41 protein-coding genes and 3 pseudogenes are annotated in these 43,030 nt (G+C 40.5%); 21 read left to right on the plus strand and 23 right to left on the minus strand.

The window, feature by feature from the left end:
- Nucleotides 1-246 (plus strand): response regulator transcription factor (locus CV014_RS18060; protein ID WP_236143292.1); only part of this gene is annotated, 246 nt, incomplete at its 5' end.
- Between the two features lie 93 nt (nucleotides 247-339).
- Here the strand turns inward: CV014_RS18060 and CV014_RS18065 are convergent.
- The 4 genes from CV014_RS18065 to murC form a co-directional block, all read right to left on the minus strand.
- Nucleotides 340-816, minus strand: a complete 477-nt coding sequence (locus tag CV014_RS18065) for a low molecular weight protein-tyrosine-phosphatase (protein ID WP_236143293.1) — start codon at nucleotides 814-816, stop codon at nucleotides 340-342.
- 135 nt (nucleotides 817-951) lie between these two features.
- Nucleotides 952-1,299 (minus strand): YbaB/EbfC family nucleoid-associated protein, encoded by a 348-nt coding sequence (locus tag CV014_RS18070; protein WP_236143294.1) that lies wholly within the window; start codon nucleotides 1,297-1,299, stop codon nucleotides 952-954.
- 302 nt (nucleotides 1,300-1,601) lie between these two features.
- Nucleotides 1,602-2,600, minus strand: a complete 999-nt coding sequence (gene murB, locus CV014_RS18075; RefSeq protein ID WP_236143295.1) for a UDP-N-acetylmuramate dehydrogenase — start codon at nucleotides 2,598-2,600, stop codon at nucleotides 1,602-1,604.
- A gap of 95 nt (nucleotides 2,601-2,695) precedes the next feature.
- Nucleotides 2,696-4,168 carry a UDP-N-acetylmuramate--L-alanine ligase gene (gene murC, locus CV014_RS18080; protein ID WP_236143296.1) on the minus strand — a complete coding sequence of 491 codons (1,473 nt, stop codon included), beginning with the start codon at nucleotides 4,166-4,168 and terminating at the stop codon, nucleotides 2,696-2,698.
- 410 nt (nucleotides 4,169-4,578) lie between these two features.
- On the opposite strand from murC, the gene nadD reads away from it, so the two are divergent.
- Together nadD and CV014_RS18090 are read left to right on the plus strand one after the other, a co-directional pair.
- Nucleotides 4,579-5,202 (plus strand): nicotinate (nicotinamide) nucleotide adenylyltransferase, encoded by a 624-nt coding sequence (gene nadD, locus CV014_RS18085; protein WP_236143297.1) that lies wholly within the window; start codon nucleotides 4,579-4,581, stop codon nucleotides 5,200-5,202.
- 120 nt (nucleotides 5,203-5,322) lie between these two features.
- Complete coding sequence (locus tag CV014_RS18090; RefSeq protein WP_236143298.1) at nucleotides 5,323-6,336, plus strand: type I glyceraldehyde-3-phosphate dehydrogenase; 1,014 nt, start codon at nucleotides 5,323-5,325, stop codon at nucleotides 6,334-6,336.
- A gap of 144 nt (nucleotides 6,337-6,480) precedes the next feature.
- On the opposite strand, the pseudogene thiL reads toward CV014_RS18090, so the two are convergent.
- Nucleotides 6,481-7,484, minus strand: a pseudogene (gene thiL, locus CV014_RS18095) (thiamine-phosphate kinase).
- Nucleotides 7,485-7,550: 66 nt separating this feature from the next.
- Here thiL and CV014_RS18100 point away from each other — a divergent pair.
- Nucleotides 7,551-7,748, plus strand: a complete 198-nt coding sequence (locus CV014_RS18100; RefSeq protein WP_236143299.1) for a hypothetical protein — start codon at nucleotides 7,551-7,553, stop codon at nucleotides 7,746-7,748.
- Nucleotides 7,714-8,283 (plus strand): annotated as a pseudogene (locus CV014_RS18105) (Uma2 family endonuclease). Before CV014_RS18100 ends, CV014_RS18105 begins: the two are co-directional and overlap by 35 nt.
- Nucleotides 8,284-8,297: 14 nt before the next feature.
- Here CV014_RS18105 and CV014_RS18110 read toward each other — a convergent pair.
- Entirely contained in the window at nucleotides 8,298-9,209 is a 912-nt protein-coding gene (locus CV014_RS18110; protein WP_236143300.1) for a LysR family transcriptional regulator, read from the minus strand.
- A 175-nt stretch (nucleotides 9,210-9,384) separates the two neighbouring features.
- Between CV014_RS18110 and CV014_RS18115 the strand changes: the two genes are divergently transcribed.
- Together CV014_RS18115 and CV014_RS18120 are read left to right on the plus strand one after the other, a co-directional pair.
- Nucleotides 9,385-10,278, plus strand: a complete 894-nt coding sequence (locus tag CV014_RS18115) for an aspartoacylase (RefSeq protein WP_236143301.1) — start codon at nucleotides 9,385-9,387, stop codon at nucleotides 10,276-10,278.
- 34 nt (nucleotides 10,279-10,312) lie between these two features.
- Nucleotides 10,313-10,822, plus strand: a complete 510-nt coding sequence (locus CV014_RS18120; protein WP_236143302.1) for a hypothetical protein — start codon at nucleotides 10,313-10,315, stop codon at nucleotides 10,820-10,822.
- On the opposite strand, the gene CV014_RS18125 is transcribed toward CV014_RS18120, so the two are convergent.
- The 4 genes from CV014_RS18125 to CV014_RS18135 are packed head-to-tail and all read right to left on the minus strand — an operon-like array spanning nucleotide 10,819 to nucleotide 12,585.
- Nucleotides 10,819-11,073 carry a type II toxin-antitoxin system Phd/YefM family antitoxin gene (locus CV014_RS18125; protein WP_236143303.1) on the minus strand — a complete coding sequence of 85 codons (255 nt, stop codon included), beginning with the start codon at nucleotides 11,071-11,073 and terminating at the stop codon, nucleotides 10,819-10,821. The genes CV014_RS18120 and CV014_RS18125 overlap by 4 nt on opposite strands.
- The gene (locus CV014_RS30675) at nucleotides 11,070-11,186 is read right to left on the minus strand and encodes a type II toxin-antitoxin system RelE family toxin (protein ID WP_442946922.1); all 117 of its coding nucleotides are present in this window, start codon (nucleotides 11,184-11,186) and stop codon (nucleotides 11,070-11,072) included. Before CV014_RS30675 ends, CV014_RS18125 begins: the two co-directional genes overlap by 4 nt.
- Complete coding sequence (locus CV014_RS18130; RefSeq protein ID WP_236143304.1) at nucleotides 11,155-11,424, minus strand: hypothetical protein; 270 nt, start codon at nucleotides 11,422-11,424, stop codon at nucleotides 11,155-11,157. The genes CV014_RS30675 and CV014_RS18130 overlap by 32 nt, the downstream gene beginning before the upstream one ends.
- 54 nt (nucleotides 11,425-11,478) lie before the next feature.
- Complete coding sequence (locus CV014_RS18135) at nucleotides 11,479-12,585, minus strand: peptidylprolyl isomerase (RefSeq protein WP_236143305.1); 1,107 nt, start codon at nucleotides 12,583-12,585, stop codon at nucleotides 11,479-11,481.
- 53 nt (nucleotides 12,586-12,638) lie between these two features.
- Between CV014_RS18135 and CV014_RS18140 the strand changes: the two genes are divergently transcribed.
- From CV014_RS18140 to CV014_RS18155, 4 genes are all read left to right on the plus strand, one after another.
- Nucleotides 12,639-12,776, plus strand: coding sequence for a hypothetical protein (locus CV014_RS18140; RefSeq protein WP_236143306.1), 138 nt, complete (start codon nucleotides 12,639-12,641; stop codon nucleotides 12,774-12,776).
- Nucleotides 12,777-12,862: 86 nt separating this feature from the next.
- Nucleotides 12,863-13,420, plus strand: a complete 558-nt coding sequence (efp, locus tag CV014_RS18145) for an elongation factor P (RefSeq protein WP_236143307.1) — start codon at nucleotides 12,863-12,865, stop codon at nucleotides 13,418-13,420.
- A 104-nt stretch (nucleotides 13,421-13,524) separates the two neighbouring features.
- Entirely contained in the window at nucleotides 13,525-14,043 is a 519-nt protein-coding gene (accB, locus tag CV014_RS18150) for an acetyl-CoA carboxylase biotin carboxyl carrier protein (RefSeq protein WP_236143308.1), read from the plus strand.
- A 77-nt stretch (nucleotides 14,044-14,120) separates the two neighbouring features.
- Entirely contained in the window at nucleotides 14,121-14,468 is a 348-nt protein-coding gene (locus CV014_RS18155) for an ArsR/SmtB family transcription factor (RefSeq protein ID WP_103136149.1), read from the plus strand.
- Nucleotides 14,469-14,567: 99 nt separating this feature from the next.
- On the opposite strand, the gene CV014_RS18160 is transcribed toward CV014_RS18155, so the two are convergent.
- Both CV014_RS18160 and CV014_RS18165 read right to left on the minus strand, forming a co-directional pair.
- Complete coding sequence (locus CV014_RS18160) at nucleotides 14,568-15,182, minus strand: GerMN domain-containing protein (protein ID WP_236143309.1); 615 nt, start codon at nucleotides 15,180-15,182, stop codon at nucleotides 14,568-14,570.
- Between the two features lie 519 nt (nucleotides 15,183-15,701).
- Nucleotides 15,702-17,510, minus strand: coding sequence for a proline--tRNA ligase (locus CV014_RS18165; RefSeq protein WP_236143310.1), 1,809 nt, complete (start codon nucleotides 17,508-17,510; stop codon nucleotides 15,702-15,704).
- A gap of 185 nt (nucleotides 17,511-17,695) precedes the next feature.
- Here CV014_RS18165 and CV014_RS18170 point away from each other — a divergent pair, with 185 nt between their 5' ends.
- Both CV014_RS18170 and CV014_RS18175 read left to right on the plus strand, forming a co-directional pair.
- Nucleotides 17,696-19,072 carry a 1-acyl-sn-glycerol-3-phosphate acyltransferase gene (locus CV014_RS18170; RefSeq protein ID WP_236143328.1) on the plus strand — a complete coding sequence of 459 codons (1,377 nt, stop codon included), beginning with the start codon at nucleotides 17,696-17,698 and terminating at the stop codon, nucleotides 19,070-19,072.
- A gap of 136 nt (nucleotides 19,073-19,208) precedes the next feature.
- Complete coding sequence (locus CV014_RS18175) at nucleotides 19,209-19,958, plus strand: ScaI family restriction endonuclease (protein ID WP_236143311.1); 750 nt, start codon at nucleotides 19,209-19,211, stop codon at nucleotides 19,956-19,958.
- A gap of 201 nt (nucleotides 19,959-20,159) precedes the next feature.
- Here CV014_RS18175 and CV014_RS18180 read toward each other — a convergent pair whose 3' ends face one another.
- Together CV014_RS18180 and CV014_RS18185 are read right to left on the minus strand one after the other, a co-directional pair.
- Complete coding sequence (locus CV014_RS18180; protein WP_236143312.1) at nucleotides 20,160-21,179, minus strand: DNA-methyltransferase; 1,020 nt, start codon at nucleotides 21,177-21,179, stop codon at nucleotides 20,160-20,162.
- A gap of 195 nt (nucleotides 21,180-21,374) precedes the next feature.
- Nucleotides 21,375-24,305 carry a PAS domain S-box protein gene (locus CV014_RS18185; RefSeq protein ID WP_236143313.1) on the minus strand — a complete coding sequence of 977 codons (2,931 nt, stop codon included), beginning with the start codon at nucleotides 24,303-24,305 and terminating at the stop codon, nucleotides 21,375-21,377.
- Between the two features lie 336 nt (nucleotides 24,306-24,641).
- Between CV014_RS18185 and CV014_RS18190 the strand changes: the two genes are divergently transcribed.
- Nucleotides 24,642-26,822 carry a GUN4 domain-containing protein gene (locus tag CV014_RS18190; RefSeq protein WP_236143329.1) on the plus strand — a complete coding sequence of 727 codons (2,181 nt, stop codon included), beginning with the start codon at nucleotides 24,642-24,644 and terminating at the stop codon, nucleotides 26,820-26,822.
- A gap of 134 nt (nucleotides 26,823-26,956) precedes the next feature.
- On the opposite strand, the gene CV014_RS18195 is transcribed toward CV014_RS18190, so the two are convergent.
- The 4 genes from CV014_RS18195 to CV014_RS18210 all read right to left on the minus strand — a co-directional run bounded on the left by CV014_RS18195 (nucleotide 26,957) and on the right by CV014_RS18210 (nucleotide 31,453).
- Nucleotides 26,957-28,435, minus strand: coding sequence for an alpha-amylase (locus tag CV014_RS18195; protein ID WP_236143314.1), 1,479 nt, complete (start codon nucleotides 28,433-28,435; stop codon nucleotides 26,957-26,959).
- 336 nt (nucleotides 28,436-28,771) lie between these two features.
- Complete coding sequence (locus CV014_RS18200) at nucleotides 28,772-29,644, minus strand: DUF5331 domain-containing protein (protein ID WP_236143315.1); 873 nt, start codon at nucleotides 29,642-29,644, stop codon at nucleotides 28,772-28,774.
- A gap of 300 nt (nucleotides 29,645-29,944) precedes the next feature.
- Nucleotides 29,945-30,277, minus strand: coding sequence for a (2Fe-2S) ferredoxin domain-containing protein (locus CV014_RS18205; protein WP_236143316.1), 333 nt, complete (start codon nucleotides 30,275-30,277; stop codon nucleotides 29,945-29,947).
- 201 nt (nucleotides 30,278-30,478) lie between these two features.
- Nucleotides 30,479-31,453 (minus strand): cysteine synthase A, encoded by a 975-nt coding sequence (locus tag CV014_RS18210; RefSeq protein ID WP_236143317.1) that lies wholly within the window; start codon nucleotides 31,451-31,453, stop codon nucleotides 30,479-30,481.
- Nucleotides 31,454-31,667: 214 nt separating this feature from the next.
- Here CV014_RS18210 and CV014_RS18215 point away from each other — a divergent pair, with 214 nt between their 5' ends.
- The 3 genes from CV014_RS18215 (at nucleotide 31,668) to CV014_RS18225 (ending at nucleotide 36,488) form a co-directional block, all read left to right on the plus strand.
- Nucleotides 31,668-32,000, plus strand: a complete 333-nt coding sequence (locus CV014_RS18215) for a DUF3040 domain-containing protein (RefSeq protein WP_236143318.1) — start codon at nucleotides 31,668-31,670, stop codon at nucleotides 31,998-32,000.
- A gap of 12 nt (nucleotides 32,001-32,012) precedes the next feature.
- The gene (locus tag CV014_RS18220) at nucleotides 32,013-34,097 is read left to right on the plus strand and encodes a dynamin family protein (protein ID WP_236143319.1); all 2,085 of its coding nucleotides are present in this window, start codon (nucleotides 32,013-32,015) and stop codon (nucleotides 34,095-34,097) included.
- A 174-nt stretch (nucleotides 34,098-34,271) separates the two neighbouring features.
- Nucleotides 34,272-36,488 carry a dynamin family protein gene (locus tag CV014_RS18225; RefSeq protein ID WP_236143320.1) on the plus strand — a complete coding sequence of 739 codons (2,217 nt, stop codon included), beginning with the start codon at nucleotides 34,272-34,274 and terminating at the stop codon, nucleotides 36,486-36,488.
- 47 nt (nucleotides 36,489-36,535) lie between these two features.
- On the opposite strand, the gene CV014_RS18230 is transcribed toward CV014_RS18225, so the two are convergent.
- Nucleotides 36,536-38,992 carry a VIT domain-containing protein gene (locus CV014_RS18230; protein ID WP_236143321.1) on the minus strand — a complete coding sequence of 819 codons (2,457 nt, stop codon included), beginning with the start codon at nucleotides 38,990-38,992 and terminating at the stop codon, nucleotides 36,536-36,538.
- A 172-nt stretch (nucleotides 38,993-39,164) separates the two neighbouring features.
- On the opposite strand from CV014_RS18230, the gene CV014_RS18235 reads away from it, so the two are divergent.
- The gene (locus tag CV014_RS18235; RefSeq protein WP_236143322.1) at nucleotides 39,165-39,758 is read left to right on the plus strand and encodes a restriction endonuclease; all 594 of its coding nucleotides are present in this window, start codon (nucleotides 39,165-39,167) and stop codon (nucleotides 39,756-39,758) included.
- Nucleotides 39,759-39,776: 18 nt separating this feature from the next.
- On the opposite strand, the gene CV014_RS18240 is transcribed toward CV014_RS18235, so the two are convergent.
- Together CV014_RS18240 and CV014_RS18245 are read right to left on the minus strand one after the other, a co-directional pair.
- The gene (locus tag CV014_RS18240) at nucleotides 39,777-40,763 is read right to left on the minus strand and encodes a DNA-methyltransferase (RefSeq protein WP_236143323.1); all 987 of its coding nucleotides are present in this window, start codon (nucleotides 40,761-40,763) and stop codon (nucleotides 39,777-39,779) included.
- A 66-nt stretch (nucleotides 40,764-40,829) separates the two neighbouring features.
- Nucleotides 40,830-41,054 (minus strand): helix-turn-helix domain-containing protein, encoded by a 225-nt coding sequence (locus CV014_RS18245; RefSeq protein WP_236143324.1) that lies wholly within the window; start codon nucleotides 41,052-41,054, stop codon nucleotides 40,830-40,832.
- A gap of 315 nt (nucleotides 41,055-41,369) precedes the next feature.
- On the opposite strand from CV014_RS18245, the gene CV014_RS18250 reads away from it, so the two are divergent.
- From CV014_RS18250 to CV014_RS18260, 3 genes are read left to right on the plus strand one after another with little or no spacing between them, the layout of a single operon-like run.
- Nucleotides 41,370-41,669 (plus strand): RAMP superfamily CRISPR-associated protein, encoded by a 300-nt coding sequence (locus tag CV014_RS18250; RefSeq protein WP_236143325.1) that lies wholly within the window; start codon nucleotides 41,370-41,372, stop codon nucleotides 41,667-41,669.
- Nucleotides 41,669-42,109 carry a PIN domain-containing protein gene (locus tag CV014_RS18255; protein ID WP_236143326.1) on the plus strand — a complete coding sequence of 147 codons (441 nt, stop codon included), beginning with the start codon at nucleotides 41,669-41,671 and terminating at the stop codon, nucleotides 42,107-42,109. The genes CV014_RS18250 and CV014_RS18255 overlap by 1 nt, the downstream gene beginning before the upstream one ends.
- A gap of 7 nt (nucleotides 42,110-42,116) precedes the next feature.
- On the plus strand, nucleotides 42,117-42,281 hold the full coding sequence (locus CV014_RS18260; RefSeq protein WP_236143327.1) for a hypothetical protein: 165 nt from the start codon (nucleotides 42,117-42,119) through the stop codon (nucleotides 42,279-42,281).
- Here CV014_RS18260 and CV014_RS18265 read toward each other — a convergent pair.
- Both CV014_RS18265 and CV014_RS18270 read right to left on the minus strand, forming a co-directional pair.
- Nucleotides 42,278-42,769 (minus strand): annotated as a pseudogene (locus tag CV014_RS18265) (DUF3368 domain-containing protein). The gene CV014_RS18260 and the pseudogene CV014_RS18265 sit on opposite strands and share 4 nt — an antisense overlap.
- A complete protein-coding gene (locus CV014_RS18270) occupies nucleotides 42,766-43,011 on the minus strand; it encodes a UPF0175 family protein (RefSeq protein ID WP_236143330.1) in 246 nt (81 codons plus the stop codon). Before CV014_RS18270 ends, CV014_RS18265 begins: the two are co-directional and overlap by 4 nt.
- Between the last annotated feature and the right edge of the window lie 19 nt (nucleotides 43,012-43,030).

Raw genomic sequence — 43,030 nt, forward strand, 5'->3', positions numbered from 1 at the left:
ATAGAAGCGAATACTCCTATTCTCAGTCAGCTAGACAGTTCTCAGTTACTTTCATCTTTGACTCTCAGAGAACAGGAAGTATTGGAACTTTTAACCCACGGTCTTTCTAACGCTGAAATGGGACTGCAACTACATTTGAGTCCCAGAACTGTGGAAAAATACGTCAGTAGTCTATTAAGAAAAACTGACACCAGCAACCGAGCTGAACTGGTGCGCTTTGCCATCAAGCACGGACTGGTGGAATAGGGAATGGGGAATGGGGAATGGGGACAAGGTGGACAAGGTGGACAAGGTAAACGTTACTTCAATGCCCAATGCCCAATGCCCTATTTCCATTAATTAGGACTTACTGACAATATGTTGCAATAGACCATCACAGGCATCAAGTAGTAAATCAATCACTTGATTAAACCCCTCTGTGCCGCCATAGTAGGGGTCAGGAACTTCTTTGAGGGTGTGTTGAGAACAAAATTCACACATCAAATGCACTTTATGGTGATATTGTCCAGTAGGATCAAGGGAAAGAATATCTTGATAGTTATCTTGATCCATCGCTAAAATTAAGTCAAATTCCTGAAAATCAGATTTTTGAAATTGTCTAGCTCTGCCTTGCAGTTTAATTCCTAATTTTGTTGCCGCCGCCGCACTCATACGGCGGTCAGGTGGACTGCCGATGTGATAACTAGATGTACCGGCTGAATCACAAAGGATGCGATCGCTTAAATTATCCTTGTCGATCAGATAATTCATGATGTTTTCTGCCGACGGTGAACGACAGATATTCCCCAGACAGACAAACAACAATTTGTAGGGCATAAGAGTAATTTGTAGTTTTTACCAGAGAATATGAAGATTTTTTCTGAAAAATTGATAATAGTTTTGAATATAAATGTGTCAAAAGTCAATAGTCGAGAGTTTTTTGACTAATGACTAATGACTAATGACTAATGACTAAAATCCAGGTAATTCTAGTCCACTTGTCAATTCTTCCATCCGTTCGCGCATGGTAGCGGTGGATTTTTCATAGGCACTTTTCATAGCTGCTGTTACCAAGTCAGAGAGGATGTCTGAGCCTTGTTCTAAAGCGGCGGGAGAAATTTCTACGCGCTTGGGTTCCTGATTTCCACTGACAATCACTTTAACCAGTCCACCACCAGCTTCTCCAATGATTTCCATTTGCTCCAATTCTTCCTGGAGTCGCTTTGCACCTTCTTGAACTTGCTGTGCTTTTTTAAATGCTTCGGCTAGTTCTTTCATTTTGCCTAAGCCGAAGCCAAATCCTTGTCCTTTTCCTGTCATAACTATTTATCCGCGTGTGCTTTGAATAACAAATCAAATTCAATTATAGAGGCGGTGGGGAATTTGCCCATGAATTCATGAAAATAGGCATTGATACCAATTCAAAATTCAAAATACCCTACGGGAAGCAAGCTACAAAATTCAAAATTAAGAAAGTGATACTCAGCATACCTTTTAGCGTTTGCATCTGTATCGAATTTTTTGTGAATTGATATGACGAGAAATGGGGAATGGGAAAAATCGTTCGATTCCCCATTCCCCATTCCCCATTCCCCATTCCCTATTCCCTATTTGCCATTCCCTCAAGCTACAGCCTGAAATTCACCAATCATTTTTACTTCTGGTTCTAACCAGATTGACCAGTTCTCTTGTACTGTATGTTGGATATGACGAATGAGGCTAAAAATATCGTTGGCTTTCGCTCCACCACGATTGACAATAAAGTTGGCGTGGAGATGGGCTACTTGCGCGCCACCAATTTGATAACCTTTTAAACCTGTTTGTTCGATTAACCAACCAGCCGCATAGGGCTTGGGGTTGCGGAAGACACTACCACAACTGGGATAGTTGTAGGGTTGTGTACTCAGGCGGTGTTGTTTATGTTGTTTTGTAATAGCTAAGACTTGGGCGGGATCAGCTCCTGGGTGCAGTTGGAATGTAGCTTGAGTGACGATGCGATCGCCTCCTTGTAGTAGTGAGGTGCGATAGGTATAACCTAATTCCGCAGGGCTGAGGGTGCTGATTGTACCATCAGGAGACAGAACTTCAGCACTCACTAACATATCTGCGATACAGCTACTGTGTGCGCCAGCGTTCATGACTACCGCACCCCCCACCGTACCAGGAATACCAACAGCCCACTCGAAACCTTGCCAACCTAATTGGGCGGCTGCTAAAGCTAAACTAGGGATAGATTCGCCAGCCGCGACGGTTAATTGCCCCGTGACGGGGTCAAAGTGACTGTAGCGCAGATGACGGGTAGCAATTACTAGACCGGAGATGCCGCGATCGCTGACTAATAAATTCGATCCTGCACCTAAAGTAGTAACTCTTAAATTATTTTCTTGGGCAAATTGAAGACTTGCTTGCAATGCTTCTATGTTCTGTGGAGCAACATACCATTCAGCTGCTCCCCCGACTCGATAAGAAGTATGTGCAGATAATGAAGCTTGGGATTTGATTTCGCAATTAGTGCCAGGTAAATAGATGATTTTACCCTCACTTAAATCATTTCTTTTCGGTCTTTCTATTGTAGAATCGGGAACTGTGCAGGCGTTTCCAGCGGCCTGGGAAATTTTCATCTTTAGATCAATAAATTGTGAAATTTTTACGTTTATCTGCTGTACAAGTACAGCAATAGGGTGAATTGATTAAGACTCTAGCCAAAGGATCACTTTTACGAAGTAGCTGTTGCAGGTTCGCAAAGTGTAGTGATGATTTCAGGAATTGCTTGATTTAAGTTACCCGCCCCTAAAAATAGGGCTAAATCTCCAGGACGAAGGTTTTGTAAGAGATATTCAGTGACCGCAGGTAAAGTTGGTTGATAAATTACCTGGGAATGTTCTTTAGCTACAGCCTCTGCTAGCTGTTCTCCACTAATTTGACCCAAGTTTGGTTCGCCTGCACTGTAAATATCAGTCAGTACGACCAAATCAGCGTGGCTGAAAGACTCAGCAAATTCTTCTAAAAATGTTAATGTCCGACTGTAGCGATGGGGTTGGAATATAGCTACGACTCTTTGCCCTGGTCTAGCTTGTAATCGTGCTGCGGCTAGGGTAGCGCGGATTTCGCTGGGATGATGGGCGTAGTCATCAATAAACGTAATTCCATCGACTTCGCCACGAAACTCAAAGCGTCGTCTAGCACCTTCAAAGGCGGCGATACCTTTGGCGATCGCACCAAATTCTAAACCTAAAACCCGTCCTACAGCTACTGCTGCTAGAGCATTACTGAGGTTATGACGACCTAGTAAACGCAGAGTCAACAATCCCAATGCCTTACCTTTTTCCCAGACTAAAGCTGTAGTTCCATTGGCATGATAGTCAATGTTCGTCACAGTGTAGTCTGCATTGGTTTCGGGATTGAGACTGTAACTGATTGTGGGTTTTGAGCGATCGCGTAGTAACTCTCTTACTGTCACACAATCAATACTACCCACTAAAGTTTTACAACCCTGGGCAAATTGCTCGAAGGTATCAACAACTTCTTCTAAAGTTTCGTAGTGGTCAGGATGATCTAATTCAATATTAGTAATAATGCCGATTTCTGGAGCGTGTTTCACTAGTGAGCCATCAGATTCATCTGCTTCTGCCACCAGATAACGACTCTGACCCAAGCGAGCATTGCCTTCCCAAGCTTTGACTTCACCACCGACAATAATAGTAGGATCTAAACCAGCTTCCAATAACATATAGCCAATCATGCTGCTGGTTGTCGTCTTGCCGTGAGTCCCTGCAACAGCAATGCTGTGGTGTTCAGCAATCAATGCAGCTAGTACATCTGAACGATGCCATATGGGACAACCCAATTCTAGAGCAGCCTTATACTCTAAATTGTTAGCATTAATTGCTGTCGAACATATAACTTGAGGTAGATTTGAGCTAATAGTAGGAACTTGTGTTGGTGAGTTGCAATCTACTTCATTATCACCTTGTTTGGCGTGGAAGAATTCCAGATTACTTGCTTCTTGTCTACTGAAAATATGTGTCCCGATAGCTTCTAGCTTACGTGTAATATGATTTGGACGTACATCCGAACCTGATACTGGCAATTGGCGTTTTGCGAGAACGTATGCCAAGGCAGACATACCTATGCCACCGATGCCAATAAAATGAAATGGTCTACCACCAAAATCTACAGAATTATTCATTGATTGCTCCTCTTAAACACCACACCACACCATAATCAGAAAATAACACGCGTATCATAACAGGATTTTGATTTTTACCGTAACTAGTTCTTATATCAATGCCATCCTTGATGTTGTCTAAAATTTCTACTAAGGTTTAGTTGGTTGAGAATGATTTTACCTTGGTTGGAGATTTTCGTTATTTCTAAACTATTTTTATGATTATTCAGTAAATTTTTCGGACATCGGGAAAGAAATTCTTGTAAATTGAAACACATACTTTTAGATTCCTGACTGATTTTTGCTACATTAGTATATTTAGTCCTAGCGAACCCACTTTATATTTTTCATCAAGCTCAGGCATGAATTGATTAAAATATGGTTAGGGGTGAAAACGATTCTCACAGGCATCAGGTCAAGGCAGAATCTAGATGCAACAACTAGCAATTTTTGGTGGCACATTTGATCCGATTCATTGGGGACACCTGCTAATAGCCGAAACAGCTTTGCATCAAACAGCGATAGAAAAAGTCATTTGGACTCCTAGCTTCCAGCCTCCTCACAAAACAGCAGCTTTGTTTGAGCATCGGTTAGCAATGCTGCAAATAGCTACAAAAGATAACTCAGCGTTTACGGTTTCACAGATAGAGGCAAAAAGCCGAGGCAATTCCTATGCCATAAACACTTTGATTGATTTATCTGCTTGTTATCCCAACACGCGTTGGTACTGGATTGTGGGCTTGGATACCTTCCAAACATTACCGCGTTGGTATCGTGGACAAGAACTAGCACAAATGTGTAATTGGTTAATCGCACCTAGATTCCTAAGTGGTGAGACTATACCTCAAAGCGAGTTAATCTGCAAGCAGGTCAAGCAACAACTTCAAAAACAGTCGGTTACTATTCACTGGCAACTCTTGCATACACCCTTAGTAGGCATTTCGTCAAGTTTAATTCGCCAATTTTGTCAGGAAGGGAAATCGGTTCGTTATTTAGTGCCAGAAGAGGTTAGATCCTACATGACTTTTCACGGACTCTACAGGAGATCAATCTGAAAAAAATATGTTTTTTTTTATGGATCTAACACTTTATGGTTATAAATACTCTCCCCCTTTGCGATATGATTGGGGTCAAAGATATCAACTTATAGGCATATATACAGAGGGCAAGACACTGTGATTAGAGTCGCTATCAACGGTTTCGGGCGTATAGGACGTAACTTTGCACGTTGCTGGCTAGGTCGGGAAAATAGCAATATCGATTTAGTAGCTGTTAATGACACATCAGATCCTAGAACTAATGCTCACCTCCTGAAGTATGATTCCATGCTTGGGAAGTTAAAGAATGTTGACATTACTGCCGATGACAACTCTATCATCGTTAACGGTAAGACCATTAAATGCGTATCTGATCGCAATCCAGAAAACTTGCCCTGGAAAGAGTGGGAAATTGACCTCATCATCGAGGCAACAGGCGTATTTACCAGCAAAGAAGGTGCTTTAAAGCACGTTAATGCTGGAGCAAAGAAAGTTCTGATTACTGCCCCCGGTAAAAACGAAGACGGCACATTCGTAATTGGTGTTAACCATCACGATTATGACCATAACCAGCACCACGTTATCAGTAATGCCAGCTGCACAACCAACTGTTTAGCTCCCATTGCCAAGGTGTTGCATGATAAATTCGGGATTATCAAAGGTACGATGACCACCACCCACAGCTACACAGGTGATCAGCGTTTATTAGATGCTTCTCACCGCGATGTACGCCGTGCTAGAGCAGCCGCCATCAACATTGTCCCCACCTCTACCGGTGCGGCAAAGGCTGTGGCTTTAGTAATTCCAGAGCTTAAAGGTAAGCTAAATGGTGTTGCTTTACGCGTACCGACCCCAAACGTCTCAATGGTAGATTTCGTAGTTCAGGTTGAGAAGCGTACTATTACTGAAGAAGTTAACCAAGCCCTTAAAGATGCGGCTGAAGGGCCACTCAAAGGCATTTTAGACTACAGTGAACTACCTTTGGTTTCTTCTGATTATCAAGGTGCGGACGCTTCTTCTATTGTGGATGCTAACCTAACTCTAGTTATGGGTAGTGACTTAGTAAAAGTCATGGCTTGGTATGACAACGAGTGGGGTTACAGCCAACGCGTTTTAGACTTGGCTGAATTAGTCGCTGAAAAATGGGTCTAATCAATTCAAAATACCCTTACGGGAAGTAAGCTACAAAATTCAAAATTCAGAAGTCCTGATTTGACAAGATTGATAAATTTGGATTTGTTGGTGAATTTTGCTGAATTGATATAAATCTAGTCATAAGTTACTATTGACTGTTGACTATTGACTAAAATGTTGAAATCCTTGACTGAGAGTAAGAACTCGGTCAGGGATTTTTTCATCTTGATGCTTGAGTATGACTTGGGGATGAGATTTAATAGTGCCGATGATGGCTGTGTTGTTGTCTAACATCTGTATCAGATTTTTTGCTAATGCTGGTGGTAAACACAGCACTAATTCAAAGTCTTCTCCACCGTATAAAGCGTATTCTAGGGCTTGTTCTGGAGTTAACCAATTAGTGAAAGCTGGGGGTAGAGGAATTTGCTCGCCGTCTAAAACAGCACCCACTCCACTGGCGCGACAGATTTGTAATACTGCATCTGCTAAACCATCGCTGCTATCCATACCAGCGATCGGAATCTGGCGTGGAAATGTAAAAATTGCAGATAACAGGGGTAAAACATCTAATCGTGGCTGGGGACGCTGATGGGCTGCGATTAAAGCCGTCTTTTGGGCTGGGGTGAGGTTTTGTCCTACTTCGGGGTTTAAGAGCAGTTGTAAGCCTGCGTGGGATGCACCATGAACACCTGTCACCACGATCGCATCTCCCACTTTAGCAGCAGAACGACGGATAATCTTCTGGGGGTGGACTTGACCAAAGGCGGTAATAGAAATTGTAGTGGCAGGCGATCGCACCATATCCCCCCGACAATGGGAGTATTATATTGTTGCAAGCACTCTGTCATCCCCTGATATAAGCTTTCTACCCAACTGACGTTAATATCTCCCGGAAGTCCTAATCCGACAGTGATACCCAGAGGATAAGCACCCATCGCCGCTAAATCAGATAAGTTAGCAGCCGCAGCGCGCCAACCCGCGTCCTCAGCAGAAGTAGTAACATGACTAAAATGCACACCATCAACTAACATATCTGTGGTGACAACTAAAGATTGTTCTGAGTCTGTCACCAATACCGCCGCATCATCACCAATAATTTCTGAGGGACAAAATCGCTGTAATTTTTCTAGAAGTCCTTGTTCGCCAATATCTTTAACTTTAGTCATTAGTCATTAGTCATTAGTCATTAGTCTTTGGGCATAAAGTATCATATTTTCCTCGGTTTTCTTTTCTTGGGGACTGGGGACTGGGGACTGGGAAAGCAGGGGAAGAACAACTTCAATCATTACTCATCACCGGCTAAACGCCGCGCTACCGCTAACAGCACTCATTACTCAGCACTCATTACTCAAAACTTTCAAGTTAGGATAAAGATGTATCTTAGGGGATTTATCAATGGTTACTACGCCAGTAAAAAACCTTACATTTGAAGAATACTTAGCCTATGATGACGGTAGTGGCTTTCACTATGAGTTAGTAGATGGCAGGCTGGAATTAATGAATCCCCCAACGATTGAGCATTTCTTAATTACTAAATTTATTGAACAGTTGTTAGATGCGGAAATCCAGAGATTGAGTTTACCTTGGTTAACTTTTCGAGAAACTGGGGTAAGGACGGGAAGAAATAAATCTCGATTAACTGATTTGTCTGTGGTGACATAGGAGCAAGCACGGGAATTAATTAATTTATCAGCAGTCTTTGAATCATCACCGTTGTTAATTGTAGAGGTGGTTAGCCCAGATTCTATTAAGCGTGACTATCGTTATAAACGGTCTGAATATGCGGCGGTAGAAGTGCCAGAATACTGGATTGTAGACCCATTAGAGAAAAAGATTTCCGTGCTGTTATTGGAAGAAGGATTTTACGAAGAAACAGTGTTTACTGGCGACCAGAAAATTATATCGCGGACTTTTGAAAATATTGCGATCGCTGTTGAACAGGTTTTACAAGCTGGTAATATTTGACCATCAGCAATTACTCACATATTTTCAATTTCTTGCAAGAAATTTTGTAAAAGTATAGATTCATTATCCTTTCGCCAAACAGCAACTATTTCTAAGATTGGTGATTGTTCTTGAATTTCACGATAGACTACTCCATTACGTTGTAAATTTTCCACATTAGCAGGTAGTAGTGAAATCCCCATTCCCCCTGCGACTAAACTCAAAATAGTTGATATCCAAGCTGCTTCTTGCTTAACTTTAGGCTGAAAACCTGCCTCTTTACAAAGATTATTAATCTGCTCACGTAAGCTATGTAATAGGTGTTCTGGTGGCAAAATAAATTGTTCATTTGCCAATGTCTTCAATGAAATGCTAGTTTTTTTACCAAAACGATGGTTTTCTGGTAAAACTATCACTAGTTTTTCTTTGAGAATACTTTTACTCTCGAAGAGATCATTATTTCTCTGGGTATTTTCTAAATTATGTCGATGAAAGAAGCCAACATCTATTTCTTGATGTCGTAACTTTTCAATTTGTTCGTAGGACGGCATTTCATATAATATTATTTCTACTACTGGAAACTTCTTGTGAAATTTTCTGATGATTTTGGATAGTATGCTATTGGCTATAGATATATTAATTCCGACATTTATCTGTTCTTTTTCAGCCCTATTCAATTGTTGACATGATTCGATTGTTTGCTCAAATTGATTGAGTATTTGACGAGCTACATTTAAAAAATCATTACCTGCATCTGTTAATTTCAAGGGAGTCTTTTTAGTCTTAAATATTTTGAATTGCAAACGGTTTTCTAGGGATGTAATCTGTCTACTCAAAAAAGCTTTGTCAATATTCAAATATTCAGCAGTTTTAGTAAGTCCCTGTTGCTCATATAAAGCGATCGCATACTTTAATTGTAGCAAGTCTATTTCATGCCATCTGCTCATTTGTCAGTGACTCCAGATTTTTGTTTGTTGAGCATTATATAGTCACCCTAAATCATTGTTGAGGAATCATATCAACAAAATAGTCATCAACTGTTGTCTAAAGCAGGTCATCTGATGACAGTTTTTTCAGATATGTTGATGACAACAAAACAAATCGTGCAAGAAAAAACTCGCAATGAAACTTAATAATTATCCTATCAATCGTGTTTTGATTGTGGGTGGAACCCATGGGAACGAGTTGACTGGAGTATATTTAGTCAAACTGTTTCAACAATGTCCTGAGTTAATTTGCAGATATACTTTTGAAAGCCTGACTTTGTTAGCTAACCCTCAAGCTATTACAGCCGGAAGACGATACATTGATAAAGATTTCAACCGATGCTTTTTACAGCAAAATTTAGAGGATATCACTCTATCTAGTTATGAAGATTTGTTAGCTAAAAATATTAATTATCTATACGGACAAAATGGTAAATATCCTGTGGATTTCCTAGTTGACTTGCATAGTACGACATCCAACATGGGTATAACTATTATTTTAGATAATGATCAACCATTTAGTTTGCAACTAGCTGCTTATTTAAGTTCTTTACATCCTGAAATAAAAATTTATAATTCGGGAAAATCTGGACGGGCTGAGAATGGGTTGCGATCGCGTGCTAAATTCGGCATGGGTATTGAAGTTGGTGCAGTAGCTCAAGGTGTTTTAAACGCAGATTTATTTCTCAAAACTCAAACCATAGTTTACGCAACTTTAGACTATTTGGAACTCTATAACCAAAATAAATTACCTGCATTTCTCCATGATTTCACTTTGTATAAATACATGGAAAAAATTGATTATCCGCGCAATGACAACGGTGAGATTACAGCCATGATTCATCCGCAGATTCAATTTAAAGATTATCAAGCTTTAAATCCTGGTGATCCCATGTTTTTAACCTTTGATGGTCAAACAATAAACTATGTAGGCGAATCTTCAATATACCCTATATTTATCAATGAAGCCGCTTATTATGAGCAAAGTATAGCAATGTGTTTAACTCAAAAATATCAAATAAAAATTTGAAAATATTGCATGATGAATTTAGGGTTTAACACAGATGTCTAAGTCTTCATATACATTTTCAGGATGTGCAGGATTGATAGGAATATTAGTTATTCTATACTGGGGCTACATATTCATATCTTATGTATGCTTAATTAGCCGTTCTGCAAATATCAACTGTCAAAAAATTAGACAAGAATATGTTAGCTGTCAACTAACAAGAAGATATTTACTGGGATTGTGGAATGATACAATACCTGAATTTCAATTATTAGGAAATGATGTCGAAATCATTGAAAATGAGGGTGGTGAATTTAGAACACTGTACCTAAAAACTGACAAAGGACGTATTAAGTTCCATCAATACGGTTTAAACGAAGCTACTGATGCTCCAGAAATAGATGTTTTATTGCATGATTCTAGCAAATCATCTTTGGAAATTAGTCGAGCATGGAATATATTTTATGATCCTTTGTGTATTATTCTAAGTCCGTTATTTTTTTTTGTTTTTTTGAACATATTTCAGTCAGTTGAGACTAACAAAAATATGAGCAAAAAGAGTTAATCATCGCCTAAATTTTCTAGTTCAGCTTCTACCAGAGAGAAGGGAATTGTGGGGCGTTGTCGTCGCTTGCTAATCATTTGCCAGAAATCCGGTGAAAATTGTAAATTCCATTGTTCTGGATCAAAATTTTCTAGTCCCATCAAAAGCGCGATCGGTTTACCATTTTGGGTAATCAGAATTTGTTCTTGCTGTGCTGATTGTACGTAGTCTTGTAAATTTTCTGAGAGTTGTTCCAGTGTTAATTGTCTCATCCTATAATTTCCTCTGTTGTTTGTCCTGGTGCTTTGTAACGAACCGCTCGAATGTAAACGATCTTGTCCTCCTCATCTACATCATAAAAGATGCGATAGTCTCCAACCCGCAATTCCCAAATAGGGGGTACAACTAAAATTAGGTACTAAAGGTTCAAGACGCTTACGGTTGCGTGTAATAACAGTTGGTTCGTAGGCTAGTTGTTGGTGAATCGCTTCTAGAATAGGGCGACGCTCGAAAGCACGTAATGCCCTCAACTCTTCAACTGCTAAGTCTGTGACTTCAAGCGCATAGGTAGTCATACCAAAAATGAACTTGTGGTCTATCCGTTCGTTTTGACTTGTTAACAATGGTCAGACCCCCGAATTTTGCCATCGGGGATCTATCAACTCATAATTTATGAATTACGCTGCTTGGGGTTGAACTAGGTTTTCTGTGCCTTGAACTACAGTAGCAGACTCAATTTTGTCGCCAGCTTTGAGTTTATCTAAGATATCTTTGCCTTCAGTTAGATAACCAAAAACTGAGTAACGGCCATCTAACAAGTTACGTCCGGCTGGAGTGAGTTCTGGTTCAAACAAGAAAAAGAAGACTTGGGAAGAACCGCCATTAACTTGGCTTTCAGGACGCGCCATAGCTAATGCACCAAAGGAAGAGAAAGGTAATACTGGCATATCCAGATAACGACCAGCATCTTCTAAGGTAATGCCGTAGGTGGGTTTTTTATCGCCTTCTACAAGAATTTCCAAAGGAATCGCACGATATTGACCTGTTTTGGGGTCAATAAATCCCTGTTCTTTTCCTGGTGGATCTCCTGTTTGTAGAACGTAGGATTCTTCAGAACGGGTAAATTCTAAGCCGTTGTAAAAACCACGTTGGACTAAATCAACGAAGTTACCAGCAGTGACAGGTGCGCTATAACCATCTACAACCAAGGTTAAGTCACCTTTATTGGTTTTAATGGCAATTGTGGCACGACCTTTGAGTTGAGGGAGGTTACTGTATTCTTCTGGAACTTCAAAGGGGAATTCTTTAACCATTGACTCTTCCAATAAAGACACCAAATTCAGTAATTTGACTCTTTCTTGGAGAATTTCTTCTTTGTTTTTGTTTTGGGCTAATTCTTGAGTTTTCTGTACACCAGCCTTTAATTCATTCAGCCAAGTTTCGGCTTGAGGTTGGCGTTCTTCCGGAACACTTGTTAGGATTTGTGAAGGTTTATCAAGAATGCGGGATGCTTTACTCAAGTCTTTAGAGACAGCACCCCATCGGCGGTTGGCACGCAGTTGGTTAGAGATATCTTCTAGACTAGCTTGCAATTCGCGTACTGGCTTATTATCTATTGGGAGTGCATACCGTAATAGGGCTTTGCCGTCAGTAATGGCGTTTCCAGATGGCAAGGCGGCGTTACTGGAGGGAGTCCAGCCAGCTGTATTTATGCCTAAAAATATTGTTACCAACAGTATTGCCATGAGGCTGTTCTTCAGCCAGGATTTTAATAAATTCAACATGGTATGGCTCAAATGCGTAACTCATGAATCATCTTCCCATACATGAGTAGGGCATGGGGAATGGGGAATGGGGAATGGGAGACAAGGGAGATGAGGAGCAGGGGGAGCAGGGGGAGCAGGGGGAGAAAAATACAATGCCCAATGCCCAATGCCCAATACCCAATGCCCAACGACTATGGACTATGGACTAATGACTAATGACTAATGACTAATTACCTAATTACTACGCTAGAAGGGTACAATAAATGCCGATTGTCTTCCACGATTTAAAAGCTTCATGATTTCCAGTAACGATTTTCGACCCGGCGTATCAATTGTATTAGATGGGTCTGTCTGGCGGGTGATAGATTTCCTACACGTTAAGCCAGGTAAAGGTTCTGCCTTTGTACGGACAACCATTAAAAACGTCCAAAGCGGTAAGGTTTTAGAACGGACTTTCCGGGCTGGTGAAACTGTACCACAGGCTACTCTCGAAAAACTGACTATGCAGCATACCTATAAAGAGGGCGATGAGTTCGTCTTTATGGATATGGAAACCTACGAAGAGGGTAGATTGAGTGCTGCCCAAATCGGCGATCGCGTTAAATATCTTAAGGAAGGTATGGAAGTTAACGTGATTCGTTGGGGTGAGCAAGTTCTGGAAGTGGAACTGCCTAACTCTGTGGTTTTGGAAGTGGTGCAAACAGATCCAGGTGTTAAAGGTGACACTGCTACAGGTGGCACTAAACCTGCAACTGTGGAAACTGGTGCAATTGTGATGGTTCCTTTGTTTATTTCTCAAGGTGAACGCATCAAAATTGATACCCGTGAAGACAAATACTTAGGCAGGGAATAAATTTATTCTCTTGGGTATATCCCGATTTCAATCCCTCTAGGGGGATTAATCCCTGCCAAACTTTAAAATGATTCATTTACGGACAGGTCGAGGTTAAAAAAACAGTGCCATTGGACTTTAGTGAAATTCGCCAACTTTTGGAAACTATTGCCCAAAATAATATTTCCGAAGTAACTCTCAAAAGCGATGATTTTGAATTAACAGTGCGTAAGACGGTGACTGTAACTCATCCAGTCGTGTCTGAGTTGCCAACTGTGGCGGCGATCGCACAACCATCACTGCCTATTGTTGCACCAGAAGTGGCTCATCGCGTGGCTGACCATGCGGTAGCGAGTTCTGGCGCGCCATCAGGAGCAAGTTCTTCTCCGATTATTGACCAGAAATTAGTAGAAGTGCCTTCCCCAATGGTAGGGACATTTTACCGCGCTCCTGCCCCCGGAGAAGCCGCATTTGTCGAAGTGGGCGATCGCGTCCGCAAAGGTCAAACAGTCTGCATCATCGAAGCCATGAAGCTGATGAACGAAATTGAGGCTGAGATTTCTGGGCAAGTCGTAGAAATTCTCATCCAAAATGGCGAACCTGTAGAATATAACCAACCTTTGATGAGAATTAACCCTGATTAAGTATTAATCTATATAACAAGTGAGTCATTATTCTTAATGAATCATTGTTAAACTTTAATTCCTGCGGGTTAATCCTGATGAAACAAGCGTTGCCTGTACCGCCAGAAGTTGTGCAACAAGTAGCCGAATACTTCAGCCTCTTAAGTGAGCCGATGCGCTTGCGCCTGTTGCACTTATTGCGGGATGAAGAAAAATGTGTACAAGAGTTGGTAGATGCAACACAAACTTCACAGGCAAACGTGTCTAAACACCTCAAGGTAATGTGGCAAGCAGGAATTTTGAGCCGCCGCAGTGAAGGGACTTGCGCTTACTACAGGGTGGAAGACGAAATGATTTTTGAATTATGTAATCGGGTTTGCGATCGCCTCGCCACAAGGTTAGAACAGCAAGCCCGTAGTTTTAGGGTGTTAAGTAGTAAGAATTAAGAGATTGGGGATTGGGGACTGGGGACTGGGGACTAGGAAAGCAGCACCGGCTAAACGCCGCGCTACCGCTAACAGCACTCAGCACTCAGCACTCAGCACTCATCGAAGTGGATAATCTTTTTTAAAACTTTCACGGGTTAGAGGTTGTTCTATCTCTACGCCTTCGCCGCCTAAAACTTCTAATGGTTTATTGTTGACCTCAATGTAGACTTTAGCATTGGGGTTTAAGGTTGTGGCTGTATAAACTACTTGACCGACACGACCCACCATAGAGGTACTACCGCCACCACTGGTAAAATCTTCAGATAAGTTAACGTGGATTTCGTTGTTGTTGTCTACTTTTAGACCCAGTAGTTTTGTACCCTGGGGAATTGTGGTGGAATTTGTGCCTTCTGTGGGGCCTGCTAACAAACTTTGCAAAGCTTGTTCTACAACTTGGTTGGGTTGACTCACAGCCGCGACTTTAATCGGCTGAGGAACTAACTCTACACTGCTTTCGTTAGTTTTGAGCCAATAGATATTAGCTGTTTGCTCATTTCCTGGTTGTGTGGTGTATGGCTGCTGCTCAACTTTTTGGGTTGGGGCTGATTGAGGGGGAGACTGTGTTTGGTTAGCAGTTAGCCAAGCCACACCACCACCAACGGCTAAAACTGCTGCGGAGACGACAGCAATCACACCTGGAGATATCCGTTTTGGTTCTTGTTGGTCATTCATGTTTTAAACCTTCCTGACTGGGGGCTGAAATATTCTGATGTGGAGAAGCAGCCTGGTTAGGGACGATAGCTAAAAGTAGAGAGTTTCCAAAACTTAAATGATAACTTTGTAACTTTAAATTTGGGCTTCTGGATGTGAAAGTTGAGAATTTCTCTGTCAAAATGACTACTGAAAAATAGCAGACAGAATAGAGAGAGGCGGTTACAGGTTAAGAGGTATTTTCATATATCTTAGTGTACGCATCTGATAGTGTTACTAGACAACTGCTCGGTAAATATATGGATTTAATATCCTCATTAAATTGCTGATGTTGTGAGCTTAATTAGTCCCATCTTGTTAGACTGAAAAATTCCTTTTTATTTCTCATTTTAGAATTTATCCTCTGAATCCGTCACCTGCCCAACTATGTAAAACTGTAAATCTCATGATTGCGTCATTTTTTTAACATCTTTCTCAGAAAATGAGCAGGACGCAGAAGCAAGGATACGATTGATTACTCTGCGTCATGAAAATTTAATTTTACTTCTCTGTCGCGGCTTTAATCCACTGCTGGAGTGTAGTCACAACTTCCTCTATGGGAATTTCTTGAGAGTTACGAGTTGCTCTTTCTACAACTTCAACTTTGCCGTTATTAATTGCCCTACCGGTGACGATGCGATAAGGTATACCAATTAAATCAGCATCTTTAAATTTGACTCCAGCGCGTTCATTGCGGTCATCGAGTAATGTTTCTACTCCTGATTTATTCAGTTCAATGTAAAGTTTTTCCGCAATTTCTAATTGTTGAGCATCATTAATGTTAGGAATTGTCACGATTGCATGATAAGGCGCGATCGCTACTGGCCAAATAATGCCATCCTTGTCATAGGATTGCTCAACGGCTGATTGTGCCAACCGCGATACACCCACACCATAGCAACCCATCACTAAAGGTTTTTCCTCACCCTGCTCATTAGTATAGGTCGCGCCCATGCTTTGAGAATATTTGATTCCTAATTGGAAGATGTGACCAACTTCTATACCTCTGGCATTTTTTAAGATTTGTTGCGGGTCATGAAGGGCGCGATCGCCTGGTCTAGCTTTACGCACATCTACTACATTTGGAGATAGTTGAAACTGTTCACCCCAATTGGCACCGACGACATGATAGCCGCTTTCATTGGAACCTGTAATGAAGTTTTTTAACTCAACGGCAGTTTGGTCAACTAACCGGACAAATTTAGGATGAATTTGTTTATTAGCAGCGATATAATCATCAGCAATATCAGGCGCAATATAACCCAAAGGTAAAGGTTTTACTGCCCAATTTTGTTGAGTTTCGGCACTGGGAACAGTTAAAGACAGTATGGTTTTTGCACCGTAATTATCTGCTAATTTCGTTAATTCGTTCTGTAATTTTACTTCATTAACTTCTTGATCACCACGAATGCTGACCAGTACCAAAACTGTTAAGCCGTTATCATACACTGTTTGATAAAGAACATTTTTGACTAATTGCGTTGGTGAAGCATTCAGGAATTTACAAACTTTATCTATGGTTTCTGTTCCTGGTGTTTCGCGTTTTTCAAAACTAGTAAACTGCGAAGATTCAGCATCAGCAGGTAAAGAAACAGCCTTTTCGACGTTGGCGGCGTACTTCCCATCATCAGTGTAGAGAACTTCGTCTTCGCCAGCTTCCGCCAACACCATAAATTCTGTAGAACCAGAACCCCCAATTGCACCAGAATCAGCTTCTACAGGACGGAAAGCTAAACCTGCGCGCCGCAGCATATTGCTATATGCTTGATACATATCTTGGTAGGTTTTTTTGAGGCTATCCTCATCAGCGTGGAAAGAGTAGCCATCCTTCATGATAAATTCCCGACCGCGCATTAAACCGAAGCGGGGGCGAATTTCATCCCGGAACTTAGTTTGAATTTGGTAGAGATGCTGGGGTAGCTGACGGTAAGAGCGAATCATATCACGAGCGATCGCTGTAATCACTTCCTCGTGCGTCGGCCCTAAACCTAATTGTTGCTCACGACGGTCAATTAGGGAAAACATAATCCCTTCCGCCTTGGTGTAAGTATCCCAGCGTCCCGACTCCTGCCATAAATCCGAGGGTTGGAGTTGGGGAAGTAAACATTCCTGTGCGCCTGTAGCGTTCATTTCTTCCCGCACAATTTGAGACACCTTTTGCAGTACGCGCCACATCAAAGGTAGATAAGCATAAACACCGCTACCGATGCGACGAATGTAACCAGCACGCAGTAACAACTTATGGCTAGGAATCTCCGCATCAGCCGGATCATCCCTCAGTGTGACGAATAACATTTGTGACAGTCGCATCGTTAATTTTTTAACTCCTAATTACAAAATCACTAATTTCTGTATCAACTTAAGTACGAAATACTAAGCATGAAGTATGAAGTATAGGGGTGTAGGGGCGAAAAAATTCAAAATTCAAAATTCAAAATTCAAAATTAAATGCCCCATGCCCAATGCCCCATGCCCAATGCCCCATTCCCAATATCATGATTTACGAAGCACAACCACCTTTAGCATTCATTCCGCCGGCGTTTAATCCTTTGGTATTGCGATGTGTTCACCTGTTGCTACCAACGTGGATACGCACCCAAACTTCTATTAACCAAATTGAAGCAGAGAATGTAGAGGTTTTAGCAAATCTCTATCACCAGTTTCAAGAGGGAAAAATTCGCTTTTTGTTAGCATTTCGCCATCCCAAAACTGAAGATCCTTGGGGTTTGCTGTATTTACTGTCTCGACTTGTGCCACAGGCCGCACGACAGGAAAATATAGCATTAAAATCGCCAATTCATGCTCATTTTATCTACGATCGCGGTATTCCTCTGTGGGCGGGTGACTACGTTGGCTGGATTGCATCAAAATTAGGTGGGACTCCCATTCAAAGGGGTAAAGCTGACTGGACGGGGTTACGTTCGGCGCGGGATTTGTTCGCGAATGGACAGTTTCCTATGATGGCTGCACCGGAGGGTGGAACTAATGGACTATCAGAAAAGATCAGTCCTATAGAACCAGGAATTGCTCAAATGGGTTTTTGGTGTGCAGAGGATTTGCAAAAGGCTGGACGCACCGAGCAGGTTTTAATTGTACCAGTTGGGATGAAATATAGTTATGTTGATGCACCTTGGAAGGCGATCGCGCAACTTTTAGATGAGTTAGCTGTTACTAGCGGTTTACCTATAGATACACCCACAGCCAGTCAAGTTCCTGATTTGGAGTTCCTTTATCCCCGGCTGTTAACTTTAGCTGAACATCTACTGTCTTTGATGGAACAGTTTTATACGCGTTTTTATCATCTAAAGTTGCCTACAGTCACGGAAGAAGTTAACCTTGACCGTAATCAAGCCTTAGCATTCAGATTACAAGGTTTATTGAATGCAGCTTTAGAAATTGCCGAGCAGTATTTTAATTTACAACCCAAAGGACAATTAATTGATCGTTGTCGGCGGGTAGAGCAGGCTGGATGGAATTATATTTTTAGGGAAGATTATAAGGATATCAAAGGATTGTCTGCTGTGGAAAAAGCTTTAGGCGATCGCGTAGCAGAAGAAGCTAACGCTAGAATGTGGCACATGAGATTAGTAGAAAGTTTTGTGGCAGTTTCTGGTAACTACATCCGCGAAAAACCCTCAGTCGAAAGATTTGCGGAAACTGTTTTAATTTTGTGGAAAATGATTGCTCAAATTAAAGGCGATAAATCTTTCCAGCGTCCACCATTGGGTAAACAGCGAGTAAAACTAACTATTGGTGAACCCATTTCTGTCTCAGAACGTTACCCAGCCTATAAAGAAAGTCGCTTAGGTGCAAGACAAGCTGTGGCTGATTTGACAAATGATTTACAGCAGACAATGGAAAGTTTAATTTGATTAATTCTCCCTCATCTAAAACTTTAACGTTTCCCACTAAGTGTTTTATAAATAAACATTTGACTCTTAAGTATCATGTGAAATTAGTAGAACTTTAGAAGTTTCGCTGAATGGTCTCATAAAAGGAGTTCATGAAATGCCTTCCCCTTATCAGGCTTTACCGGAAGAAGAATGGTTGATGAAAACTCAACACTTAGTAGAATCTCACCCTTTAGATTTTGAGACTATTAAAGCGGTTTCTCTCAAATGCTGGAAAACTCTATGGTCTACAACTGTTGGGGAAGATAAGCTTGCAATAAATCTTTCAGAACTGGATATTCCCGCTACTATAGTAGGTTATTTTTTTGAGAAATTATTTGCTAAGGAACTAGAGTTAATAAATCCTAAAATTTGGCGCGGGGGTAGAAGTAAAGAAGAGAAGGACATTGTTTATATTCCTGATAACTCATATTCTCTTGAAATAAAAAGCTCAGGACAGATGGGAGATAAAATATTTGGTAATAGAAGTTATGGACAAAGTGTAGAGAATATTGAATTAGAGAAAAAAGAGAAATCGGGCTATTATATTACTGTAAATTTTTATAAACAATCTCTTAACCTAATTAGGTTTGGATGGATTGATCATTCTGATTGGAAGGCGCAAAAATCTGAAACAGGGCAAGCTGCTGGTCTAGAGACAAAAGTCTATAAATACAAATTAATTAAAATTCCTGGCGATTATCAATTAAATGCTCCTGTAGGTATTTTAAATGGTGTCGGGCCAATAACCTTGGACATTTTTAATCAGGAAAATATTTTAACTATTCAAGATTTAAAAAATTACCAAGGATGTAATGAAAAAATCTTAAAGTTTCAAAAAAAACTAGATGATTATAATTTCTCTTAATCACTGTCATCATAAAAATTCTCGGTACGCAAATTTCTCTTCATATTATGATGTCCAACAACAGATGGAGAAATTATTCAACAATTCATTAGACCTCTTGCAAAAGTCATGATTCTTGCGTCTTTCTTTGCGTCTTTACGCCTTTGCGTGAGGCAAAAAAAAGATTTATGCAAGAGGTCTATTGTTTAGTTTCTGGGAATACTACTCGCTTTCTACTTGACTATGATAATCTCTTTGACGTTTAAATTCTTGAAATCTATTAACTGCCATTTCACAATAGTCCTGTCTGATTTCAAACCCAACAAATATACGTCCTAAACCTACTGAAGCTATGCCAGTAGAACAAGAACCAGCAAAGGGATCAAGTACAAGCTCTAGTTGATTAGATGAAGCTCTAATAACTCTCTCTACAATACCTAAAGGAAACTGAGATGGATGTCCGGTGCGCTCTTTTGAACTTCTTTTTGTCCCTGTAGTCACCTTGGGAAATTCCCAAACATCAGAGGGATTTTTACCTAATGGGTTACAGCGATATTTACCATTTTTCTTCTGATTGGGATATTTAACATTAGGATCACGTATATCGTCTAGATTAAATGTATATTCCTCAGAATTTTTGATATAAAATAACCATTTTTCATTGCGTGGACTTAGACGGTGCTTTGTTGATACACCTGCTCCATATTGCCATACTACTTCTTGGAGCAAATAAAAGGGTGATTTATCCCATAATAAATAGGGTATGGGTACGCATAAACCTTGATTGGGTACTTCTAGATATCCCACATTTAACCAAAATGCACCATTTAGTTTTGTAATTCTATGAATTTGATACATCCATTGAGAACACCATTTAATGTATTCCTCAACAGACATTGGTAGCTCATATTCTTTGCCAATATTATAGGGTGGAGATGTCACAGTTAGATCAAATTCAACTTGGGCAGAATCTATTTTTGGTAAAAAATCCATTGCATCACCCTGATAAAGCATAAAGCCGTCATCAGTATAGAATGGTTGACCTATAAGTTGGTTCAGTTGTGATTCTATAGTTTTTTGTTTCTTGAGTATCTGACAGTTGAAATCAGGAGAGAAAGGTTTTAGTAATGAAAGTGGTGCAATTTGGGTTGACTGATGCTGATCGATACCTTCAGCGATATAAATATTGTGTTCTTTACTTGCTATCTTCCTGTGAGCATTTTCTGTAATTGATACCTTCATCTCTAATTGTTCAGTAATATTATTTTGATTTCATATAAATTTTACCACTGAAATGAACTTCACAATAAACAGGTTTTATGATAAATTTTTGATTAAATTATTCAAAGATTCTCTTCCTAATTATGCTTTTTTGTCCTCAAGATGCTGTATGCAAGATTGATTCAATGCTAGTGGAGATGTTTCCCGAACATTTATCTACTTAGCAGTAGTCATTTCTTGCTGTAAAGGTATGGTAATTACGAATTCAGTGCCGCCTGTGGGAATTGATAAACATTCTAAAGAACCACCATGTTTGACTGTAATAATTTGATAGCTAATCGCTAATCCCATCCCTGTACCTTTACCGACAGGTTTAGTGGTAAAGAAAGGGTCAAATATCTGCTGCTTTAAGATTTCCGGTATTCCTAAACCGTTATCAATAATACTGATTTTAACTTGATGAGAATTGATTAATTGAGTACGGATGCAAATTTGTGGTTCTGCTTGAGCTTTGCTACATAATGATTCATCTACAGCGTCAATGGCATTATTGAGGATATTTAAAAAAACTTGATTTAGTTGTCCCGCATAACATTCAACTAACGGACAATTACCATACTCTTTAATTACTGTTATTTCTGGTCTTTGGTTATTACCTTTGAGGCGACTTTGTAAAATCATCAAAGTGCTATCGATGCCATCATGGATATTCACTTCTTTCATTTCGGCTTCGTCTAAACGGGAGAAGGTTCGTAAAGAAATGACAATATCTCTAATTCTTTCTGAGCCATATCTCACGGATTTTAGGAGTCTGGGCAAATCTAAAGTTAGAAATTCTAATTCGATGGAATTGCTAAAATCTTGAATTTCTGGTGTTGGTTGGGGATAGTTTTTTTGATAGAGTTGCAACAGTGAAAGCAATTCTTGTGTATAGTCATCAATGTGATTAAGATTGCCGTAAATAAAGTTGGCAGGGTTGTTGATTTCGTGTGCTACTCCTGCTACTAATTGACCCAAACTAGACATTTTTTCACTATGAATTAACTGAGTTTGAGTATGTTGTAATTCTTTGAGTGTTTGCTGAAGTTTCTGGGTTTGTTGGCGCAATTGGGTTTCTGAATCCCGTAGGGCTATTTCCGCTTGTCTGCGTGCAGTAATATCGCGAAAATACCAAATTCTACCAAAATATTCTCCTGCATCAGAACTAACTGGTGCGGAATATCTCTCAAAAGTTTTACCAGATTTGAGTTTGATTTCATCATGGCTACGTGCGTCTGCTTGGTTGTAGAGGGACTCTACCTTAGCCAGAAATTCTGCTGGGTTTTCTAGTTGGTTAATTATCCATTCTAGAAGTAAGCGATCGCTTCCAGTCTGGATTAATTCCCCAGGAAGTTGCCATAATTCACAAAATCGCTGATTATATGAAGCTACTTGGCGATTTTCATCAATCACTAAAATAGCATCAATGGCAGCTTCCTTTTGGGCTTGGAGTATGGCATTAGTGCGGCGCAGGGTAGCCTCGGCTTGTTTAATTTGGGTAATGTTAGTGGCTGTACCAGTAATGCCGGTAATTTGGCCTTCTTCATCCTTTAAGGCGATCGCATGACACAATAGGTTCAGCGTACTACCGTCCTTAGCTAAAACCAGTGTTTCATAATTACCTAAATACTCTCCTGCTAGTAGGCGAGAAATAATTTCTAATTCTTTGTCAATTGCTGCTGGTGGTACAAATTCACTATAATGACGACCAATCATTTCCTGTGGTTCATAACCATAGATATTTTTGACAGCCGGATTAACAAATCTCCAATTTCCCTGAATATCTAGTGACCAAATTATATCTTGGGAAGTTTCTACCAAGTGACGATACTTACTTTCACTTTCTTTGAGGGCTTGTTTTATCTGTATGCGCTTAATACCCAAAGCCACTTCATTAGCAGCTAAATTCAAAGCTTCTATGATGGATTCCGGTAAAGCTTGACGAGAAAACATTGCCATCACGCCAATTAAATTCCCATCCAAAATTAAAGGATATCCAGCAAAAGCTACCATCTTTTGTTCTTTTGCCCAAACTTTATTTCCTACACGGGGATCTGTTAAAACCTGATTCGTCAAGTGAGGTTGGCGTTCTTCAGCAATTAAGCCGATTTTAAACATACCCACAGGAACACGACTATGATCACCATCAATATGAGTATAAATTCCAGAACTAGCTTGAAGTTCTAAGACGTTTTCCGTTTCGTTTAACGTCCAAATACGTGCAAAGGCTGCATTTAAATGCTTCACCATTGCATCGGTACAGCACTTGAGTGTGGTTTGGAGATTGTAACTTTGGGTAATTGCAGAATTTATCTCTACCCGAAAAGCCGCTAAAGATGCTTTTTCTGCTAATGCTGCTTCTGCTTGTTTCCTAACTGTGATATCTTGAACTGTCCCTAAAATTCCGATGATATTGCCTTCAGAATCTTTGAGGAAAATCTTATTAGTTTCTAACCACAAAGATGTTTGCTCTTCTGGCTGTTGATATTCCAAAATCTCATATTTAGAGGTATGAGTTGCCAGGAGTTCTTGTAAGTCTTTAACACAAGCAAGTCGGACATTTTGCTGATAAGAATTAGATTTTTCTTGATGCCAAGGTAGTTGACAGTCACTTTTATTGATAATCTCCGTAGGGGAATTAATTCCCACTAAATCAGCAAATGTCTGGTTACAACCTGAATAGACAAAATCGCGATTTTGCCAAAAAATTCCTTGGGGGATATTATCTATTACTGCTTGTAGTAGCTGTTTAGAGGCATATAAATCCTCTGCTATTTGCTTGTACTTAGTTATGTCATGTATTGTTGTCACCAAAAACTGATTGTGGCTTTCATCCTCAAATAAACATTTTTTAGTGAGTACCCAACGTATTACACCAGCATCATCCGTCAGTTTTTCTTCATACTCTGAATTGATACCTTGAGTAAAAACTAATTCCTCTTGCTCCCATAGACTATCTGCTGCGGCTTGGGGTAACAAGTCATAATCAGATTTGCCAATAAATTGTTCTCGGCTACATTTCATTAGGTGACAATAGGCATCATTCAGCAATATGAACTGATGTTGACGGTTTTTTACGCAAATAGCGTCAGATATGGCGTTAAACATTAAAAAATGCGACTCCGTAGACGGATGATTCTTGTTTTGTTTTTAATCAAGGTGAAGGTAAATAACTGTATGATTAAATACTGACTTAGTGAATATATAGTAATATTCACATAGGCATTTTTGTAGTGTAATTATACTTATTTGTAGTATTAATCATTAGAGTGCTGAGTGCTGAGTGGGGAGTGCTGAGTGAGAAGTGCGGAGTGAGGAGTGATTAGTTTTTCTTTTTTGCTTCCCCTGCCTCCCCTGCCTCCCTTGCTTCCGCAAAGCAATGGGATACTCTTGTAGTTGTAATTCCCTTCGGGTGTGGCTGAAATTTAGAAATAAGTTTTGAAGATGTGTCCTATCGGTGTTCGTACCAGTAATTCAACGGTGGCTTTAGAGACAGGTACAGCGAAACTGTGGCTGTTTTTGGTAGGAGTGAATCAATATCAGGATGAGCAAATACCTAGTTTGCGTTACCCTGCTGTAGATTGTCAGGGTTTGGGGATGGCGTTAGATGCAGCAACCCAAGGATTCCCCCAAAGAGAGTTAAAAATTTACCATGATTTTGGTGAGCAGCCTCTATTGGAGAATGTACGCTTGAGTCTCAAAACAATGGCGGCTGCAACTAAACCCAATGACACTATTTTGTTTTATTTTTCTGGACATGGGATGCTTGAGCCATCGAGCAAACAGGTGGTGTTGTGTCTCCAAGATACTCAAACAGACGACTTAATTAATACAGGGTTAAATTTACAAGAATTATTACAGGTGTTAGCTGATTGTGCGGCTGGGCAACAATTAGTTTGGTTGGATGCTTGCCATAGTGGTAATTTGAGCTTTTTGGGGGCGAGAGGTGAAATATCGACGAAATTTAACCCTACACCAGAGTTAGTGGAACTATTACGACAACGCGCCAGCAAACAAACAGGATTTTATGCTTTATTATCTTGCGATCGCCAGCAACAATCTTGGGAGTTTCCACAGTTAGGGCATGGTGTATTTACATACTTTTTAATTCGGGGATTACGAGGAGAAGCGGCAGACTCCCAAGGTATCATTGCAGCTGATAGTTTATACCGTTATGTCTATCAACAGACTTTAGCCTATATTCAAAAAGCCAATCAGCAATTACGAGTCATTAACCAACTCAAAAAAGGTAGGGGTGAAAATTCCATCCATGCTGAATATCCCTCCCAAACACCCAAGCGCATTGTTGAAGGCGTGGGAGAAGTAATTTTAGGGATTAAACCCCTCCCCAAAGGTATTACCAGACATCCACGACAAGCACTGATTGTAGAAGGACTCCCTAAAAGCAACACCCCTTCTGCTTTGTGCAGTATTTTCCAGACTGCGGGGGACTTTACCACCAATTCTTGGACTGTGGGAGGTAAAAACACCAGTGCAGATATTCACAAAGCCATTCAAAAATGTCTGCTGTCAGAATCTTTTGCGGAATCTTCCCCAAATGGGGCTATTAACATAGACACCGCCACCGTGTTGTTATATCTGCGGGGTAAAATTCAGGAAACACCAAACAGCGAAGCCGTTTTTGTGTTAGCTGATGATATTACTATTAATCGTTCCTGGCTGAGAAAACAATTACGGCGTTGCACTTCCCAACAGATTATTATTTTAGATTGTCCTGGACAAGCTGCTATTGGTGTGGCATCGGTGCGGGAGTGGGTAGAAGAATTGCAATTAGGAACAGATATCGGTCAATGTTTAATTGCTTGTGCTACCCCAGCTACACAACCAGAACAATTTACGATGGCTGTGCAGAAGATTTTAACTCCCACAACTCCCCATACAGGATTAACCGCAGCCGGATTAATTACCCAATTGCAATTAGATTTAGCCGCCTCAGATAATCAGTTGTATTTTTGGTTATCTGGTTCCCAAGGCATCATTGAAGTTTTACCGGAAACTACCTTAGTAGTAGGTGAGAGTGTTAGTCAAAATCAAGAGGATAGCGATGATTTAAGTTCTTCTGTGGGTGTAGACTATACAACCTTGCGAGACTTATTAAAAGCTCAAAGATGGTTAGAGGCGGATGGAGAAACGACAAACTTGATGCTAAAGGTGGCTCATCGCGAACAACTAGGCCACTTAGACTTAGAAAGTCTAGCAAACTTTCCCCGCACAGAGTTATTGACGATAGATAAACTGTGGGTGAAATACAGTCAAGGACGCTTTGGTTTTAGCGTGCAGCAGCGCATCTGGCAGAGTTTACAAGGGAATCGTGCTAATGATCCCGTTATGGGATTAATGATTGGCAACAAAAAAGCCGCCGCCGCCGAAACCTGTATTGATTTTGGTCATCGGGTAGGATGGCGTGAGAAAGATGCTTGGGTAAATTACACAGATTTCATCGCTGATGACAATGCCCCCGCAGGATATTTACCATATTACGGCTTTTTTGCACCAGTTTGGCGAGTCAAAGTTTTAGGTGTGTGGGAATGGCATAGTGCGATCGCCACTGCCTCTTGGTGGCAATTATGTGAGACTTTGTTGGGAATTATGAGTGCTGAGTGAGGAGTGAGCAGTGCTGAGTGGAGAGTGTAAGCAAGCTACGAGTAATGTCTCGTAGAGAAACGAGGCGGGAGAATTGTTGCGTAGCTTGCTGTATTGCGAATTGCGAATTGCGAACTGCGAACTGCGAATTGGTTTTATTCTTGTACCCAAACTGAGACAGAACCACCTAAGCAACGAAATTCACCCCAACCCCATTCGTTGGTATATACGGGTTCTTTGATGTGTTGTGTTAAATCAACGAATTTTGTGTTGGGTTTACCAACTTCCATCCATTTATCACCTGCTGCGCCATCACTCATAATTACAGCCATTGCTTGGGGATGATCTTCATCACCTAAGCGAGTCCAGCCAATAGTATTCCAATGGTCGAAATAATCGTACTGTGGCCCATAAACATAGTGCTTGCGTGCATACATTAACTTATCGATTATCCAACGGTGAGAGGGCATAAAAATCTTATAGAGGTTGCCATCTTTTCCCCAATCTTCGTATTCTGCACCGTAGTAATCGGCATGAAAGACGCAAGGATAACCTTCTTGTCTTAATAGAATAATGGCGTAGGCTAGGGGTTTAAACCAAGGTTCAACTACAGATTCCAATGCTTGTAATGGTTGTGAGTCATGATTCTCGACAAAGGTGACAGCATGGGTAGGACGTTTTTGCATCATTGTGCCATCTAAAATCCGGCGCATATCATAATTGCCTCCAGATTTACTGGCTTGATGGAAGTTGTAATGTAGTGGTACGTCAAAAACTGACATTTTGCCCCGAACAGTATCAACATACCAAAGTAGAGTATTCACATCGTTGTACCAATACTCTCCAACAAAGAATAAGTCCTTACCAGCGTGGCGTTCTAGTTCATCTATCCATTGGGGAAAGAACCAAGCGGCAATATGTTTAATGGCATCTAAACGGAAACCGTTGACATTTGTGTTATCAAGATACCACTTACCCCAATAGGTGATTTCACCCCTTACCCAATCATTTTGAAAATCGAGGTCACAACCCATTAAATAGGCAAAATTGCCTTTTTCTAAGGCTACATAATCATCAAATTTTTTGCCTTCTAGTAAATAAATCGTGCTGCGATCGCCACTGTTATATTCGTTATAATCAACTGCATCAAAATGCCACCAGTGCCACTCAAAATTAGAATATTTTCCTTGTCTTCCAGGGAAAGAATAATGAGTGTAAGTCTTAATATTTTGCAACCCGCCTTTAGGAGTAAGACGATTATCTTGAGGAAAAGGTGTTGCATTTGGTGTTTCTACTGCATCACCACCCATCTTATGATTTAGCACTGCATCTGCATAAACTTGTAAACCATGCGTTTGCAGAGATTTAATCGCATCAATATATTGCTGACGCGTACCGTATTTTGTTCTGACAGAGCCTTTTTGATCAAACTCACCTAAGTCGAATAAATCGTAAACACCATACCCTACATCATACGCACCGGCAAATCCTTTATAGGCTGGTGGCAGCCACAAAGCTGTAAAACCTGTTTCTGCTAATTCGGCGGCGGAAAACTCTACTTTGTTCCACAAATTGCCATCATTAGGGATGTACCAGTGGAAATATTGCATCATTGTGCCGTTAATCTGTGCCATATTATTGTTGTGTCTGTAAATATCTTCTTGAAAGAAAACTACAGCAGTAATCTATGGCAATTCGGAATTATCAATGTGATTTATAAGCGATAATCTGGAAGAAATATTTAAGAAAATCAGCTACTGATTATCAGTAATTGTGAACCCAAGCTACTAATTTCAAATCAATCAGAACACAAGCTCATAATTCACAGTGAGCTATTATTCAAAACCCCAACCTTTTCAAAAAGTCGGGGTTCTATAATCTCTCATAATTTATCTGACAAACTACTATATCTCTCCTCCCTTGTCTCCCTTGTCTCCCTTGTCTCCCTTATCCCCCTTGTCTCCTCCCTCTCACTCTCTGTGAACAGAAATAGCCTCCTCTGAATTCCACTGAGATCCTAAACAAAACTCATCCACCCAAGAAGCCAGATTACTAGCATTTGTATGAGCTTTAGAGTGGACTTTGTAAGCAGATTTAGACGGTTTTTTATGGACATATTGCCCATTTTGGGGAATTTCCGGCACTGGTTTCGGTATTATTAATGTCTTCGGTTTACCAGGAACTTCCGTAGTAATTGCCAAGGGACTAACTACTTTGCCATTTTGGGGTTTGATAGTAGTTAAAGTTAGGGAAGTTAAGGGTTTATCTTTTTTCGGTACTTCTAAAGTAATGGCGAATACCTGTCCTGCTGGAGAGGATGATTTATGAATAGTGGGATGAATATTCATCTTTCCATTAGTGGCAGTTTTTTGAGACATTACAGGCTGTTCACCACCCACCACCTGCTGCACTGGCTGATGTAGAGTAGGCATGACCACTACATTGGAAGCATTATGCTCTTTAGTTGACGCAACAGGAGCATCATAAACAGTTAACGCCATTGATGTGACGGCTTCCTCTGGATATTGCTGTTCTTCCTCCGACTGGGTGAGGGCTAAATCCATCTGAGAATTAATTAAGCTGAGTTCTTTGTCAGGATTAAAATTGAGACCTAAAGCCGTAACTATCTCATCAGGGTTGTTATTCAGTTCCATCACAAAAGCCAAAATTTCGTCAAAATCCGGCTCTAAAACAGATAATGTTGCTAGGATAAACCCAGACGAAGGACGACGTACACCGCCATAGTTAGCCCAAACCCTCATTTTGACTAACCAAGAACGATTCTGCTCATAATAATTCAACCACTTGCTCTTTAAGGATTGACGCAGCTCCTGAATATTCATGGGATGTCTCGCTTCAGTCAAAAATAGTGCATTTACAGTTATCGGTTATCGGTTATCAGTGCAAGGAAAACTTGATCACTGTTGACTGTTGACTGTTCACTGATAAGAGGCAGGGGGCAGGGGGAAAGGGGCAGGGGGAAAGGTACAAACCGAACTTCGTTCCGCTTCGCTAACACCCCTTGTGGGTGAAAGCTCCCTTGCTCCTTTTCCTCCTTGGTTGTTCGCGCAGCGTCCCGTAGGGAAGCCCCACCCCTTGTGGGTGGTTTTTCTCCCCTGCTCCCTGCTCCCCTGCTTCTTCACTTATCCCTGGGGATGAAACCGATAATAGAGCATCCGTTGCACTCTTTGACCACCTATTAGATGCTTTTCTACTAACATCGGGACTTCATAGGGTTGAACACCGCTATACCAAACCATTTCCGGTAAAATCAACACCATCGGCCCGTTACCACACTGTCCCAAGCAACTGCTAGGAGTTACCACCACATCAGGAACAGGTAAAGCCACAAAAGCTGCTAAAACGTCCTTCGCACCTTGCTTTTTACAAGTGCGATGTTGACAAACTCTCACACATCTGGTGAGAAAACTGGGGTTTGTTGTGCTGGCATTCAATTCTTGAGTAAAATTGCTCATGAGTCACCTTTCCCACCCTGTAAAAATTTAGTCAAAAGTCAATAGTCAATAGTCAAAAGTCAATAGTTTACGGTTACAGGAAATTGAGACTTATCCAAAAATTCGTTTCTGATCATTGTTGCGGAAAACTTTGATACTGTTTGGCGGATAAATTCAACGCTCTTAACTAATGACTAATGACTAATGACTATTGACTAATGACTAATCTACCGACAATCCTTTAGATGCTAACCATTCGCGGTTGAATATCCGCGACTGATAGCGAGAACCACTATCACATAGTATCGTGACAATGGTATGTCCTGGGCCTAATTGCTTGGCTAAAGCTACGGCGGCGGCGACATTAATACCTGTAGAACCACCCATTAATAAGCCATCTTTCCGCAATAGTTGATAAACTACCCGCAAAGCTTCTTTGTCATCAATTTGGATAGCGTCGTCAGTGGGTGCGCCTTCCATGTTAGCGGTAACGCGGCTGTTACCGATGCCTTCAGTAATAGAACTACCTTCTATTGTAATCTCTCCGGTTTTAACGTAACTATAAAGACCACTTCCCATTGGATCAGCCACTACGCATTTAACTGCTGGGTTTTGTTCTTTGAGGTACATAGATACACCGGCAAATGTTCCTCCTGTACCGGTAGCGGCTACCCAACCGTCAACTTTACCGTCGGTTTGCGCCCAAATTTCTGGCCCTGTGGTTTCGTAGTGGGCGCGACGGTTAGCTAAGTTATCGAACTGATTAGCCCAAATGGCGTTTTCCATCTCTGCTGCGACTCTACCAGATAACTTGACGTAGTTATTGGGGTCTTTGTAGGGAACGGCTGGAACGGGACGCACTTCTGCACCCAAAGCGGTGAGTGCATCGATTTTTTCTTGGGATTGGGTGTTAGGAATGATAATCAAGCATTTGTAGCCTTTAGCATTGCAAATATGGGCTAGTCCAATCCCTGTATTACCGGCTGTACCTTCTACTACTGTACCGCCGGGTTTGAGCAAACCTTTTTCTTCTGCATCTTGAATAATGTACAGTGCAGCTCGGTCTTTAACCGAACCGCCAGGATTGAGAAATTCGGCTTTACCAAGGATTTCACACCCTGTTTCTTCACTGAAGCTGTTTAACCGAATTAGTGGGGTATTGCCAACAGTGCCTATGAAACCATTTTTGATATCCATCGTGATTCTACTTGAGTAATTACCTATAAAAATTGTGGCTCATAGTGGTGGCATCATACTCAAAAATGGGGAACAGGGAATGGGGGATGGGGAACAGTGCGATCGCACTAAAATAGTGATTTTACTGGGGTTATCAATTATTTACGTAAGTTAATATACATTAATTTGGTACGTGATAACATCATTAACATCATCCTTCATGGGGTGGACATCCATGACATCTCAACATAATCGCCCTGACGAACTAGAGCAACGGGAAAGGTTAGTGCGGGAGAAAGAAGTAGAAATACGTCTCCGAGAAATGGAACAAGAAATGTCTGCAAATCATCCACCATTACATAAGACGGTGAAACACCAAGCAGAAGATTATCCCAAACCTTGGATGAAAAAAGCCATTCTGGCTGGAAAACTCTTTACTCTTGGTGTAGTAGCTTTAGTTGCTGTGAGAATAGCATCTGTTTTAGCAGGTTTCGTGATTATAGGAGTTTTGGGTTGGGTAGCTTACAAACTATTTCTGGAAAATCGCAAAAAAACCATCTTAAATTAAGGGATAATTTCTATGGTAAGTCAAGTAGCATCTGATCAATTTATTCAAGACTTAGAAAGAATTGCTCAAGTTCGTTCTGAGATGGCGGTGTGTTTACAAAATCTCTCGGAAACGATTCATCAAGCTGAGTTAGATGGAGAGTCTTCATCTGGTAAACTCAGTCTAGAACGAGATTTAGAAGATATTGATATAGCTAGTAAGAATCTCAAAAAAGGTGTGTTTCGCCTACTAGTTTTAGGCGATATGAAACGGGGTAAAAGCACATTTTTAAATGCTTTAATTGGCGAAAATTTACTACCTAGTGATGTTAACCCCTGTACCGCAGTTTTAACTATTTTGCGGTATGGAGCAGAAAAAAAAGTGACGATTCACTTTAATGATGGCAAAAGTCCACAGCAGCTAGATTTTCAAAGCTTTAAGTATAAATATACAATTGATCCGGCAGAAGCCAAAAGGTTAGAACAGGAGAAAAAACAGGCATTTCCTGATGTTGATTATGCAGTGGTTGAGTATCCTTTAACTTTACTAGAAAAAGGTATTGAAATTGTTGATAGTCCAGGGTTAAACGACACAGAAGCGCGCAATGAATTATCTTTAGGATATGTAAATAATTGTCATGCAATTTTGTTTGTGATGAGGGCTTCTCAACCTTGCACTTTGGGTGAGCGTCGTTATCTTGAAAACTATGTGAAAGGGCGTGGTTTATCGGTTTTCTTCTTAATTAATGCTTGGGATCAGGTAAAAGAATCATTGATTGATCCTGATGATACAGAAGATTTACAAGCAGCAGAAAATAGACTCAGAAAGGTTTTTCAGGCGAATTTAGGGGAATACTGCCACGTAGACGGTCAAGATATTTATGATGAGCGTGTATTTGAATTATCATCAATTCAAGCACTAAGACGACGTTTGAAGGATTCCCAAGCTGATTTAGCTGGGACTGGCTTTCCAGAATTCATGAGTGCGCTTAATACTTTTCTTACCAGAGAAAGAGCGATCGCGGAATTCAGACAAGTCAGAACCTTAGCTAGACAAGCCGTCAACCATACCCGCGAAGCTATAGGCCGCAGAATTCCCTTATTAGACCAAAATGTGGCAGAATTAAAATCCCGCATTGATTCGGTAGAACCAGAGTTCAAAAAACTCACCGATATTCGAGATCAATTCCAGAAAGAAATTTTTAATACTAGAGACTCACAAGCTAGAAAAATCTCTGAATCTTTCCGTAGTTATGTGATGAATTTAGGTAATACTTTTGAAAGTGATTTTCTACGCTATCAACCAGAATTAAATCTGTGGGATTTTCTGAGTAACGGGAAGCGAGAAGCTTTTAATGCAGCACTGCAAAAAGCTTTTGAACAATACATGACTGATAAATGTGCAGCTTGGACTTTAACTGCTGAAAAAGATATTAATGCAGCTTTTAAAGAATTATCCCGTAGTGCGTCGCAGTATGGTGCATCTTATCATCAAGTCACAGAAAGAATTACCGAAAAGCTCACCGATAAACAAGTTAAAGTCAATGCTGCTAGTGGTGGCACAGATGAAGATAACTCTCCAACCTGGGCAAAATGGGCTATGGGATTATTGTCTCTCACAAGTGGTAACATTGCTGGTTTTGCAATGGCTGGTGTGGGATTTGATTGGAAAAATATCTTATTGAATTATTTCACTGTTATTGGTGTGGGTGCAGTCATCGGCACAATTATTAGCCCAATTTTAGGGCCAATTTATATTCCTTTACTGGGTTTAGGAGTAGGTTTTTTACAAGCTGATCAAGCCCGGAAAGAATTAGTCAAAACTGCTAAAAAAGAGTTAGTTAAATACTTACCGCAAGTTGCTAACGAACAATCGGCAATTGTATTTGATGCGGTAAAAGAATGTTTTGACAGCTATGAGAAGGAAGTCAGCAAGCGCATTAATGACGATATTAATTCCCGTAAATCGGAGTTGGATAATTTGCTGAAGCAAAAAGGAACACGGGAAATTAATCGAGATACTGAATTGAGGCGGCTGAAAACTTTGCAGGAAAATATCATTGCTCAATTACAAAAAATTGAAGCGGTGTATAGTAACCTCTTAGCTACTTATAGTTAGGATTTAGTTCCCTCCCCTTGAAAAAGGGGAGGGTTAGGGTGGGGTAAAAATATTTGATATTTTCCAAAATTCTCTAACGCAGAGTGACGCGGAGGTTTACGAAAAGAGACGCAAAGTAAGAAGATAAGTTTTGTGCTGCGGGGTAAAATAACTCTGGGAATAGGTAATGGAAATATGCCACAACAGGATATAAAATCTAAAGATTTAGTAGATGCGCTGAAATCTGCGTCTAATTTACTGGGGCTGGAACGGTCATCACAGTTATATCAAGATATAGTTAATATTGGTAATTATTTAACTAATCCTAATTTTAGGATTGCGGTTTTTGGCCCTTTTAATCATGGTAAGTCTACTTTATTAAATGCTATCTTGGGGACGCGGACTTTACCTATAGATTTAATTCCCACCACAGGCGCAGCTATTACTGTCAAATATGGTTCTGATGTGAGAACTCGCATTATGTTGCGGGATGGAACTGAAGTCTATCGCAGTGGAACGGAAATTTTACAACAGTACGCAATTTTAGATGGTGATCGACAGATGCGGAAAGATGTCGCATCTGTTGAAGTTTTTTGTCCTCATACTTTTTTGGAAACTGGTGTCGAGTTTATTGATTTACCAGGAACTAATGACAGGGATGAGCAGGATAATTTAGTACGAGAGCAACTTTTTAGTGCAGATTTAGTTGTGCAATTATTAGATGCGCGTAAATTGATGACGTTGGGTGAACGGGAAAATTTACGCGATTGGTTATTAGATAGAAATATTAAAACAGTTATTTTTGTTGCTAATTTTATTAATTTACTTGACCCAGAAGAACAAAAACAAGTGCAGAATCGACTGCGATTTGTAGCGGAAAGTTTTCGTGCGGAATTACCCCCTGGTTTCAGTAATTTATATCGTGTGGATGCTTTACCAGCCTTACGCGCTAGGTTAAAAGGTGATGTAGCTGCGGCGAGTAGTAGCGGCTTAGTGGCGTTTGAGACGGCTTTGCAAAATGTTGTGAGTATTTTACAACAAAATCGGGGTGATGTGAGGTTGCCGAGAGTAGAGGCGATCGCATCCCAAATTCAATTAGCATTGCAGCATAAAATTGACCCCATCGCTAATGAATTTAAAGCTATTGATGATAAGCAAAATGCTAAAATAGAAATTAAACAAAAAGCTAAAAATCTCATCAACCAAGGATTTAACAAGAGTCTATCTGAGTTAAGAGATTGGCTATCTTTACCCAAATTATTAACTAAATATCAGGCTGATGGGGCTGTAGCATTAGCAGAAAATAACTTTAAATCTTGGCAAAATACTGCTTTGAAAAAAGATTTGAATGATTTACAGTTAGCCGTGATGAAATGGCTATATCAAGCCTATGATTTTTTCAAAGAAGAACGTCCCGAAGATTTATTAATTCCTTTCCCTCCAGAACCACAAATTACTTTACCCCCCAAGCCAGATAGTAATGAATTATTTAGTGAACCAGGCGCAGTGGCGGTAGGTGGTGGGATTGGTTGGTTATTAGGTGGGCCTGTGGGTGCTGCTGTGGTTGGCAGTATTTCTTATCTTTTAAATAAGAATATACAAAAACTAGATGAACAATCATCCCATGAATCTTATCATCAACAAGTAGCGAGAATTTGTATCACTGCTATTGAAGATTATTTATCACAGTTTAGTCGTCAAGCCTTAGCAACGTTATCACAATTTGAATACCAAGCCGAAAAAGTTATTTACTTCCGAATTGCCCAAGAACCAGCAGATATAACTAAAAAACGGGAAGAAATAAGGCGGCTACAACAGGGATTTAATCAGTTACTAACTGAGTTAGTCAAGGCTAAAATTCCTACTAAATATCAGCCATATATAGAAATACCTAAAGTTAGTCAACCCCAACCTCAACAAAAGTCTTCTCGACAGCAAGAACGCATTTATACTCGTCCGCCACAACCGGAAAATACAACTAAAACTACTGAGAAAAAAGTTGAACCACCAAAACAACAAGTCTATTCACCACCACCAAAGCCAGCACCTAATCCCGCAGAGGTAGAAGCAAAATTTCGTAACTGGGAAATAGATCAAGAAATCGCACAAATAAAAGCTCAAATGCGTTCTCCTGGTTATCAAAATAATCAGCAACAAACAACGCAAACTCAAAATCAGCAAGCACCCAAACCACCCCAAAACCAATCCGAAAAAGATAAAATTGCGCGTGCTTATAAAATTTTAGGTTTGCCACAAGATGCAGCCTTTGCTGATGTTAAACAGACTTATAAAACTTTAGTCAAAAAATGGCATCCAGATTTATTTGTCAACCAACCCCAGATGCAAAAACAAGCGCAGGAAAAAATGCGTTTGTTTAATGAAGCTTATACAGTTTTATCTGAGAAGAACTAGGGGTTTAGGGGAAGAAAAAACCGGGATAGACCCGGTATAATTTTGTATTACCTTTGCAATCGCAGTGTTAAAGATACTGTAGCTGTGAGCAATTGAGGGATGCGCCAAGAAACAAGCGATCGCCTGATAATATCAATTACAGTCTGTTCTTTAAGGGTAGAAGCCTCTTCATCAAACAACACCTGTCTGACTCGTCCTTTATTTATCTGCAACTCAAACACTAAATCGCCGCTAAAACCTGTAGGTAATTGGATAGATTCTAAATACTGAGTCAAAAGCGCAACCATCTGTTCATTCAATCCTGTTACACTCACAACCTTTAAATACACGACAGGAGCAATTTCAGGATCAAAGGTTTCTGCTTCTAACAATAACCGTAAATCCTCCAAATCTTCATTCAAATCACTGTAAGCTTCCGGTGGCGGGGGTGCTTCCATAAAACAGTCACTGAGATCACTGAATGATAATTCATTGAGTTCTTCGAGATGAAAGGATGAGAATTCAGTTTCCGCTTCTGGCGCGCTTGGAGATGCTAGGCTTCGCTTACGTTGCAAAAATTCAGGCGCAGGATACGCCATATTTGCCATGATGGGAGGAGGTGCAGCAGCACTAACAGCACTCCCATAAATACCTTGATAACTGATATCTTCAGCCATTTCCACAGGTACTTGCACCGACACTGAACCCTGACGCGAATCAACTCGCACATCATCACTCACCGCCACAAAAGCTGTATATTGCGACAACAGTTGATAAGTCAAAGCCGTATCTGTCACCGCTTCCACACCCAACTTAGTTTCACCATGCACCATCTGATTCATTAATTCCTTGATGCGGGAACGTCCCCAAATTTGAGCGATCGCAGGGTTTCCAATTTCCTCAAAGTCCAGGTTAAAGGTATGCTGATAACGTGTACCACCCGCAACAATTCCCGTAACGTGCAGTTTTCCCCCACGCGCATCAGGCTTTTTACCAAATAAAACTAACGGCTGTTCCGCAAACAAATCTGGAGGCGTAGCAGGATAGATAATTGGCGCATCACCATCGCCTTCCCATTGCAAATTAATGTTAGTCAGAACTGGATTGTTAATTTGACGGTAGAATTTATCGACTACCTCATCCGTTGGTTCATCGTGGCGAATGATGCGCGCCGTACCCCGTCCTAATTCTGCGATGCGATTGAGTAAAAAGCGATTCACAGAACTACCAGCACCAAAACTATACAGGCGGTTTCCTGGTTGGAGATGTTGTTTCACCTCTGAGAAAATTTGGTTTTCGTTGCCGATATAACCATCAGTTAGCAGTACAATACTCCGCAACCGTCCAGGATCTGTGACTCGGAAATTCAATACAGCACGAATCCCGCGTAACATTTCCGTGCCACCATTAGCAGTCAATTGATTAATATAATTGATGGCTCTGGTGCGATTTTGGGAATTATTGGCGAGGGGAACAGGCGATAATTGCCGAGTCGTATCTGAAAAATCAATAATACTAAAAGTGTCATCAGAATTAAGTCCATTAATAAAGCGGCGCATCAACTCCTGACATTGCATCAGTGGCGCACCCATTTGCGAACCAGAAGTATCGATGAGAAACACCACATCTTTAGGAATAACTTGATCCTGACGGTATTGAAGTGCAGGAATTAGATATAGTGCGAAGTGTCCACCCCGTTCATCAGCTTGGGTGAGTAAGGTAGCTTGGGTAGATTCGCCAGCGACTTGATAGCGTAAAATCAAGTCTTTATTAGGAATAGTATCCCCACCCGCCAACTTCACCAACACCCGCTTTTGTGCGTAACTTATCTGAATTTGGTGAGAAGGAGACTGGACATTTTGCACCTCAACCCCTGCATCAATTTCTATGGTGACATTAATATCGTGGGGCGATCGCATACCCGATGGTAAGATAGGTGCATTCAACCGTGAACCATCAGGAACTATATCCGTATCTTGATTTTGCGTCATCGGTGCAGTAGCCGAACCAACACCACCCGCATTTCCCTCAATTGGTATCCCTGGAACATAACGCGGAGCAACCACCATCGGGAAAACAAACTCATAATTACCCGCCGTAAATTTCAAACTTTCAGAGTAGCGAATAATCACATCAATTTGCTCACCTGGTTGAATATTGGCGAGGGACTGGGTAAAAATGTTGTCCCGTTCTTGTTCCAACAGTCCGGCGGTGCGTCCTTGCTGCTTTGCTTGCTCGTAAATTTGCTGTGCTTCTTGGCGTTTTTTAATACTACCTTTAATAGTCTTGTCACCAATCCGAATCAGCATATCATCAACAGCCGCCTCATCCGGTAGCGGGAAGATATAGACAGCTTCTAATGTAGTTGTGAAAGGATTTTCAAAACTTTGGGTAACTTCCACCCGCGAGATATTCCCCGCAATTTTGGCTTGTACCTCAGTATGCTTCAGGGGGAAAGCAACTTGCTGTTGTTCAGAAGTTTGAACATATAAGCCACCAGCTTGGCGTTCTATAGTTTGAGTCATATCTGTTACCTTACGCTGTTTTGTTATGTCTCTAGCGTAGGCGCGTTTACTTGGCAGATATGCTCAGTTTTGTGTTCAGTCAATGCTCAGTGATTAGTTCATTGCCAAAAGCTGATTTTCACCAGAATATATGCTGAATAGCTTGTGTATTGAGTTGCAGTGAGAATTTGTGATGAAGATTGTTCAAGAAGTTTCATTAATTAGTATTGGGAGTTTTGAAGAATCGAGCGATTGGGCTATAATTCGCTCTGAAATTCGTGATGCGATCGCTCTAATTGTTCACCCTCCTGGTACATCTAGCTTTACCATCAATCCAAAAAAGCATGGTAATGGTGTCAAGCCGATTAAAGAAGCTTGCATGATTGCATTAAGAGATAGATTTGGATGGAGATTAGAAACTCCCATTAACTATGCTACGAAATCACCAGGAAAAGTTGATGCTACAAAAGTAATTGATAATTATTTGTTTGCGCTTGAGTGGGAAACTGGAAATATTTCTTCCAGCCATCGCGCAGTTAACAAAATGGTTTTGGGATTAATTCGTGGTGTTTTTCTAGGTGCTGCTTTAGTTCTTCCCAGTCGGAAACTTTACCCTTATTTAACTGATAGAATTGGTAACTACGAAGAGTTAGAACCATATTTTGATGTTTGGCGATCAGTTCAACTCCAAGAAGGGTTTCTGGCGATTTTTGTAATTGAACATGATCAGCTAGATAGTAATGTCCCAACACTGACTAAAGGAACAGATGGACGTGCTTTAATCTAAATTTTCTGATTTAAATATTTATTGAGTATAGGGGATGGAAAGTTGTGAAGCATTGATTTTACTTTGCTTTGATTTCTTATTTCCCCTTGCTGATTCCCATTGTTCGATAATTCCGTTAGCAAGATCAGTTAATCGTTCTACAGCCGGATCTGTATCTCCAAGTTCTGAACCAATCCAGTAACGCTGTAGCTTTTCTGCTGCATAAAATGTAGTACCAGATCCACCAAACGGATCGACTACAATTTGTCCAGGATTGGATGCCATTGCAATAATTCGCTCTAGCATAATGGGTGCAAGTTCATTAGGAACTCGTTTTTTGTGTTGACGATGGCGCACTGGTGGAATATCTGTCCACATTTCTTCTGCTAGTGTCCATAAAATATCTTGAGAGTTAGCTTCAGAAGTTTCTTCCCAAACATCTTCCGGTGTATCCCAAACATCCATTAAATTAATACCCTGTGGATTAAGTTTTTTGCGATGTCCACCATAATCACGAATTTCCCCACCGCAATGTCGGCAAACTTGAATGGGTGTATAAACCTTATTAAAAACTGCTGGTTCTCCTTTAGTGTAATAAAGTAATCCATAATGAGCCGGAGACATTTTTTTGCCTCTAGGAAACGCTTTCGGCATTCTACAAGCAATCCAATGCCTAAAATTCATTCCTTGCTGATTCAAATATGCACCATATTCTATACACCATTTAGGTAGATTAAATACAAATAAACTGCCACCATTTTTCAAAACTCGAATACTCTGATTCAACCACTGTTTTGACCATCTTAGATATTCATCATCTGCCATTTGATCACTCACGCCTTTACCATATTCTTTACCAAGGTTAAAAGGTGGATCAGCAAATACAATATCTACAGATTCATTCGGTAATGCTGAGAGAAATTTTAGACAATCTCCTTGATAGAGAATTCCATATTCACTTTTATAGATTTCTTTTAATTCCCGTTCTTGTGCAACATCAGTAGCAATCAGTTGAAAAGGTAGCATTACTGTATATTTGAGTTTTGCTGTATATAACTAGTATAAAAACTCTATTTACAATTGTCAATAGAATTATAGTGTATTTGTACTACGAGGTTGATAAGGTTTTCCCATCGGTTGATTTTGATATCGCTCGACTTCAACATTTTCTATGTAGTAATAACGTCCAAGTTTGCAAGCTATAATTTGACCATTCTTAATTAAGTTGTGTACTCGTTGGCGTGTGACACCAAGTAATTTGGCAGCTTGAGCTACAGAGAGTAATTCAGCACCATTTTTAGCAATTGAGTCTGTCATACGTTAGTCGAGAATAATGCTTGAAATTAACAGGTTTATCTAATCAAGATTGCATTTTCAAGCGTAACTCAGTCTTACTAGTGAGGAAAGCTCAAACCCTTCGACTTTGAAATCATCTGCTCAGTTAACAGATATATGTCGAGATGCTCACACTTCTAGAGCTACTTGACGGCGATTTCGGCAGGGCAATCGCCTACCGTACCCTGTACGATGCCTGCGGCGGGCGTAGCCATCGCATTCAGGTTTTAGAATAAAAGGGCGATCGCACCTAATCTTTTTTATTAGAATTCAGATATCAACCATCAAACTAACTATATGACTTTGCAAGAACTCAAAGAACAGATTGATCAATTATCAACAAGCGATCGCCTAACTCTCATCTCTCTAATTATCGAATCAATCCAGCGTGAACACATCGATAATTTAGAACAAAGGCAGTTACCTGAGTTACCCGTTATTCCTGGTAGTTCTCTTAAAGGACATTTACGTTCACGTGTAGAACAAACAAATGTAATTCACCAAATGCGTGGATTTCTCAAAACGGATCAGCCTGCGCCTACAGATAGTGAAGTGAAAGCCATGTTAGAACAACGTCTAGTAGAAAAATATCTATAATGAGAGTCTTAGTTGATACAAATATTATTTTAGATTTTCTACTAGAAAGAAATCCCTTCTTTTCAGATGCAGAAATATTGTTTCAAGCGATCAGTTCTGGAGAAATTGTTGGTTATGTGACGGCAACAACTTTAACTGATATATTCTACGTTGCTAAAAGACAAACCCAAAGTATTGAGCGTGCAAGACAAGCAATCTCAATGATCATAGCTACTATGGAGATTTGTCTAGTTGATCGTTCTACTCTTGAAGCTGCTCTAATTACTGGTATTACAGATTTTGAAGATGCTGTGCAAATTGCTTGTGCGATCGCTCAAAATTTAGATGCGATTGTAACTCGTGATACTAAATTTGCCGATGCTTCGATTCCTGTATTGTCTGTGAGTCAGATATTACAACAGCTCTCTTTAAGTCAAAATAGAGACGATCTGCTCAGTTAACAGATATATGTCAAACTCGCTCAAAGCATCAACAACTGGACTGGGAATTGTAGACAAGGCGCGAAAACGTCTTGGGTGGACTAAAACTAGTACGGCGCGTTGGTGGCAAGATGCTCACACTTCTAGAGCTACTTTACGGCGATTTTGGCAGGGCGATCGCACCTACGCTTAATTATCCTCCCCAACAAGCTGTAAAATTCGATTGTATAAAGCTGCATCAATCCAAAACCCTGCTTGATTACGCAAAGCATCCATTAAGGGTTTGACTGTCGAAATCAGTCCTCGACTTTTCGCTTCAACTAAAATGCCTAAAATCCCTACATATCGAAGTTGCAGTCTATCAGCAATCAAACGACCACGACGTTCATCAATCAAAAGTTGATCCGCTTTGATTTCTAGTGCCAAAGCGATTGCTTCAGCTTCACCTTTATCTAAGTCATTTGCCAATGCTTCTACAACATTGGGATCGCTCACTTGACGAGTTTGAATCCAGTCAAAAGTTTTGACTTCAGTTGCACCTGCTACGGGAAATTCGGGATCAGTTAGTTCTTGGTAAACTGCTTCCGGGATAATCACCGTATCATATAGTTGTTGTAGTCAGTTCAGGTGATTGATGGCTGCAAGATTGTTGATCGGTGAGGTCTCGCTAACAATAATCATAACCTGCCCATATTCTGCAAGTTTTTGATGTCTTGTTCAAAATCATCCACCCCATAGTGAACCGGAATTTGACGGCTGGCAAGCAAATGCTGAAATGCAATCCGGTTCATCCCTGCCAAACGACTGGCTTGAGCAAGGGTGAGTTTATCTTTCTGAAACAGCATAACTGCAATTTCTTGTTTCAGTTCAGCATCAGTCATACGGGTTGCAGCTAAAATTTCATCAGGAATAACGATGCTCATGGCTGGATTTATCTCTACA

The sequence above is a fragment of the Nostoc sp. CMAA1605 genome, from assembly GCF_021596505.1.
Lineage (GTDB): Bacteria > Cyanobacteriota > Cyanobacteriia > Cyanobacteriales > Nostocaceae > Trichormus.

What these genes read in the sequence shown, in the direction of transcription:
- CV014_RS18065 (WP_236143293.1), bottom strand. Translation starts at nt 816, where the DNA reads ATGCCCTACAAATTGTTGTTTGTCTGTCTGGGGAATATCTGTCGTTCA.
- CV014_RS18070 (WP_236143294.1), bottom strand. Translation starts at nt 1,299, where the DNA reads ATGACAGGAAAAGGACAAGGATTTGGCTTCGGCTTAGGCAAAATGAAA.
- murB (WP_236143295.1), bottom strand. Translation starts at nt 2,600, where the DNA reads ATGAAAATTTCCCAGGCCGCTGGAAACGCCTGCACAGTTCCCGATTCT.
- murC (WP_236143296.1), bottom strand. Translation starts at nt 4,168, where the DNA reads ATGAATAATTCTGTAGATTTTGGTGGTAGACCATTTCATTTTATTGGC.
- nadD (WP_236143297.1), top strand. Translation starts at nt 4,579, where the DNA reads ATGCAACAACTAGCAATTTTTGGTGGCACATTTGATCCGATTCATTGG.
- CV014_RS18110 (WP_236143300.1), bottom strand. Translation starts at nt 9,209, where the DNA reads ATGAGCAGATGGCATGAAATAGACTTGCTACAATTAAAGTATGCGATC.
- CV014_RS18115 (WP_236143301.1), top strand. Translation starts at nt 9,385, where the DNA reads ATGAAACTTAATAATTATCCTATCAATCGTGTTTTGATTGTGGGTGGA.
- CV014_RS18120 (WP_236143302.1), top strand. Translation starts at nt 10,313, where the DNA reads ATGTCTAAGTCTTCATATACATTTTCAGGATGTGCAGGATTGATAGGA.
- CV014_RS18125 (WP_236143303.1), bottom strand. Translation starts at nt 11,073, where the DNA reads ATGAGACAATTAACACTGGAACAACTCTCAGAAAATTTACAAGACTAC.
- CV014_RS18135 (WP_236143305.1), bottom strand. Translation starts at nt 12,585, where the DNA reads ATGTTGAATTTATTAAAATCCTGGCTGAAGAACAGCCTCATGGCAATA.
- CV014_RS18140 (WP_236143306.1), top strand. Translation starts at nt 12,639, where the DNA reads ATGGGGAATGGGGAATGGGGAATGGGAGACAAGGGAGATGAGGAGCAG.
- efp (WP_236143307.1), top strand. Translation starts at nt 12,863, where the DNA reads ATGATTTCCAGTAACGATTTTCGACCCGGCGTATCAATTGTATTAGAT.
- CV014_RS18155 (WP_103136149.1), top strand. Translation starts at nt 14,121, where the DNA reads ATGAAACAAGCGTTGCCTGTACCGCCAGAAGTTGTGCAACAAGTAGCC.
- CV014_RS18160 (WP_236143309.1), bottom strand. Translation starts at nt 15,182, where the DNA reads ATGAATGACCAACAAGAACCAAAACGGATATCTCCAGGTGTGATTGCT.
- CV014_RS18165 (WP_236143310.1), bottom strand. Translation starts at nt 17,510, where the DNA reads ATGCGACTGTCACAAATGTTATTCGTCACACTGAGGGATGATCCGGCT.
- CV014_RS18170 (WP_236143328.1), top strand. Translation starts at nt 17,696, where the DNA reads ATGATTTACGAAGCACAACCACCTTTAGCATTCATTCCGCCGGCGTTT.
- CV014_RS18175 (WP_236143311.1), top strand. Translation starts at nt 19,209, where the DNA reads ATGCCTTCCCCTTATCAGGCTTTACCGGAAGAAGAATGGTTGATGAAA.
- CV014_RS18180 (WP_236143312.1), bottom strand. Translation starts at nt 21,179, where the DNA reads ATGAAGGTATCAATTACAGAAAATGCTCACAGGAAGATAGCAAGTAAA.
- CV014_RS18185 (WP_236143313.1), bottom strand. Translation starts at nt 24,305, where the DNA reads ATGTTTAACGCCATATCTGACGCTATTTGCGTAAAAAACCGTCAACAT.
- CV014_RS18190 (WP_236143329.1), top strand. Translation starts at nt 24,642, where the DNA reads ATGTGTCCTATCGGTGTTCGTACCAGTAATTCAACGGTGGCTTTAGAG.
- CV014_RS18195 (WP_236143314.1), bottom strand. Translation starts at nt 28,435, where the DNA reads ATGGCACAGATTAACGGCACAATGATGCAATATTTCCACTGGTACATC.
- CV014_RS18200 (WP_236143315.1), bottom strand. Translation starts at nt 29,644, where the DNA reads ATGAATATTCAGGAGCTGCGTCAATCCTTAAAGAGCAAGTGGTTGAAT.
- CV014_RS18205 (WP_236143316.1), bottom strand. Translation starts at nt 30,277, where the DNA reads ATGAGCAATTTTACTCAAGAATTGAATGCCAGCACAACAAACCCCAGT.
- CV014_RS18210 (WP_236143317.1), bottom strand. Translation starts at nt 31,453, where the DNA reads ATGGATATCAAAAATGGTTTCATAGGCACTGTTGGCAATACCCCACTA.
- CV014_RS18215 (WP_236143318.1), top strand. Translation starts at nt 31,668, where the DNA reads ATGACATCTCAACATAATCGCCCTGACGAACTAGAGCAACGGGAAAGG.
- CV014_RS18220 (WP_236143319.1), top strand. Translation starts at nt 32,013, where the DNA reads ATGGTAAGTCAAGTAGCATCTGATCAATTTATTCAAGACTTAGAAAGA.
- CV014_RS18225 (WP_236143320.1), top strand. Translation starts at nt 34,272, where the DNA reads ATGCCACAACAGGATATAAAATCTAAAGATTTAGTAGATGCGCTGAAA.
- CV014_RS18230 (WP_236143321.1), bottom strand. Translation starts at nt 38,992, where the DNA reads ATGACTCAAACTATAGAACGCCAAGCTGGTGGCTTATATGTTCAAACT.
- CV014_RS18235 (WP_236143322.1), top strand. Translation starts at nt 39,165, where the DNA reads ATGAAGATTGTTCAAGAAGTTTCATTAATTAGTATTGGGAGTTTTGAA.
- CV014_RS18240 (WP_236143323.1), bottom strand. Translation starts at nt 40,763, where the DNA reads ATGCTACCTTTTCAACTGATTGCTACTGATGTTGCACAAGAACGGGAA.
- CV014_RS18245 (WP_236143324.1), bottom strand. Translation starts at nt 41,054, where the DNA reads ATGACAGACTCAATTGCTAAAAATGGTGCTGAATTACTCTCTGTAGCT.
- CV014_RS18250 (WP_236143325.1), top strand. Translation starts at nt 41,370, where the DNA reads ATGACTTTGCAAGAACTCAAAGAACAGATTGATCAATTATCAACAAGC.
- CV014_RS18255 (WP_236143326.1), top strand. Translation starts at nt 41,669, where the DNA reads ATGAGAGTCTTAGTTGATACAAATATTATTTTAGATTTTCTACTAGAA.
- CV014_RS18260 (WP_236143327.1), top strand. Translation starts at nt 42,117, where the DNA reads ATGTCAAACTCGCTCAAAGCATCAACAACTGGACTGGGAATTGTAGAC.
- CV014_RS18270 (WP_236143330.1), bottom strand. Translation starts at nt 43,011, where the DNA reads ATGAGCATCGTTATTCCTGATGAAATTTTAGCTGCAACCCGTATGACT.